Origin of the sequence: Humibacter sp., from assembly GCF_051954055.1 — a bacterium.
In the GTDB taxonomy this organism is placed as follows: Bacteria; Actinomycetota; Actinomycetes; order Actinomycetales; family Microbacteriaceae; genus Humibacter.
On record NZ_JBQCIE010000034.1, the window covers coordinates 1 to 49,042 of the forward strand.

Consider the following 49,042-nt stretch of genomic DNA (forward strand, 5'->3'; position numbering starts at 1 on the left):
AAAGCGTGAGTATGCGACAGAAACTGCGACCTGAGCGGAGGGCTCCGGCACACTAACGGGTCAGAGCGGCGCCACCCAGACCGCGCGGGCAGCGACGTCGCCCACCGTGATCGGCTCGCCGTCATCGACCGAGACCACCACATCGCCGGCGAACGGGCGGGTCTCTAGCAGGGTGGTGCGGGCATCCAGCCGGATGCTTCGCTCGGCCAGGTAGCGGAGCACCGCTGGATCGGAGTCGGAGATGCGCACCACCCGCAGCGGGGCATTCGGTCGCGCCTGAAGCAGCGGAAGGGCGTGCGGCGTGCGCGGGTCGCCGTCGACCGTGGGGATCGGGTCGCCGTGGGGATCGCGCACCGGATGCCCGAGCGCGGCGTCGATGCGCTCGACGAGCGTGTCCGAGACGGCGTGCTCGAGCACCTCGGCCTCGTCGTGCACCTCGTCCCACGGGTAGCCGAGCGTCTCCACCAGGAACGTCTCGATCAGCCGGTGCCTTCGCACCATCGCGAGTGCGTGCATCCGCCCCGCCTCGGTCAGAGCCACCGCGCCGTACGGCTCGTGCACGACGAGCCCCTGCTCGGTCAGTCGCCGGATGCCGTCGCTCACCGTCGCCGCCCGCACCCCGATGCGCGCCGCCAGCGCCGTGACGGTGACCGGGGTCTGCTCCCACTCGTTCGCCGCCCAGATCACCTTGAGGTAGTCCTGCGCCGTGTTCGTGAGAGCCGAGACGGACATGGCGATCAGTCTAGGGATGCGCGGGTGTCGGGTAGGCTGGTTCGCGTGTTCCTGAACTGTTGTCGTCGCTGAGACGCGTCGCCCCGCCGTGCCATCGCACGGGGCGTGCGCGAGGCATCCGCCATCGACCACCCCGTCCAGCACGAAGAACAACGACAGGATCACCATGAAGTTCGCAGCCTCCGTCACCGACCTCATCGGCAACACTCCGCTCGTCCGCCTGAACCGGGTCACCGAAGGCATCGCCGCCACGGTGCTGGTGAAGGTCGAGTACCTCAACCCAGGCGGATCCAGCAAGGACCGCATCGCCGAGCGGATCATCGACGCCGCCGAGCGTGACGGGCTCCTGAAGCCGGGTGGCACCATCGTCGAGCCGACCAGCGGCAACACGGGCGTCGGCCTCGCCCTGGTGGCGCAGCAGCGCGGATACCGCTGCGTGTTCGTGCTGCCCGACAAGGTCGGCGAAGACAAGCGCAACGTGCTCACCGCGTACGGCGCAGAGATCGTGGTCACGCCGACGGCGGTGGCGCCGGACGATCCGGACTCGTACTACAGCGTCTCCGACCGGCTGATGCGGGAGATCCCGGGTGCGTACAAGCCGAACCAGTACGCCAACCCGAACGGGCCGCTCAGCCACTACGAGACCACCGGGCCGGAGATCTGGCGTGACACCGAGGGCAGGGTCACGCACTTCGTCGCGGGCGTGGGCACCGGAGGGACTATCACCGGGACCGGCCGGTACCTCAAGGAGATCTCCGAGGGCCGCGTGCGGATCGTCGGCGCCGACCCCGAGGGCTCGGTGTACTCCGGTGGCACCGGCCGGCCGTACCTCGTGGAGGGCGTCGGCGAGGACTTCTGGCCGGACGCCTACGACCCGTCGGTTCCCGACGAGATCATCGCCGTCTCCGACGCCGACTCGTTCGCGATGACCCGCAGGCTCGCGCGGGAGGAGGGGTTGCTCGTCGGCGGCTCCAGCGGGATGGCCGTGGTCGCCGCCCTGCGCGCCGCGCGCCACCTCGGACCTGACGACGTCGTCGTGGTGCTGCTCCCCGACGGCGGCCGCGGCTACCTCGGAAAGATCTTCAACGACGGCTGGATGCGCTCATACGGCTTCAGCGACGACTCCGGCGAGGCGACGGTGCGCGAGGTGATCGCCTCGAAGTCGGGAGCGCTGCCCGATCTTGTGCACGCGCATCCGTCCGACACCGTGCACGATGCGATCGGCATCATGACGGAGTACGGCGTGAGCCAGCTGCCCATCCTGAGCGCCGAGCCGCCTGTCGTGATCGGCGAGGTGGTCGGATCGCTCGACGAGCGCACGCTGCTCGACCGGGTGTTCGCGGGTGAGGCCAGCATGGCCGACAGCGTCGGGTCGCTCGTGGCGCCGCCGCTGCCGCTGATCGGCGTCAACGAGACGGTGGCCGCCGCGCGTGCCGCTCTCGGCGAGGCGAACGCGGTGCTGGTGACGGATGAGGGCAAGCCGCTCTCCGTGATCACCCGTGCCGACCTGCTCAAGTTCCTGAGCCGCTGACCGTGCTCCGGATGTCCGGCTCACCGCCCTTCCCGGTTCGTAACTCCTGCAACTTGCTCGCATGACCCGACCCACAGCGCAGAACCACGCGGAGGCGTCGCGCCAGGCCGACCAGATTGCAGGAGTTACGAACCGGGGGGGGGCGGGCGTGACGCGCATCCATGCAAACCAAGAACGAAGGAGATGACTGTGACCGAGACGCACGCCGAAACCGGATTCGCCACCCGCGCCATCCACGCGGGGCAGGAGTTCGACCCGACGACCGGGGCGGTCGTTCCGCCCATCTACCAGTCGTCCACCTTCGTGCAGGATGGCGTTGGGGGGCTCCGCGGAGGCTACGAGTACGGACGCTCGGGCAACCCGACGCGCACCTCGCTCGAGATCGTGCTGGCCGCGCTCGAGGGCGGCGACAAGGCGCTGGTGTTCGCCTCCGGACTCGCCGCGGAGGACGCCCTGCTGCGCTCCGCCCTTCGCCCCGGCGACCACGTGGTGCTCGGCAACGACGTGTACGGCGGAACACACCGACTGATCGATCGCATCTACGGCGAGTGGGGAATCCGTCACACCGCGGTCGACCTCACCGACCTCGACGCCGTGCGCAACGCGCTCGCCGCCGACCGCACGCCCCTGCTCTGGATCGAGACCCCGAGCAACCCGCTGATGAAGATCAGCGACATCGCCGCGCTCGCCGAGCTGGGCCACGCGGTCGGCGCGCAGGTCGTCGTCGACAACACGTTCGCCTCGCCGGCGCTGCAGCAGCCGCTGGCGCTCGGCGCCGACATCGTCGTGCACTCGACCACGAAGTACCTCGGCGGCCACTCCGATGTGATCGGCGGCGCCGTCATCCTGCGCGACGGCGAGCTCACGGAGAGGCTCGCATTCCAGCAGTTCGCCGCAGGCGCGATCGCCGCGCCGATGGAGGCGTGGCTGACCGTTCGCGGCATCAAGACGCTCGACGTGCGCATGCAGCGGCACTCCGAGAACGCGCAGGCGATCGCGGAGCGGATGTCGGAGCATCCCTCGATCGAGCACGTCTACTACCCGGGTCTGCCGTCGCACCCTGGCCACGAGCTCGCCGCGCGTCAGATGACGCGGTTCGGCGGGATGCTCTCGGTCGCGGTGCGCGGGGGAGCGGACGCTGCGCGCCGCCTCGCGGAGTCCACCCGCGTGTTCCAGCTGGCCGAGTCGCTCGGCGGGGTCGAGTCCCTGATCGGATACCCGAGCGAGATGACGCACGCCTCCGTGCGCGGAACGGCACTTGAGGTGCCGGAGAACATCGTGCGGCTTTCGGTGGGCATCGAGTCGGTCGACGACCTGGTCGCCGACGTGGAGCAGGCGCTCGACCGCCTGGGATGAGCGTGGCGGGGCGCCACTTTCTCGCGAGACTACGTGTATGCGCTGAGGCTATGCGCGATGCACGTAGTCTCGGCGCATACTCGTAGCCTCGGTGCGCGGGGAGTGGTGGCGGCTGGCCTGCCCGGTGGCCGTGACGGTGAAGCCGGACTCAGGGAGCGCATAGCGCACTCTGCCGATTCTTGCGGCGATCACATGAATTCGTGACACAGCAGCGAAAGGTCGCGCCGAGCGGGGCACGGCAGCATCGCCTGCATGTCCGAAGCCAGCCGCACCGCGAATGACCGCACGCTCGACCTCGACATCGTCGTGCCGGTGTACGACGAGGAGGGGTCGCTCGAGGCGAGCATCCGGCGGCTGCACGCGTACCTCGACCGGCACCTCGCCGAGACGTGGCGCATCACGATCGCCGACAACGCGAGCACGGATGCCACGCCCGCCATCGCCGACCGGCTCGCCGCGGAACTACCCGGAGTGGTGGTCACGCACCTGGCCGAGAAGGGGCGCGGCCGTGCCCTCAAGCACGTGTGGCTGGACTCTCCCGCGACGGTCGTCGCCTACCTCGACGTCGACCTCTCCACCGATCTCGCGGCGGTGCGGCCGCTCGTCGCCCCGCTGCTCTCCGGACACTCCGACGTCGCGATCGGCACCCGGCTCGATAGGGCATCTCGCGTCACGCGAGGCGGCAAGCGCGAGTTCATCTCCCGCGGATACAACGCGATGCTGCGCCTGACCGGCGCACGGTTCAGCGACGCGCAGTGCGGCTTCAAGGCCATGCGGTCGGACGTGGCAGCGCGGCTGCTCCCGCTGGTCGAGGACAACGGCTGGTTCTTCGACACCGAGCTGCTGCTCCTGGCGGAGCGCGCGGGACTGCGCATCCACGAGGTCCCGGTGGACTGGATCGACGATCCGGACAGCACGGTCGACATCGTCTCCACCGCGATCGCCGACGTGCGCGGTCTGGGCCGCGTGTGGTGGAACCTCGCGCGTGGGCGCATTCCGGTGGCGGCGATCTATGCGGAGTTCGGCAGGCATCCGTTCGCCTCTCCGTCGCCGCCCGGCTTCTTCGGGCAGGTTCTCCGCTTCGGCCTGGTAGGCGTCGCCTCGACGCTCGCGTACGCCCTGCTCTACCTTGCGCTGCAGCACGTCGTCACCGCGCAGGTCGCGAACTTTCTCGCGCTGCTGATCACCGCTGTCGCCAACACTTGGGCCAACCGCCGGTTCACGTTCGGCGTGCGCGGCCCCGGCCGAGCCGTGACGCACCAGGCCCAGGGACTCGTCGTGTTCGGCATCGCCTGGGCGATCACGTCGGGCTCACTCGTCGTTCTTCACACGGTGAAGCCCAACGCCTCCTCCGCACTCGAACTGGTCGTGCTCACCGTGGCCAACCTCGTCGCCACGGCGCTGCGCTTCGTGCTGCTACGCGCATGGGTCTTCGGACGCGAGCGGCGTTCGGCTCGTGGCAGACAGGCATCCGAAGCGTCTTCATCTATGTCGTCAGTGGTGACCGAACCGGCCACCGCCGCACAGAAAGCGAGCACCTCATGACCACCACCTCGCCCGTCATCGTTCCGGTCGAACCGATCCCGGGCGCCCGGAGGCCGTCGCACGGAGATTCCGCGCCACCTCCGCACGACTCCGCGCCGCCGTCGCGTTGGCGCTCGGTGGGCCGTCGGCTGCTGCTCGGCCGTGCAGATGCCGCCCGCTGGGAACGTCCCGCATTGCTCGGTCTGCTGCTTGTCACGGCTGTGCTCTACGTGTGGGACCTGTCGGCCAGCGGATGGGCCAACTCGTTCTACTCGGCGGCCGTTCAGGCCGGCACGAAGAACTGGGAGGCGTTCTTCTACGGCTCATCGGATGCCGGCAACTCCATCACCGTGGACAAGCCGCCGGCGAGCCTGTGGATCATGGAGCTTTCGGCCAGGGTCTTCGGACTCAGCTCGTGGAGCATCCTGCTGCCCGAGGCGATCATGGGCGTCGTCACCGTTGCGCTCGTCTACGCGATCGTGCGCCGGCACTTCTCGGCCGGCGCTGCGCTGCTCTCCGGCGGCGTACTGGCGATCACACCGGTGGCGGCGCTGATGTTCCGGTTCAACAACCCGGATGCCCTGCTCGTGCTGCTCACGGTGCTCGCCACCTACCTCACGCTGCGCGGCATCGAGTCGGGGCGCATTCGCTGGGTGATCTGGGCCGGCGTCGCCGTCGGATTCGCATTCCTCACCAAGCAGCTGCAGGGATTCCTCGTCGCGCCGGTGCTCGGCATCGCCTACCTCGTCGCGGCGAAGACCACGCTGGGCAAGCGGCTACTGCACCTCCTCGCCGCACTCGGCGCGATCGTCGTCGCCGCCGGATGGTGGGTCGCCATCGTCGAGCTCGTGCCGGCATCCGCTCGTCCCTACATCGGCGGCTCGCAGACGAACAGCTTCCTGGGTCTCACCTTCGGCTACAACGGGTTCGGGCGCATCACCGGCGCCGAAACAGGCAGCGTGACCGGCGGAGGCGGCGGCACCGCGACCGGTGGCATGTGGGGAGCGACGGGCATCCTGCGCCTTTTCGAGAACGAGATCGGCGGCCAGATCGCGTGGTTGCTGCCTGCAGCACTCGTGCTGCTAGTGCTGGCGTTCGTGCTGATCGGGCGTGCTCCGCGCACGGACGGCCGCCGCGCCACGCTGATGCTCTTCGGCGGCACGCTCCTGGTCACGGGGCTCGTCTTCAGCTTCATGGGCGGCATCTTCCACGCGTACTACACCGTGGCGCTCGCGCCGTCGCTCGCAGCGGTCGTCGGCACGGGATCCGGGCTGCTCTGGCAGCGGCGCGCCCAGTTGTGGGCTCGGCTCGTCTCGGCGGCGCTCGTGCTCGGGACCGCGGCCTGGGCGTTCGTGCTCCTGCAGGAGGCGGCCGACTGGCTGCCGTGGCTGAAGTGGGTCGTGCTGGTGCTCGCGGTCGCGGCGGCGGCGCTGGTGAGCATCCGCTGGTCGTCAGCGCGGATGTCTGTGCTCGCGGCATCCGTCGCCCTGGCGGCCGTGTTGCTGGCACCGTTCGCGTACACCCTCGAGACCGTCACGACCGGGCACTCCGGCTCGATCGTCACGGCGGGGCCGGCAGTGGCGTCGGGGATCGACGGCCCGGGCGGTGGTGGCCGGGCCGGCGGCGGGTTCCCCGGCAGGAACGGTACCGGTGCGCAGGGCGGAACGGGGACGCAGGGCGGGCCGGGCGCGGGCTTCGCACCGCCCGGCCAGGGCACGACCGGCGGCACCGGGACTGCGCCGGGTGGAAGCACCGGGGGCCGGACTGGAACGCAGGGCGGCACGGGCGCGCAGGGCGGCACCGGCAACGGCGGAGCGCCGACCGTCGGTGGAACACGCGGCGGCATGGGCGGCCTGCTTGGCTCGTCGCAGGTCGGCTCGACGCTGAAGGCGATGCTGGAGAAGGACGCCGACCGGTACACGTGGGTCGCCGCCGCAATCGGCTCGAACAGTGCGGCCGGCTACCAGCTGGCCACGGGCGACGCGGTGATGCCGATCGGTGGTTTCAACGGGTCCGACCCATCACCCACCCTTGCCGAGTTCAAGAAGTTCGTCGCGGAGGGCAAGATCCACTACTTCATCGGCGGATCGGTCGGGGCGGCGAATGGCGGGAGCAACGCATCCAGCCAGATCGCGTCGTGGGTCGCGAAGACCTTCACGGCGAAGACGGTGAACGGAGTGACGGTCTACGACCTGACCTCATGACCTCTCCCGTCCGGGGCGGCCGATAGGCTGGCCGCCCTGGACAGGAGGCCCACATGACCGAATACCGCGCCCATTTCGACGCGACCGTCGAGTTCGTCAACGGGGGCTCGCTCACCGCGGAGGGCTTCCGGCTCGACCTTCCGAGCGCGGACGTCGACGCGGATGCGATCGGGCGGCTCTTCGTGCAACACCTCGGCCTCGCACTCGTCGGCGGCGTCGAGCTCCGCGGTCTCGAGGTCGTGGAGGAGCAGCACCGAGGCAGCCGGGGCATCCAGGAAGCGGTCCCGGAACCGCCGGCGGCCCGTCGGCGAGTGATCGACCTGAGTCATCGCATCCGCCACGGTCTGGTCACCTACCCGGGCCTGCCTGCACCGGTGATCACACCGCACCTCACGCGCGAGGCGTCCCGTGCGGTGTACGCGCCGGGCACGGAGTTCGCGATGGACATCATCACGATGATCGGCAACACCGGTACCTACCTCGACAGCCCGTACCACCGCTACGCCGACGGCGGCGACCTCGCCTCGCTGGACCTCGCCACTCTCGTCGACCTGCGCGCAGAGGTCGTGCATGTGGCGGATGCCACGGAGCGCGGCGTGCCGGCGTCCGTGTTCTACGACCGCGATGTGCGGGGTGCCGCCGTGCTCTTGCACACCGGCTGGGATCGCCATTTCGGCACACCGGGCTACCTGAAGGGCGCGCCGTTCCTGACTCCGGATGCCGTGAACTACCTCGTGGATCAGGGCGCAGCGCTCGTCGGCATCGACTCGCTCAACATCGACGACACCGAGTCCGGCGGCGAGCGGCCGGCGCATTCGGGACTGCTCGCGGCCGGCATCCACGTGGTGGAGCACCTCACGAATCTCGGCAGCCTTCCCGCTCGCGGCGCACGATTCACGGCGGCGCCGCCGGCCAACGAAGGGTTCGGCACGTTCCCCGTGCGCGCGTTCGCGGTCGTCGACGCCGACGCCGCTGGGCAGCGCGCGTAACGTGGCCGACGGATGCCCGGGCATCCGTTTCGAGAGCGAGGGAGCCGAATGGACACCAGGGACCTACTGTCGGATGCCGTGCAGCGCGTCGGGCAGGGCGTGCACCGCCTGCTCGACGGAGCCGACGAGCACCTGCTCACGTTCCGCCCCGACCCTGACGCGAACACGATCGCGTGGCTGGTCTGGCATCTGACGCGCGGCCAGGACGCGCAGATGGCCGACGCGTACGGACTCGAGCAGGTGTGGACCTCCGAGGGCTGGGCCGACCGATTCGGCCTCCCGTTCTCGCGCGGCGCGACGGGATACGGCCACTCGAGCGACGAGGTGGCGGCCGTGCGCGTGCCGCCCGAGCTGCTCGGCCGGTATTACGACGCCACCCAGCGCGTGACGCTCGCGCAAATCGCGGCGACGAGCGACGCCGATCTCGACCGCGTCGTCGACACCCGCTGGAACCCGCCGGTGACGCTCGGTGTTCGGCTGATCAGCATCATCGACGATGACGTGAAGCATCTCGGCCAGGCCGAGTACGTGAGGGGCATGGCCCAGCGCGCCAAGTGAGCCTCATCGGTCGCGTGCCCGCCGCCCCACGAAGAACTCCATCGCCGCGTCCAGCATCTCGGCCGTGAACTCGTGGCCGACGTCGAAGAAGCGGCCCTCATATCCCGGATACGACCCGAGCGCGTCGTGTGCGGCGCGCATGCCGTCCGGTGGGAACAGGGGGTCGCGCTCGCCGTACAGCACGAGCAACTCGCGGGCGGCGCCGATCCTCGCGACATCCGGCCAGTCGCACAGCTGCGGCAGCCCAGGGCTGTGCAGCAGCCAGGAGTGCGTCTCGATGTAGTCCGGCACGAGCGAAGCGAACGTCGCCATCATGCAGGCGACCACGACCGCGCCGATCCGGTCGTCCAGGGCCCCGAGCAGGTGCGCCCGTCCACCTCCACCGGAGAACCCGATCGCGCCGAGACGGCGGGTATCCACTCCTGGCAGCCCGGCAAGCACGTCGGCCGCGACGAGGTCGTCCGCCACGACCATGCCGGCGAACGTCTGCCCGAGCAGCCCCGCGGTCTTCGCGACGAGGTCTTCGTGAGCGGAAGAGACCGCGTCGAAGACCTCGTTTTCGCTCGGCACGTGACCCTCGGAATCCCATAGGGCGAGCAGCGCTTCGCGGGTCCGGGCGAGCTTCGGCGGCGGCGACGACAGGTCGAACCGCCTGCTCGCCCATGAGAACGTGTCGTGCGCGAGCACCACGAAGCCCGCGCGCGCGATCCGGTTTGCGAGCGCATCCGGATTCTCTCCGCCGAAGTCGATGAGCTGTGCGGCACCGGTCGAACGCCGGCCGCCGTGCGGATGCAGCGCGAGGATGCCCGGCAGCAGCCCCGAGACTGCGCCCGCGCCACGCGCACCTGCCTCGCTCGCTTGCGCGGCCGACTCGGCCGGCCGAAGCTCCCACGCGTGCGTCTCCGGGCCATAAGGCATCCGCCATCGCAGGGGAGTGATCGCGAGACCGTCGCGCACGCTCGTCTCTCCGCGGCGAATGGGCGGTGGCGCGGGCTTGCTTCGCAGGCCAAGAACATCCGCGAGCGCCTGCGCCGAGGCATCCGTCGCCGCGAACGCCGGCGTGGAGGATGCGTGTGCAAGCCAGTCTTCGTAGCCGGGTATCGCCGATGCGGTCACGTCCAGCACCCTCCAAGAGACACGACGCAGACAGATCGGTGCCCGCCCCGGCCGTGCGGCCAGAACGGGCACCGACGATGGTGGAGCCGGATCACGAAGCGGAGTCGATCAGTCCCTGAATCTCGGTCTTGAACGCCGACGCCGCTGCCGCCGGGGTGGCACGGCCGAAGATGACGTCCTGCGAGTGACGCTGGGCGACCGTTGCCACGGTGCTCGTGCCCTTCGGCGGCACCGGCGGCACCCACTTGATCTCGCTCTTGATGTCTTCGAGGTACTTCACCGCGAGCTGGTCGGTCGGCGACAGCAGCGGCTTGACCACGGCGAGCACCTTCGCGTTCGCGGGCACGCCCCGCTCGGCGAGCTGCAGCTTGGCGGCATCCGTGCTGTTCAGGAAGTAGTTGATGATGCCGCCCGCCTGCGCCGCGGCCTTGGTCTGCGAACCGATCGACCAGAACATCGACGGCTTGTAATACAGGCCGTTCTTGCTGGCCGAACCCGCGATGCTCGGCGGACGCAGCAGCACGAGGTCGCCACCGTTCGACTGCTGGTATGCGGTGACCTGGTTGCTCCAGGTCCAGCCGAGGGCGGCCTTGTTCGTGCCGAACAGCGTCTGCTGCAGCGAAGCGTTGACGTCGTTCGTGAATTGGTCGGGGGTGGGACCGTCGCCGGCGTCGAAGAACTTCTTGATCATCGTGAACCAGCTCGCCACGTTCGATGTCGAGAAGCCGAGCTTGCCTTTGTCGGTGTAGAGCTGCTCGCCGTGCTGGTGCAGCCAGATCTGCAGGTCCTGGTCGCTGCTCTGCCACGTGCTTCCGGTGAACGCGCCGTTCGACCCGCTCTTGAGCTTGGCGCAGATGTCGAGGTAGTCATCCCACGTCCAGGTCTTGTCGTCGGGCACCTTGACGCCGACCTTGTCGAACAGGGTCTTGTTCGCGGCGATGCCATAGGCGTTGTTGCCGGTCGGGATGCCGTAGAGCTTTCCGTTCAACGTGCCGGCGGCCAGCGACGACTTCAGCGGCGTGAAGTCGATGCTCGCCACCTTCGACATGTCCAGCAGAGCGCCGCGGCCGCCGTACTCGGCGATGTAGGCCTGGTCCATCTGGATGACGTCGGGCTCGGTCTGCCCGGCAACCTGGGTCGAGAGCTTGGTCCAATACGTCGCCCACTGCCCGGGCGCAGCATTGATGGTGACCTTCGGGTGCGCGGTCGTGTACTGCTGGAGGATCTTGTTCGTGTACTCGGTGCGCACCGGGTTGGTCCACCACTCGAAGTTGAGCGTGGCCTTCTTGAACGCGTCGCCGGCCGCCGCGGTCGACGTTGCACCGCCGCCTGCGGGGGTAGCGGATGTTCCGCATCCGGCGAGCAGGAGCGTGGTTCCGATCCCGGTCAGCGCGAGGGCCCCGAACTGGCGCCGGGAGATCTGCTGCTGTGACATGTGGCCTCCTTGCCATGCTGTGGTCACGACGGGCAAACGCTTTCCCGCGTCGTCTGCCACATTATGGTGACCCGATTTGAATCGTGTCAAGCGATCACGGGCACTCTTCAGAAATCGCTTTCTGATCCTCAGTGTATCGGCGCCCGTGGCGCGTTCGCCGTGTACCGGATAACGATTCCGACAAGAGGGCGCAAAGGCGGCGCTGCAGCGGCGACCACGGCCTCGGTCCGGTTCAGCGCGGCCTCACCCCGTCACATCGAGCGTGAGCGGCTGACTGGAGGTGAAGCCGAACCGATTGGTCAGCACAGCGACCACTTGGTGAATGCCGGGCGCTAGGCCCGTGAGCTCCGTCGTGACCTTCTGCGCCGCAGGCGTCGCCGCGGCGAGCTGCTGCTGATCGGCGACCGCGCCGTCGACGTAGAGCGTGTAGCTCGTCGCGTTGGTTCCCCACCACATGTTCGTCGTCACGGTGGTGTCGGATGCCCCGTCGTAGGCGTTGTCGCTCAGCACCGGCGTGCCCGGGTCGGCATCGGTCACCGTGACGGTCACAGAACTGGTCGAGGTGTCGCCGGCGCTGTTGCTCAGCACGCCGGTGTACTCGTAGTTGCCGTTCGGCAGGCCGCCGATGGTCACCGTGGATGCCTGCGGGTCGTCTCCGTTCGCGAGCAGCGGCTCCGTGTAGATCAGCGTGCCGTTCTGGTAGAGCGCGTAGCTGGTCGCGTTGCTGCCCCACCAGTTGTTCAGGTGCACGTCGAAGTAGCCGTCGTGCAGTCCGGTCGCCCAGCCCTGGGTCGTGGAGAGTGCGGCCTTCGCCGGTGCGGATGCCTGTTGGACCTGGAGCCCGTACCCGACGCGTACGTTGTCGATGGTCTGAGTTCCGTAGTTCGAGCTGGTCGCCTGGTACACAATGCGTTGGATGCCGGGCATCGACCCGCGGAACGGCGCGTCCGCGACGACCTCCTTGCCGTTCACGTAGAAGTCGTAACGCTGGTTGACCGTGTCGACGACGAGCGCGAGGTGGTACCAGGTGCCTGGCGTGTACGGAACCAGGTTCTTCAGCGAAGTGCCCTCGTAGGCCGCGATCTCTCCCTTCGTCGTGGCGACGGCGACTCCCGGTGTCGAACCAGAGCCGTAGATGTACGGGGCGCTGAAGTAGTCGGCCTTGTACGCGTCACGCGAGTCGGTGCGCTGCACGTCGGCCTCGACCGTGATCAAACCGGCGAGTGGCGTGGCGAAGTCCAGCTCTGCGCCGGTGATCCCGCTGTTGCTGGAGCGGGTCTCCTGCAGCGAGCGGTTCGCGCCGGGTGCGTCGGCGATGACGTCGACGCTGCCACCCGATGCGGATGTGTTCCAGTCATCCGTTCCGGTCGTGAGGGGGCCGGTGGGCAGCGTGTTGAAGTCGTGCGACTGGATGACGGTGCCGTCCGTCGTCGGCATCAGGAGCGTCGCCGCCGTGGTCGTCGTGGCGATCACGACCGTCACCTGCGTGTCGGTCGCGCTTCGGTAGCCGCTCTTCGTCGCGGTGAGCGTGTACCCGTTCGCGGCGGTCACGTCCTTGAACGAGTACCCGCCCTTGGCATCCGTCTTCGTGGTCGCGGCCGTCGTGCCGCTCCTGCTCAGCGCGACAGTCGCGCCGCTCAGCGGCTGACCGTGGTCGTCGTCGACGATTCCCTGCAGCGTCCCGGTCGTGATGGTCGGGGTCAGCACCAGGTCGAGGCGCGTGCTGTCGCCGTCGGCGACGGTCACGGTCTTCGACACGGTCTTGTAGTAGTTCGTGGATGCCGTGACGGTGACGTCGGCGCCGAACGGCACATCCGGAACGACGTAGAACCCGGTGGCGTCGCTGGTGGCGGTGAAGGTCTGCCCCGCAGCGGAGACCGAGACGGCGACACCGCTGAGCGGGCCGCCGACGCTGGAGGTGATGAGCCCGTCGATCGCCTCGCCGGGCGCACCGGTCGGGGTCGAGTACTCGAAGGCACCGACATCGGGCGCCTTGTTGTAGAGCGTGTGACCCGCGAAGTCGACTCCACCGTTGCCGGAGACGGCGCTGCCCTCGTCGATCAGTGCGGAGCCGGCCAGCGGCGCGTATGCGGCGGCGGTCGCGAGCGCCGGACCGCTCGAGGCAGTTCCGTACGGTCCGGTCACGCCGGGATCGGTGAACCGGTCGTCGCCTGTCACGGGATGCGATTCGGCAGCCGGGATGGTGGGCGCGGCTCCGCCGTAATAGTTGTTCTGGTACGTGATGGCGGCACCGGTGGGCATGGCGGGCGATGCGGCGGTCGAGTAGAACGCGTTGTTCGTGAACGCGTAGTTGCTCGCCGTCATGAGCCAAGCCATCGAGGAGGCCACGTTGTAGAAGGTGTTGTTGTAGATCTGGGCCGTGGCGCTCGAGGCCGACCCCAGTTGCATCGGATACTCCGAGTTGTTGGCCACCACGTTGTAGCGCCAGATGCTGTTGCCGAAGTGGATCTGGTAGTCGAGGAACCCGACGTTGTTGTCGTGCAGGTAGTTGTCCTGCACGATCATGTTCGTCGTGCCCATGTCGGTGTCGATGCCGTTCGAGTCGCCTCCGCCGGCCTTGACCGACGTTCCCATGACCTCGTTGTGCTGGGTGGTGACGTCATCCGAGTAGTCGTATTCGATGCCGCAGGTTCCGACGCGATCGACGACGTTGTTCTGAACCAGAGCGCCGCGAACGCTGTTCAGGAGCATCCCGTTCGCACCGTACGGCGTCCCGTTCTGCGTGATGTAGTCGTTCTCCACGGTCAGGTTCGTGAACGGCGCGTAGTTCGTGTCGGTCGCCGAGCTGCGGGTGCCCCAACCGGTCGCCACGGCTCCCGGGTTCGTTCCCGCGTACTGCTTGGTGATGATGCCGCCGAAGGATGTGTTCTCGATGCGCGAGTGTGAGACGGTCATGTCGTTCAAGATCGTGGGGTTGCCCGGGTTCGACGTGTCGGCCACGGTCGTCTCGAAGACGATTCCGCCCGTGTTCTTCATGCCGTCCCAGCCGGTGCCGAACGTGATGCCCGGTTTGTTGTTCGCGGTGCTGCCGCCCATCCAGTGCACCTCGCCGGTGACGTCGTGCACGTACACCGAGTCAACGGTGAGGCCCGAAAGCGTCTGTCCGTCGTCGCCACCGATGTAGATACCGCGGAAGTCGCCGAGATTCGCCCCCGGCGTGCCCGTTGACGGCGCCTGGTTCGTGACTTCGATGTTCTCGATGGTCCAGTGCTGCTGATTGAAGAGCTCGACCGCATTCGGCACCTGTCCCGCACCGTCGATGCGCGGCAGTACGCCCGATCCGTAGTCGCTCACGGTGATGTCCGATGCGGAGTCGCCGGAACCCTTCGGCCAGAGCGTCGCCCCGCTCCATTCCGAGCCGTCCGCCAGCAGGATGTGGTCGCCAGCCTGGAACGTGGTCGCGTCCACCTTCGTCAGCGACTGCCACGGCGACGTGGCGCTCGTTCCCGAGTTGGCATCGCTTCCCGTCGCGGAGTCGACGTAGTACGTCGTGCCCGTCGTATCGGCGTGGGCGAGCGGAGCATCCGCCGCGGAGAGCGTTGCGCCGACCAAAGCTGCGATGCTTGCGGCGGCGACAAGGGTGATCGATCTGACGAGTCGAAGCATGGGGCAGAGATTAGTGATCGTTCACTTTCGATGTCAACGATTTTCTCCGGACGGCCGCCTCAACTGGGTGCCGGCCCGCTGGATGCCCGTGCGATGAGCCTGCCCATCACCTGCGGTTCGAAGCGGGGCGGCTCGCGATCCTCGACCCGGGCTATCAGCTCCTGCATGGCCTGGCGCCCGATCAGTTCCAGGTTGAGCTCCACGGTCGTGAGCGTGGGGGAGAGGAACCTCCCGATCTCCTCGTTGTCCCACCCCACGACACTGATCTCGTCGGGAACCCTGATGCCGCGGTCCTGCAGCCCGCGGATCACGCCGAACGCGACGAAGTCGTTCGCGGCGACGACGGCAGTCACGCCCGAGTTGGCGGGCAGGTTGCGAGCGGCCTCGTAGCCGGACTGCACCGACCAGTCGCCGCCGACCACGCCGTACGACTCGAGCCCGAGCCGCTCGACGGTTTCGACATAGACGGCTCGACGGTTGCGGGCGGACGCCCAGTCCTGGTTTCCGGCCACGTGCAGAAAGCGACGATGACCAAGATCGGCGAGGTGCTGTACTACCTCCCTGGCGAACGCGCCGTCGGCGAAAGCGCCCGTTGAGCGCATCTTCTCGTCGTATTCGCCCATGATCAGTAGGGGAACGGACGGCTCGGCGGTCCCCGCGAGCGCTCCGCCGAGCGGCGTGAACGACAGAATGCCTTCCGCTCGCTCGCTCTCCATCAGGGTGAGCACACGCTCCCGGCGGCGAGCCTCGTCTCCTTCCAGGCTGACCACGTCGACCTGATAGCCGGCCGCGTGGGCGGCAGCCGCGGCACCGCGGAACGGCGTGGGGACGAAGTAGGTCAGCTCGGGCAGAACGATCGCGATGCGATTAGTGCGTCGCGTGCGCATCGACCTGGCGATCAGGTCGGGTCGATAGTCGAGGTCGCGGATCGCCTTCTCGACGCGCTCGACCGTAGCGGCTTTGAGGCCGCCGTTGAACCTGAGGTAACGCGAGACCGTCTGATGCGATACGCCCGCGTGCTCGGCGACCTGCATGATCGTCACGCGCTTGCGCCTGGCCGTGCCGAGCGTCGCATCCTTACCGTCCATGCGGCAAGTTTTGCACACGCGTAGTGAACGATCACTATTTGTGCTAGCGTGACCGCACATCGGGAAAGCGGTTGCCCGCTCCACCGCAGCATGGCAAGCACAACTCTGGCAAGGAGGCCACACATGTCACAGCAGCTCTCCCGGCGTCAATTCGGCGCCCTCGCGTTGACCGGGATCGGGACGACGCTTCTGCTGGCCGGATGCGGAACATCCGCAACGCCGCAGGCCGGCTCCACGTCCACCGCGGCAGCAGGCGACGCATTCAAGAAGGCGACGCTCAACTTCGGGTGGTGGAGCAACCCGGTGCGCACCGCGAACACGAACAAGATGGTGCAGAGCTACACCAAGGCGCATCCGGCGATCACCGTGAACCAGCAGCCGGGCCAGTGGCCGACCTACTGGACCAAGCTGTCGACGCAGGTCGCGGGGCAGACCGAGCCCGACGTCATCCAGATGGACCAGGCATACATCGCCGAGTACGGCGGCCGCGGCGCGCTGCTCGATCTGTCGACGGTCGGCTCCATCGACACGAAGCCCGTCAAGTCGTCGCTCGCCGACGGCACCCTGAACGGCAAGCTCTACGGCATCCCGATCGGCGAGACCGCGTACAGCATCTGCGCGAACAAGACGCTGTTCCAGAAGGCGGGCGTCGACGTTCCCGACGACAAGACATGGACGTGGGATGACTACCTCAGCATCTGCAAGAAGCTCGCCGATGGCAGCAACGGTGCCTTCACCGGCACGAACTGGTACGGCGGCGATCAGGATCTGCAGATCTGGCTGCACCAGCACGGCCAGCAGCTGTACACGAACAAGGGCAAGCTCGGCTTCACCGTCGACACGGTGACGAGCTGGCTCACCATGGTGAAGAAGCTCTTCGCCTCCGGCGGCTCGCTCACCCCCGACCAGTACACGAACGACATCGTCGCGTCCACGCAGCAGACTCTCTTCGGAACGAACAAGGCTGCTCTCGGCTGGCTCTGGAACACGCAGATCACGTCGTACCAGGCCGCCAACGGCGGCGAATGCGTGCTGCTGCGTCCACCGAGCTCCGCCGGCTCCGCGAAGAAGAACGGCCTCTACTTCAAGCCTTCGATGTACTGGTCGATCGGGTCGCAGACGAAGTACCCGGCGCAGGCGGGCGGACTGATCAACTACTTCCTCAACGACATCTCGGCCAACAAGATCCAGCTCACGGAGCGGGGCGTTCCGGTGGGCGCCGCCGTCGTGAAGGCGATCAAGCCGCTGCTGTCGCAGTACGACCAGAACGCGGTCGACTACCTGGAGAACATCAAGAGCGAGATCAAGTGGGTGCCCCCGGTGCCGCCGAAGGGCACGAGCACCGTGGCATCCGTATCGCAGCGCCACACCGAAGACGTGATCTTCGGGCGCGCGACGCCCGCTGCCGCAGCGGCGGCGTTCCGCACCGAGGTGCAGAGCCTGCTGGCCAGCAACTCGTGACGCGGCAAGCAATGAGCGAATACGTCATCAACGACAACGGTGCCTGGTGCTGGTTTCAGGATGAGCGCGCGATCGTCGATCCCGAGACGCAGACGCTCGTCGTCGGCTCGATCGCGGTCGCCGAGGGCCCAGGGGGTGAAGGTCGAGCGGGCAACGTCGAGTTGACCGTCGTGGACCTGCGTTCGCGAACGGCGCAGGTGGTCGTACTGCACGAGGCGTTCGAGGCGGACGACCACGACGTTCCCGCGTTGTGGCGGCGGGCGGATGGCCGCTGGCTCGCGGTCTACACGAAGCACAAGACGGACGACCTGCTGCGCTGGCGGATCAGCGAGCCCGGCGATCCGACTCGTTGGGGTCCCGAACAGGTGTTCGACTGGGCGCCGTATACGGGTGGGCGCGGTGTCACGTACGCCAACCTGCACGCACTCGAGGGTCGGCTGTACTGCTTCAGCCGCGCGGTGAACGACGACCCGTGCGCGCTGGTCTCGGACGACAACGGCGACACGTGGGCGTACGCGGGCAAGATCTTCACCCGGCCGAAGATCGGGTACGTCAACGGCTATACGCGGTACGCGGGTAGCGGCGAACGCATCGACCTGATCACGACCGATCACCACCCGCGCGACTACGACAACTCGATCTATCACGGCTTCTTCGCAGGCGGCGCTCTGCACCGGTCCGATGGGTCCCTCGTGCACGAGCACCTGTTCGATCCGGCCACGGATGCTCCGTCGCAGGTCGAGCTCACCACCGTGCTGGCCGCGGGGGAGGAGCTCGACGGGGTGACGCTGACGCACGCCTGGACATCCGACATCCGTCGCTCGGCGAACGGCACGATCGCCGCGACGCTGACAGCGCGGGGGGATGACGACCCGGCCGGACCGGACGAGGAGTTCGCCCGCCTGCGCCCGGTTCTCGACCACCGGTTCGTCTACGCGCGCAAGGAGCCAGACGGCGGCTGGTCGCGGCATCCGCTCGGCAAGGCGGGAGCAGGCCTTCTGCCGCACGAGCAGGACTACACCGGGCTCGCGACGATCGACCCCTACGACCTCGACAGCGTCTACGTCTCGACGCCGTTCGACCCTCGCTCGGGTAAGGAGACGGCGTACCACGAGATCTACGCCGGCCGAACGACGGATGGCGGAGCCACCTGGGCGTGGACGCCAGTCACCGAGAACTCGGACGTCGACAACCTGCGGCCCATCATTGCGCCCGGCGATCCCGATCGGGTCGTGCTGCTCTGGTTCCGTGGCGAGATGACCGCATCGCAGCACTACCGCTGCGAGATCGTGCTCCGCGACACACCGCGGAACTCCGAAGGGAACATCGAGCGATGAGCGACCGAACCGAACTCGTGCTCCGACGCGAGCTGGACCGATCCGTCGATGTCACGGCGTCCGCCGGCGGCGTCGCGTTGATGCGGTACGTCTATCGTCCCGACGAGGTGCAGTACGAGTCGCCCCGTCCCTACGTGCATCCGGTGCGCACGTTGTCGGGTCGGCTCGTGACGGTCTTCCGTCCGTGGGACCACGTGTGGCACAAGGGCATCACCCTGGCGCTGCCCGTGGTGGGACGCGACAACTTCTGGGGCGGACCGACCTACACACGTGAGGCCGGCGGGTACGTCACGCTGCCCAACAACGGCTCGCAGGACCACGACCGGGTGACCGTGTTCGCGCAGCACGACGACGCGGCGGCATTCGGGCATGACCTGACCTGGCATCGGCAGCCGGCCGGTGCGCAAAGCGGCGCTTCCGTCGGAGACGTCGTGTTCTCCGAGAGTCGCCTGCTGACCGTGTCGATAGCCGAGGGTGAGGATGCCTGGGTGCTCGGCTGGCGCACGAGTCTCACCAACGCCTCGGGAGCGCCCATCGAGATGGGCTCGCCGACCACCGAGGGCCGGGAGAACGCCGGTTACGGCGGTCTGTTCTGGCGCGGACCCCGTTCGTTCACCGGCGGGGCGATCATCGCCTCGAACGGAGTCGGCGGGGAGGATGTGCGCGGCACCCGTGCCGAGTGGGCCGGCTTCACCGGCCGTCACGACGGCGAGGACGGCGCATCCACCGTCGTGTTCGCCGACCTGTCGCCACAGCAGAACCTGGACACGAAGTGGTTCGCCCGCTCCGAGCCGTTCGCCTGCCTCAACCCCGCGCCGTTCTTCGACCGCGTCCGCATCGTCGAACCGGGCGAGACCTTTGAGCTGCGCTACGCCGTCGCGATCGCCGATCGCGAAGCGGACGGCGATCGGATGTCCGCGCTCGCCGATGCCGCGCGTTCCGCGGCCGAGCGTGCGGAGGCCATCGCTTCACCCATTGTCGAGGAGGTCAACTGACATGACGGACAGCGAGATCACGACGATCCGACGCGGCGAGGCGTTCGCACCGGGCGCGTCATCCCGTGTCTTCACCGCGGAGAAGCCGTTGCGAGTCGGCGTCGTGGGCACGGGCGGCATCGCGGCCGCACACGCCCGAGCCGTCGCGAGCCTGGGTGGTCGTGCTCGGGTGGTGGGTGCGTGCGACATCGACGTGGATCGGGTGCGGGACTTCCAGCACACCTGGGATGTTCCGATCGGGACGACGTCGCTGGAGGAGCTGCTGGAGGCGGTGGACCTGGACATCGTTCATCTGTGTTCCCCGCCCGGTTCCCACAAGCAGCAGGCGGTGACCGCGCTGCGCCGCGGCATCCACGTGCTGAGTGAGAAGCCCCCGGCTCTGTCGTTGGCGGAGTTGGATGAGATCGCCGCGGCGGAAGCGGCGGGTGGCGCCTGGTTTGCGACGGTGTCGCAGCACCGGTTCGGATCCCGCGCGCTGTGGTTGCGGGACGGGGTCGCCGACGGGGCACTGGGCCGACCGTTGAGCGGGGTGTGCAACACGCTGTGGTACCGGCCGGACTCGTACTTCGCGGTGCCGTGGCGGGGGAAGTGGGATGTCGAGGGTGGTGGTCCCACGATGGGTCACGGCATCCACCAGCTGGACACCATGCTCTCCATCCTCGGCCCCTGGTCGCAGGTGGTCGCCGTCGCCGCACGACAAGCCCGCCCCGTGGCCACCGAGGACCTCTCACACGCGATCGTCACGCTGGGTAATGGGGCGGTGGTGAGTGTGGTGAACAGCCTGCTCTCCCCGCGGGAGACCAGCTATCTGCGGTTCGATTTCGAATACGCCACCGTGGAGTTGGAGCACCTGTACGGGTACACCGACGACTCCTGGAGAATCACCCCGGCACCCGGGCATGAGGAACAGGTCGCGGCCGTGTGGGCGCAGGGCCCGTCCGGGACCGGGAGCGGTCATGCCGCACAGTTCGCCGCGATCCTGACCGCGATCGAACACGGTGAACCGTTGCCGGTCACATTGCCGGATGCCCGCACCACCCTGGAGCTGATCGCCGGGATCTACGCCTCCGCGTTCACCGGAACCCGCATCCACCCCGGCGACATCGACAACGCATCACCCTTCTACCGCACCATGGCCGGAAACGGCGCGCCATGGGACGCACAGCCGGAGCACGACCCGCGATGAGTGGCATCGCCGCGGTCCCGGGGCTCCCCGGCGGCGTCGGCGTCTCACGCCTGAGGGTGTACGACTGGCCGACCGCCGACGGACTGAGCGGTGGTTCACCGCACCTGCACGCCGCGTCATCCGAGGCGTACATCGTGCTCGCCGGCCGCGGCCGGGTCCAGACGCTCAGCGCGCACGGCCTCGCGACGACCGAGCTCGAGCCGGGAACCGTTGCGTGGTTCACGCCAGGGACCGTTCACAGGCTCATCAACGACGACGGCGGCCTCGATATCCTCACGGTGATGTCGAACGCCGGGCTGCCGGAGGCAGGCGACGCGGTGCTGACGTTCCCGCCCGAGATCCTCGCAGACCCGCAGAGTTACCGACGCCATGCGGCGCTGCCGGCATCCGGCACCGAGGAGGAGCTGGCGGATGCCGCGCGCCGACGTCGAGATCTCGCACTCGACGGCTTCGCCCGGCTCTGCGCCCGTGCAGAGACCGATCTCGACGGTGCGCTCCGCGGCCTCTACGAGGCCGCGACCACGCTCGTGGCCGGGCGCATCCCGGACTGGCGCGCCATCGTCGAGGCCGGTCCCTCCGCGCAGGTCTCCGCCACACTGCGACAACTCGAGCTGCTCGAGAGCGGGAGCGCCGGCAACATGCGCGAGTCGCGCATCAGTACCGCCGCTGACTCCGCCGAGCGGTTCGGCATGTGCGGACGGCTCACGGTATGGAGCGGCGAATCATGATGCTACTCTTGCTCAGAAATCGCTTTCTGGTTCGGCTTGACGGATCGCGCAGGTCGCAGGTAACGTTGCTCCAACAGTTCCGGGGAAGCGCTTTCCAAGACTGTCCAACCCGATCTCGAGCATGGTTTGCTCGAGAGGATCGCACGGCGATCCGCACCACGTACTCAGCGTCGACTACTAGGGGGCTCGCGTGAGCGTCTTCGAAGAACTGCGATCTGTCAGGTCGTCCAAGACGACGGGCAAACGCGACAACAAGGCGGCGTTCTTCTTCCTGCTGCCGTGGCTCTTGGGGCTGCTCTTCATCACGGCCGGGCCGATGATCGCCTCGCTGTGGATCTCGTTGACCAACTACAACCTGATCCAATCGCCGTCGTTCATCGGCGTGCAGAACTACGTGCGGATGTTCCACGATCCGCGGCTTCTGAACTCGCTGCGCGTCACGTTCGAGTACGTGTTCGTGTCGGTGCCGATCCAGCTGATCCTGGCCCTGGCACTCGCGTTGCTGCTTGACCGCGGAATGAGGGCTCTGCCGTTCTATCGGTCGGTCTTCTACCTGCCGTCGCTGCTGGGCAGCTCGGTGGCCGTGGCCATCCTGTGGCGGCAGATCTTCGGCCAGGGCGGCCTCGTGAACCAGGTGCTCGGGCTGATCGGGCTGCACAACATGCCGGGCTGGATCTCGGACCCGCAGTGGGCGCTGGGCACGATCATCCTGCTGAACGTGTGGACGTTCGGTGCGCCGATGATCATCTTCCTGGCCGGGCTGCGGCAGATCCCTGACATGTATTACGAAGCGGCGTCGATCGACGGTGCCGGCAGGTGGCGCCGGTTCATGAGCATCACGCTGCCGATGCTGTCGCCAATCATCTTCTTCAACATCATTCTTCAGCTGATCGGCGCGTTCCAGTCGTTCACGCAGGCGTTCGTGGTCTCAGGTGGAACCGGCGGACCGTCGGACTCGACGATGTTCTATTCGCTCTACCTGTACCAGCAGGGCTTCAACCAGTTCGACATGGGGTATGCCTCCGCGATGGCGTGGCTGCTGTTCATCATCATCGCCATCATCACGGCCGTGACGTTCGTCACCTCGAAGTATTGGGTGTTCTATGACAACTGAGACCGCAACCAGGGCTCTGCTCGTCCCGTCGGGTCGCAAGGGCCGAGAGCGATCGCGTGGCATGCGCGCCAGCGTGCGCGGCGTGATCAAGCACGTGATCATGATCGCCGCGGCGATCCTGATGATCTACCCGCTGCTATGGATGGTCGTCAGCTCGCTTCGTCCGAACAACGAGATCTTCACGAACCCGAGCATCATCCCGAACCACTTCGACTGGCAGAACTACACCGCCGGTTGGAACGCGTTGTCCTCGCCGTTCGGGCTCTACCTCGGCAACTCGCTGATCATCGTGCTCGGCGCCGTGATCGGCAACCTGTTCGCCTGCTCGCTGGCGGCGTATGCGTTCGCGAGGCTGGAGTTCCGGTTCAAGCGGGTCGCGTTCACGATCATGCTGCTGACGATCATGCTGCCGTTCCAGGTGACGTTGGTGCCGCAGTACATCATGTTCTCGTTCGTGCACATGCTGAACACGTTCTGGCCGCTGATCCTGCCGAAGGTGCTGGGCACCGACTCGTTCTTCATCTTCCTGATGGTGCAGTTCATCCGCGGTATCCCGCGGGAGCTGGACGAGGCGGCGCGCATCGACGGATGCGGGCATCCCCGGATCTTCTTCCGTGTCATCCTGCCGCTCATGACCCCGGCTCTGGCGACGACGACGATCTTCACGTTCATCTGGATGTGGAACGAGTTCTTCGGCCCGATCGTCTACCTGACCCAGCCGCACACCTGGACCGTGCAGGTCGCCCTCGGCCAGTTCATCGACAACCAGACCGGCGGCAACTGGGGGCAACTGTTCGCCATGTCCGTCGTCTCACTCGTACCGGTGTTCATCGCGTTCCTGATCGGTCAGCGCTTCCTCATCAGAGGCATCGCCACCACCGGCATCAAGTAACGCCGCGCGCTGGAGCTGGGAGCGAAGGCCATTTCTGGCCTTCGCCGCGACGCCAGCGCCGACCGCCGTCTCGGCAGTCGGTTGTGACGAGGGGAGGTGCGGCACAATCGAGGGACACACCAAGGGGAGCAGGAGTGGCAGCAGACATCCGCAGCGCATCGCATGAGCCGGGCGGGAACGGCTCCGTCCCCACGCTCGCCGACGTGGCCAAGCACGCGGGCGTGTCCTTGGCGACGGCGTCGCGTGCACTGAACGGCAGCACGCGCACGGTCAATCCGCAGCTGAAGGCCAAGGTGGAGGCATCCGCTCGGCAGCTGCACTACACGGCCAATGTGCAGGCGCAGGCCGTCGCCCGTGGCACGAGCCGCACCGTCGCGCTCGTGCTCGGCGACATCGCCGACCCGTACTTCTCCGCGATCGCGGCAGGGGTGGCGGATGCCGCGGCACGGCACCGGCTCATCGTGACGATGTCCACGGCGGGCACGGAGCCCGAGCACGTGGTCGAGACGATCGCCGCGTTGCGGGGGCAGCGCCCGAGCGCCGTGATCGTGGTGGGCAGCCGTTATGTCGACGACGAGACGGAGGCCGCGATCGCCGCCGAGCTGCGGGCCGTCGAGGCGCAGGGCGGACGCGTCGCCATGATCGGCGCCCAGGCGAACGGGTTCCGGGCCGTCCCTGTGCTCAACGCGGACGGCGCCGCGGCGCTCGCGGATGCCCTTGTCGGGCTCGGGTACCGCGACTTCGCCGTTCTTGCCGGGCCGACGAGTCTGACGACGTCGGCCGACCGCACGCGCGGCTTCCTCGCCGGGTTGGCGGAGCACGACATTCGGCCGGACGAAGCATCCGTCCTCACCGGGGGGTTCTCGCGGCAGGGTGGATACCGCGACATGCTCCGGATGCTGGGTGCCGGCATCCGCCCCGAATGCGTCTTCGCCGTCACCGACGTGATGGCGGTTGGCGCGATGACCGCGATGCGCGAGCGTGGGCTGACGCCCGGCGTCGACATCGCCGTCGCGGGGTTCGACGACATCGAGATGCTGCAGGACGTCGTGCCGTCGCTCACCACGGTGTCGCTGCCGCTGCGGGAGCTGGGGGAGCGTTCACTCGAGCTGGCGCTAGCAGAGGCGCCGGTCGAGCAGCAGGCGATCCGCGGCGAGGTCACGCTGCGCGACAGCACCCCGCCCCGCGCCTGACGCCCTCCCCGCGGGTTGAGTAGCCGCGAAGCGGCGTATCGAAACCCTCCTAACGCGGTCATCGGGTTTCGATGCGGCGGCTGCGCCGCCTACTCAACCTGCGGGAGGGGCCGGTGGCTGTGTCAGGGGAGGGCAACCGCGGTGCGTGTGCCGTCGGGCCAAGTGACCTCGAACTCGGTCATCGTGCCTGCGGTGAACGTGCGCGCGGTCGGCGTGGCACCGGCGGGGCCTCGCCCGAGGTAGGACGCCGCGATCACCGTCTCGCCGGGCTGTGCCGCCTCGAAGACCAGCCACGGAACCGCGACGCGGGCACCGATCGGGGACGCGCCGTCCTCGACGTGCACACTCGGCGTCGCGCCGGGCGTCAGCGGGACGAGCTCGGCCATGAGCCCGTGCGACTCTGCTCGGGCTGCGCTGCCATCGGCGCCGTGCTCGCTCGACTCGCGGGGCTCGTCGCCGCTGAGTGGCCAGCCGCTGATGCGCAGCGGGACCGGCGAGGATGCCCGACCGTCGGCATCCGAGACCCGTACGGCGCGCACTTCCCAGGCTCCGCGGACCACGGAAGCGGTCTGAAGGGTCGGGCCGTCGGTGACGACGCCGCTGCGGCCGGATCCGTGGTCGGGTCCGGTGTCTCCGCTGGAGTCGACCCAGTGCGAGTGGGTGACGGAGGAGGCGTACGCCGCGACGCCGTCGTCGCCGATCAGTCCCCGGTCGAACCCGGTGCGATGCGTGGACCGGCCCTGCTCGTCGAGCGCACCGGCGGAGTTGTCCACCGGATCGTCGATCGTGGCGCCGATGAGCGGCGGAACTGTCGCGTTCGAGTAGCCGTAGCGCGCATAGATCGGCGAGTCGCCGGCGGCGTCGTCCTTCGCGGCGTGGTCCGCTCCGTGATTGAACAGGCGCACGACGCCGTCGGATGCCGTTCCGCTGACGATCCAGCCCGCCGGGCGGATCAGGCGCCGTGTGTCAGAGGCCTCCACCGGCAGCGGCTCCTCGACCGACTGCCAGACCGGATGCTCCACCGGCAGCAGGAGCCCGAGCATCCCCTTCGATGCCCAGTACGGAGACCCAGGTCCCGAGTAGTTCTGCGCCATCGCCGGCCACTCGCCGAAGTAGCCCATCGTGAGCAGCCCCTCGGCGGAGATGGCGCCGCGTTCCACGAACGCCTTGAGCACCCCGGACGCCGCCCGCCGGATCGCGCCGGGCGACAGGTTCGTTGCGCCGGTCATGGCACCCATCCAGAGCGGTGCGGCGGTGGCGAATCGGTAGATGAGGCTGCGACCCTGGAAGACCGGAAGCCCGTCGGCGCCGATGAGGTGCACATAGTCGTCGAGGAACTCGGTGAGCCGTCCGCGGAAGACCGGCTCGAGAGCGTCGGCGCCGAGCTCAGCGGACCCCTCGGATGCCGCCCACAGCAGCGGATACACGTGCATGGCCCAGCCGCAGTAGTAGTCGAAGGCGCGCAGTCGGCCGTCGGCGTACCATCCGTCGGCGCGATAGTAGGACTCGATCGTGGCCAGGTCGGCGGTGATGCGTTCCACGTCATACGGGCCGCCCACCGACGCCAGGAACGTCTCGACCGTGAGGCGGAACCACAGCCAGTTGTTGTCGGGGTACCAGCCCTCTGGCGACTGCGCCAGCCAGTCCACGAGCTGCTGCTTCTCGCCGGCGGAGAACGTGTCCCAGAGCCACGGCCTGGTCAGCTGCAGCGCGAGCGCGACGGATGCCGCCTCCACCTTCGCCTGATCCTTCTCGCGCGGAGTGGGCCAGCGCTCTGGATTCGCGGGGTCGGTTCCGGCAAGGAGCCCCCGCCGGTACCACGAGGTGAAGCCGAGCGGATCGGCGCCGTTCTCGCCCGCGATGCGGAACGCGTAGAGCAGAAGCGACCGTGCGAACCCTTCGAAGCCGTCGCTGCCCTCCCCGCTCGCGCTCGCCTTGCCCGGCAGCACGACCCGGCTCCCGGTCGCCGTGAAGTACGGCCGCAGCGACAGCAGAAGGTGGTCGGCGATGGCCGCCCAGTGTTCCCGAGTCCAGCCTGTGAAGGGCGAGAGTTCCCGGTTCTCTGCCGGCAGCTCGAGGGCCCGCGGATCAAGGTCCACGGGGTCGAGGGTTGGCCGGTCGAGTGTCATACGGTTGCCTCCTCAGGCATGGGGGTGGATTCCGTGGCGAGCCGCTGCGACGAGTCGCGCACGTGCAGCTCGGCGCTCAGCTTCACGCGGTGGGCGGGCCGGCTGGCGCCGCCCTCGAGGCGCGCGATCAGCAGGTTCACCGCCTCACGGCCGACGAACTGCTTCGGCGGCCGCACCGCCGTGATGGCCGGGTCGCCGTACCTGGCGACGTCGTCGTCGTAGGCGACGAGCGCGAGATCCTGCGGCACGCGGATCCCGCGGTCCAGGCAGTGCTGCTCGAGCGCCAGCGCCTGCGGGTCGGGCAGCACGATGAGGGCCGTGGTTCCGGACTTCTTGCAACGGTCGAGCACGTCGTCCATCTCGCGTTCGCGGCCGGGAGCGTCGAAGCGCATGCCGTTCAGCTGCACGCCATCCGTCGGCAGGCCCAGCGACCTGATCGCGGATCGCCACCCACGCCGCACGTAGCGCCCCGTGGGGTACTCGGACTGCGTGAGCAGGCCGATGCGCTCGTGCCCCGACGCGTGCAGGTGTCGCACCGCTTCGGCCGCGCCGGTCGCGTGATCGGTCACCACGGACTCGAGCCGGTGCACGCCCGCGGCGGAACGGATGCGCCGCTCCGCCAGCACCACGGGCACCGGCAGCGAGTCGAGCCAGCGCAACATCTCCAGGCCCTCATCGCCGGACTGGTCAGCGGCCACGATGAGCCCGTGCATGCCCGGCGTGTTGAGCAGCGCCTCGACCTGCTTGCGGTTGTCGCGCACATCGTAGGTGGATGCCCGCAGCATCAACCGCGCACGCAGCTGCAACGCCTGCGCCCTCGCGCCGTTCACGATGGGCGGCCAGTAGTAGTCGAGCGAGGGGACGACCATACCGATCGTGTACTTCGTGACCGTCGGATCGTGGCCGGCGAGTCCCGGCGCCAGGCCGGGTTCGATGGAGCTGCGCAGTGTGGCGCCGCCGTGCACCCTGGTGACGAGCCCCTGCTGGGCGAGCGCGTTGATGTCGCGCCGGATCGTCAGCTCGCTCACCCCGAGCCGAGTGGCGACGTCGCTCACGCTCACCGACCCGTGCTCACGGATCTCGTCCATGATGCGTTCGCGCCTCTGCAGCGCGAACAGCTGGTCTCCGCCGCTCACGGCCGCACCTCCTCCACGATGGTGGTCAGGGACCCGGCCGATGCCTCGAGCCTGTACGTCAGACGAGTCAGCTTCGCCCCCCACGCGTCGATCAGCTCGGGGTCGTCGAGCTCCCACACCTCGGCGGTCGGCTCGACGCCCTCTGCCGTGGTGACGCGGATGCTGCGTCCGTCGGCGGTGACGACGACCTCGGCGCCGCGCACCTCGACGGAGCCCGCCGCGATGAGGTGCACGTCACTGGCCGCCGTTCCGTCCAGCCGCCAGGTGTCCACGATCTCCGCGCGCTGCGCCGACACGAGACGGAACGCGCGCGTCCACGCCTCGCCGTTCGCCACCGGGTACGCCCTCGAGAGGTCGAGCTCGAGGCCGTCCTCGGGGACACCCAGCACCGTGGCCGCGAACGCCGGGCCCTCGCCCTGCTCGAGCCCGCGCGGGGCGGGCGCGTTGTGCCATCCGCTCTGCATGGCGCGGATGCCGTACCGCTGTGCGCTGAACGTCTGCGCGGTGTACGTCGGCTTGCCGATGTCGACCAGCAGCGGTCGCCCGCCGGAGGCGAGGATGAACGAGCCGACGTCCTTGTGGTTGTGGTTCTCGTCGTTCGTGCCGCCCTTCGCGGCGAGCGTCAGGCCGGCCGTACTACCTTCTTCGGTCCGGCACAGGAGCACCTGTACGGAGGGCAGCCAAACCCTGGTCGGCAGCGGCGGAGCGCTGGGAGCGGTGTCACGCCACGCCGTATCGCTCAGCGCTCGCATCAGCCGCGGCAGCCCGCGGTCGGCGTGCGCGACGGGCTCGCCTGGGCGTCGTCCGCCACTCGCCCACGAAACGACCTGCTCGTCGCCCAGCAGGGATCCCCAGCGGAACGGAACGTGCCAGGGCTCGCGAGCGCCGATGCGTGCCCGTCCGTCGGCCACATTCACGTACCAGTCGCCGCCGAGCTGCATGCGCATCGGGAACCGCAGCGATTCGGCGATCACCGGGATGCCCGCGGCATCCAGCGCGCCATCGGTGATCCGCACCACGACGTCGAGGAACTCGAGCATGCGCGCCGCGCCCTGCCACCAGTAGCTGACGCCCTCGTCGATCGCCCCGTCGGCGGGCAGGGTCGCGACGTACCGGTCCAGCGCTTCCAGCGCCCGGTCCAGGATGCGGGCGAGGCGCTCCGTGTCGTCGACCAGCAGCACCGCGGCGAGCACGATGTTGCCCAGGATCCACGGGTTCCAGTTGTTCACCTCGCGCCAGTAGCCGAGCCACCAGAGGTCGTCGCGCGTCTCGAACGGCGTGAAGACGCGCTGCTCAGCCTCATGACGAATGCGTTCTCGGATGCCCGGCCACGTGGCATCCCATCGCTCGCCGAGCACATGGTCGGCGACGGCGAGCTGGGCGAGCACCTCGCCGGCCCAGAGGTCGACGTAGGGGGAGGAGGCATCCGAGATCACGAACCCGCGGCGCGCGTGCGCGTCGTCGTGCGCAGGAAGCGACCAGGTGCTCAGCTCGCACATCAGCACGGCGCCGTCGGCGGCCTCGTCGAGCCAGGCCGGATCATCCGTCGCCGCGGCAGTCACCACCGCCCGGGTCAGGCGGTACATGCGATCGTCGAGCGCCTTCTCGTACTGGCGACGGTCGCCGTCACGCACGTAACGGGCGAAGACGGATGCCAGTGCCTGCGGCCAGGGCTGCCCGCGTTCCGCCCGCGCCTGCTCGGCGACCGCGTCGAGCGTGACGCTGTCCATGGCTGTCCAGGCTGCGCGGTCCGCCGCGGTCGGGATGCCCAGGCGCCTGCGCAGCTCGGCGACGCCGACGCCGCGGAAGGCATCGGCGAGCGCCGGCCCGCGCATCCCCTCGCCCCACTGCGCGAACAGCGGGCCGCGGAACTCGTGGTGCTCCACCTCGACACCCGTCGGAGGTGTGGCGTGATCGCTGACCCGTGATCGTTCCAGCATCCTTGCTGTCCCTGCTACCTTCTTGGCTTGTTCGTTCGTATTTGTATGTTGCTGTTCGAGTCTGATCGTCGTGTTTGTTGTCGATCGGGATTGAGTATCTACTGTTGATCGCGACGATGCAATGCGAATCCGTCGCACGCCTCACATCCCGATGAATTCGCTGGAGCCCGCCGAGAATGACCCCAACCCGCAAGCCGGAAGCCCTCGTGGTGATGGCGCGTGACGTGTTCGAGAGCCAGTTCGATCTCGAGCGTCTTGACAGGCTCCGCCTTCTCGCCGAGGTCCCCGACCCGGTCTTCACCGACGACCTCGACGACCCGGCGCTGAGCGAGCGGCTCGCGCACGTCGAGGTCCTGCTCACCGGCTGGGGCGCTCCGCGGCTGACCGGCGAGCGGCTCGACCGCATGCCGAACCTCAAGGCGATGCTGCACTGCGCGGGAACCATCCGGCCGCAGGTCAGCGACGAGTTCTGGCTCCGGGGCATCCGCGCGTCAACGGTCGCCGAGGCGAACTCGGTGCCGGTCGCGGAGTACACGCTCGCCGCAGTGATCTTCGCGGGCAAGAAGGCGCCGTTCATCGCCGCGGATGCCGAGGCGAGACGCGGCAACGGCCTGCGCATCGAGCGCTACGGCGAGCTCAGCAACCTCGGCCGCACGATCGGCATCGTCGGTTTCAGCCGCGTCGGTCGGCGTGTCGTCGACCTGCTGCAGCAGCTCGAAGACGTCACCTGCCTCGTCTCAGACCCCTACGCGGATCCGCTTGAGGTGCAGGCCGCAGGCGCCGAACTCGTCACGCTCGAGGAGCTGCTGCCGCGGGTCGACGTGCTCTCGCTGCACGCACCAGCTCTGCCCTCCACCCAGAACATGATCGGCGCCGAGCAGCTGGCCGCCCTGCGCGACCACGCGACGCTGATCAACACGGCTCGCGGCAGTCTGATCGACACGGCCGCCCTCGAGGCCGCCTGCGCTACCGGCCGCATCAACGCCATCATCGACGTCACCGAACCGGAGCCGCTGCCGGCGGACTCCGTTCTTTTCACCCTGCCCAACGTGATGATCACCCCGCACATCGCGGGCTCACTGGGCAGCGAGCTGCACCGGATGACGGATGCCGCGCTCGACGAGCTCGAGCGCTACGCGGCGGGCGATCCGCTCGTCGACGAGATCACCAGCGAAGACCTACAGCTGAGCGCGTGACGCCCTAGACGTTTCCCTTCACCACAACACCCAGCAAGTCCCCGATAACAAAGGAGTTCATCTCATGAAACGCTCTCTGATCGCGGCGGGCGCGATCACCGCCGCGCTTGCGCTCGGACTCACCGGATGCGCGGGCACATCCTCGTCATCCCCGACGTCCGGTTCGACCGACGGCGCGAAGACCACACTGCGCATCTCGGTCTGGAACTACGCGCAGACGCCCGAGTTCAAGGCGCTGTTCGACGCCTTCGAGAAGGCGAACCCGAACATCACGATCCAGCCGGTCGACATCCTCGCCGCCAACTACGAGGACAAGGTGACCACGATGCTCGCCGGTGGCGACACCACCGACATCATCACGGTGAAGAACCTGACCGACTACTCGGGCTACGCGCAGAAGAAGCAGTTCATCGACGTCAGCGACATCGCGAAGTCACTGCCCGCCGACAAGATCCCGGCGCTGTCGAACTACAAGTACGACGGCAAGACGTACGCGATCCCGTATCGCCAGGACTTCAACGTCCTCTACTACAACAAGGCGATGTTCAAGAAGGCCGGGCTCTCCGACCCGACGAATCTCACCTGGGACGAGTTCGCCTCAGACGCCAAGAAGCTCACAACGGGTGACGGCGCGTCGAAGGTGTACGGCGCCTACATCCACACCTGGAACTCGATGGTGCAGGGCATCGCGGCCGCTCAGACCGGCCACAACCTGAACACGCCGAGCTACAGCTGGATGAAGGACCAGTACAACCTGACGCTGGGCATGCAGAGCGCGGGCACGACCATGAATTGGGCGACGGCGAACAGCCAGCAGGTGCAGTACAAGGACGTCTTCGAGAAGCAGCAGGCCGCCATGGTCCCGATGGGCACCTGGCTGATCGCTCCGCTTCTGGCCGACAAGAAGGCCGGAACGACGAACGTGGACTGGGGCATCGCACCGCTTCCGCAGCTCAAGGCGAACGGCAAGATCACCACCGACGGCGGACCGACCGGCTTCGGCATCAACAAGAACTCGAAGAACGTCGCCGCGGCGAAGAAGTTCCTGCAGTTCGCGGTGAGCCCGGCCGGCGCCAAGGCTGTGGTCTCGGTGGGCATCGTGCCCGCCTACCACAGCCCCGACATCACGAAGGCCTACTTCGGCCTCGACGGGATGCCGCAGGATGCGACGTCGAAGAAGGCGTTCAACCCCGACGTCATCAAGCTCGACGCGCCGGTGGCGCCGAACACGGCGGCGATCGGCACCATCCTCAACCAGGAGCACCAGCTCATCATGACCGGCAGCAAGTCCGTCGAAGACGGCATCGCCGAGATGGAGAGCCGGGTCAAGTCGGAAGTGCTCGGCCAGTAGCCGAGCAACGGTCGGCGCCGGGCATCACGTCCGGCGTCGGCCGCATCGCATGAGGACGTGACACCATGACGACCATCACCGAACGCCGAGAGCCGGCCGTGCCCTCGGCCCCTGCACCCGCCAAGCCGCGAAAAGCGAGCCGCAGGATGCGTCGCCGCGCCATCCTCGTCGGCTGGAGCTTCATCCTGCCGAACTTCGTCGGCTTCGCGCTCTTCACGCTCGTCCCCGTGATCGCCGCCTTCGTGCTGGCCTTCATGAACTGGGATGCCTACAACCCGCCGACCTTCGCCGGCTTCAAGAACTTCGTGCGGCTGTTCGCCGACGACAGCTTCCATGTCGCACTTGGGAACACGCTGCTGTACGCGCTGGGTCACGTGCCGTTGACGCTCGCGTTCTCACTCGGGCTGGCCATCCTGCTGAACCAGAAGCTGCGCGGCATCGCGTTCTTCCGGGTCGCGATCTTCTTCCCGTACATCACCTCGCTCGTGGCCATCGCGATCGTGTGGAACATGCTGTTCGACCCGACGAACGGACCGATCAACCAGTTCCTTCACGCGATCGGCATCGCCAACGCCCCGGGTTGGACCTCGAGCACCGCCTGGGCGCTTCCCGCCGTGATCATCACCAGCGTGTGGCGCGACATGGGCTACTACATGGTGCTGTTCCTCGCCGGGCTCCAGGCCATTCCGAACGAGTACTACGAGGCGGCCGAAATGGACGGCGCCGGCCGCTGGCGCAAGTTCTGGAGCATCACTCTTCCGTCCCTGCGCCCGACGACGTTCCTCGTGCTGGTGCTGCTGAGCGTGTCGAGCTTCAAGGTGTTCGATCTCATCTTCGTGATGACGCAGGGCGGTCCCGGCCGGGCGACGCTCGTGCTCTCCCAGCTCATTTATCAGGACGGCATCATCAACGGCCAGTTCGGCTACTCATCCGCCATCTCGCTGGTGCTGTTCCTGATCGTGCTGATCGTGACCGTGTTCCAGTTCCGTATCCAGCAGATCAGGGAGCGATGATGTCCACTCTGACCTCAGACCTCGCGCAGGAGCTCGAGACCGAGCGCACGCATCCGTCGGCGGGGCGCCGCGGACGAGGAGGGCGACGCATCCGTTCCCGCATCGGGCGCATCGCGATGTACGTCGTGCTCGTGGTGCTCCTCGTGGTCGTTCTGCTGCCGTTCATCTGGATGCTCTCCTCGTCGTTCAAGCACGACAACGAGGTGCTCAGCGTTCCGATCCAGTGGATCCCGTCCACGTTCGTGTGGAGCAATTACCAGCAGATCTGGACGCAGATCCCGATGGCCGGCTACCTCATGAACTCGGCGATCCTGGCCGTCGTGATCACCTGCCTGCAGGTGCTGACCGGCAGCTTCGCCGCGTACGGGTTCTCGAAGGTGCGCTTCCCCGGAAGGGATGCCCTGTTCCTCGCCTACATCGCCACGATCGCGGTGCCGTGGCAGGCCTACATGATCCCGCAGTACATGATGATGCAGAAGGTGGGCCTGACGAACACCTTCACCGCGCTCATCCTGCTGCAGGCCTTCGGCGCGTTCGGCGTGTTCCTGATGCGGCAGTACTACATGACGATCCCGGACGAACTAAACGAGGCCGCGCGCATCGACGGGCTCAACGACTACGGGATCTGGGCGCGCATCATCCTGCCGCTGTCGAAGCCCGCGCTCGCATCGCTTGCGCTGCTCACGTTCGTGAACACGTGGAACGACTACATGGGTCCGTTCATCTACCTCTCCAGCAACGAGCTGTGGACGGTGCAGATCGGACTGAGATCGTTCATCGGCCAGTACTCCGCGCAGTACGCCATGATCATGACCGGGTCGGTGATCTCGATCATCCCGATCCTCGTCATCTTCCTGGCCGGGCAGCGGTACTTCATCAGCGGCATCGCGACGAGCGGAATGAAGGGATGACCGCCACGGCACCCGGCACTCGTCGCCGTGGGTTCTTCCAGTTCCGCCAGGAGACGATGGAGACGATCTTCGGCTACGCGTACGCGCTGCTCATGGTCGATGTGCTCCTCGTGGTGTTCAACCTCCCGCTGGCGTTCATGCTCTTCGTCACGGTGGACTCGCTGCAGTCCTGGCCGTTCTTCCTGCTTCTCTCGCTCACGCTCGCGCCGTCGTTGGTCGGCGCGTTCGAGGTGTTCCGGGCGATGCGGGAGGACGGACGTCCTCGGCCGTTCGCCGCGTTCCTGCGTGGCTATCGCCGGCGCGGCTGGGCGGCCTTCTTCGTCGGGCTCGGGACAGCGTTCATGGTCGCGATCGCCCTGTTCGACGGGACCGCACTCGCTGGAACGGTGTGGGCGCCGCTGCTCGGACCGCTCCTGGCCGTGCTCGGAATCGGCTCGGTCGCTGTCGCCTTGTTCACGCTGTCCGGGCTCGTCGTGTTCGAGTCCGCGTCGCTCCGGGCTCTGGCGAAGGCGGCGCTGTACCTCACGGTGCGGCGCTGGTACTTCAGCGTCGTCGCACTCGTGATGGTCGCGCTGATCGGCGCAGCCGTTCTGCTGCAACCGGTGCTGGGCGCCGCACTCGTGCCGGGCATCCTCCTCTACGCGGTGTTCGCGAACGCCCAGTACTCCTTCCACCGTGCAGTGGAGGCCGAGCGCGGCTGAGTTGGTGCTGCGTCAGTGCGAGCCTGCTCGATCGAGCGATGCGTGGTGTCAGGGGGTCGCCGTACACTCGGTGCATGGCACCCGACATCGCTGAGGTACTCACGAGCGCGAAGTCGCTGGCGCGTGAGCAAATCGCGGATCTGGCATACGAACTGCTTCGAGTCTTGGATGAAGACCAGGCTCCGGTCGATCAAGCGACGGTCGATGCCGCATGGAGTGCCGAATTGCGTCGACGTGTGGACGACGTGGAAAGCGGTGCGGTCGAGGTTGTGAGCCATCAGGAGACAGTGGCTGAAGCTAGGGCGTTCATCGCGTCGCGACGCAAGTGTCTTCCCGTACCGAATCGTGTACTACGTCAGTGGTGATCAGGTGCGCGTTCTCGCTTACGCCCACACGCGCCGCGAGCCCGAGTACTGGAAGCGACGGCTCGACCGCTGATCGGACTTCGTGAGGATCAGGTCGCATTCGGCGGAGCGAGGAGCGACCACAGGGCGTCGATCGCTGCGGCGGCGGTGGCCGCCCGGGCGGCCACCGGGGTGTCTGCGGTGAGGGCCCAGCGGTCGATCGTGGTGAGGGATGCCACGGTCCACTCGGAGAGCAGGGCGGGCGGCAGGTCGGAGCGGATGACGCCGAGCTCGCGTCCCCTTTGCAGCGCCTCGGCGATCCACGTCATGACGCCGGATCGCACGCGGGCGATGGCGCGCTCGGGCGGCGCATCCGCTGAGTTGTGGAACATGAGACCCAGGCTCATCAGCTCCGGCCGGGCGGCTGCCAGCCGCTGGAAGCGGTCGAGCAGCGCGGTGAGTTCCGGCCGGAAGGATGCCGCCGAGAGAGTCTCGAGGTCGGGAACCCGGATCTCGGTGACGATCGCATCCGCCATCGTGCGTGCGACCCAGTCGTGCAGCGCCGTCTTGTCGGCGAAGCGGTGGTAGAACGAGCTCTTCCCCATGCCGGCGCGGCTCAGGATGTCGTTCAGCGACGCGGCCTCGAAGCCGTCGGCGGCGAACGTCTCACCCGCGACCACCAGCAGACGCTGCGATCGGGCCGGGTCGAGGGGGCGGGGTGGACGAGGCATCCGTTTCATCCTAGGGTATTTGTGTACCGTCTGGTACAAGAATGATGAAGGGCGCGAAGACAGCGTCGGGAGTGGGTGATGCATGGGCGAGACCGTGGTAGTGGCCGGGGCGACCGGATACGTCGGCAGGTACGTGGTCGAAGCACTCGCGGCGCGTGGGCACCGGGTGCGGGCGCTCGTGCGATCCAGGGAGCGAGCGGAGCAACCGGGAGGCTTCGGAGCGCCTTCCCTCGCCGGACGGGTGGACGAGTGGCGCATCGTCGACTACGGGCATCCGTCGAGCCTCGCGGACGTGACGGAGGGTGCCGACCGCGTCGTGTCGGCGCTCGGCGTCACGCGGCAGAAGGCGAGCCCGTGGCAGATCGACTACCTCGGCAACCTGCGGCTCCTCGAAGACGCCGAGCGGCACGGACTGAAGTCGTTCGCCTACGTCAACGTGCTGCACAGCGACTCCGGCACGTCGCTCACGATGCGCTCGAAGTACGCGTTCTCGCAGGCGCTGGCGCGAAGCGCGGTGGCGCCGCAGATCGTCAACCCGTCGGGATACTTCTCCGACGTGTCCGATTTTCTCCGGATGGCCCAGCGCGGCATCGGCTTCACGCTCGGCGCCGGCACCTCGAAGATCAACCCGATCCACGGCGCAGACCTCGCGGTGTTCATCGTCGACAGGCTGGGCGACGAGGCGGGTACCTGGGATGTCGGCGGGCCCGATATGCTCAGCTACCGCGAGCTCGAGGAACTCGTCTTCCGCATCGTCGGACGGCGCCCGCGCATCCTCCGGGTCGGGGAAGGCGTCGCGCGCGGCATGGAGTGGGCTGCCGATCGCGGTTCACCTCGATTGGGCAACCTGACGCGGTTCTTCCTCGAGTCACTCGCCGTCGACGCGGTGGGGGAGCCGTTCGGCGAGCACCGACTCGAGCCCTACCTGCGATCGCTTGCCGCCGCCGGTTGAGGCTCGCCGAGCAGCCAGTCGGCGGCGTTGCGCAGGATTGCGCGGTGCTCGGGCGAGTCGTACGACGCGGCGTCGTGCCCGAGCGCGTCGTAGACGATGTGCGCATCCCCGTGACGGTGCGCCCACAGCACCGGATGCCTGCCGCCCTCGAACTCATGCCAGGCGAGCTGCTCCGAACGCGGCGAGACCCGCAGCTTCGAATAACGCTCGTCGTTCAGCTCGAAATCGTGGATGCCCGCGGTGATCGGGTGGGCATCCGTCGCCACGTCGATGCGGGCGAGCGAGTACGGCGGGTGCATGCTCGTGCCGCGCACCCAGATGCCGCCGAGGATGGATTCCCACTCCGGCATATATCCGAACGTGGTGCTGGAGACGTGCAGCGCGAGCACCGGGCGGCCTCGTCCGACGTGGGTGAGCAGGCCGTCGCGGGTGGCGGCATCCGCGTCCGAGAGCGGCTGCGGCTCACGCTCGTCGGACGCCTGCACGACAGCGCGCTCCTCCGGGGTGCGTCCGGCGCCCACGTTGAGCACGAGCAGGTCGACATTGTCAGCGGGGTCGGCGAGAGAGGCGAGGCGGGCATCCACGTCGTCGGTGACGGTCACGGCGTGCCCGGCCTCGCGCAGCACGTCTGCCGCGCGGGCGGACGTCTCGGCGAGCGGATGCCACGGGTCGGCATAGCGACCGCCTCCGGTGACGACGAGGATGTTCGAGCCCATGGGGTCCCCTTCCGAGCCGACTCGCTGCCGCGACCCGCTGCTCGCACTCGCTGCTCGGAGTCGAAATGCGTGAGCGACTTGCGCGGCTCGCGAGTCAGCCTATGCTAGATCGGCAACCGCTTTCCTGTGCCCTGAACGAGGGTCAGCAATAGTGGTCAGTGGCATTCGGCGAAGGGGATCGAGCATGACAACGGCGTCCGCACCGACCAGGCGACTCACTTCAGACCAGCGCAGCGCGTTCGCCGCTTCGCTGCTCGGCTGGATGATGGATGCCTTCGACTACTTCATCGTCGTGCTCGTCTATGCCGACATCGCCGCCGAGTTCCACGTGACGCTGGAGCAGATCGCGTTCCTCACCACCATCACCCTCGTCATGCGTCCTGTCGGTGCGTACCTGTTCGGGCTCTGGGCCGACCGCGTCGGACGTCGCATCCCGCTGATCGTCGACGTGTGCTTCTACTCGCTCGTCGGATTCCTCTGCGCGTTCGCGCCGAACTTCACCGTGCTGTTCATCCTGCGGCTGCTCTACGGCATCGGCATGGGCGGGGAGTGGGGCCTCGGCGCGGCGCTCACGATGGAGAAGGTGCCGCGAGAGCGTCGTGGATTCTTCTCGGGCATCCTTCAGGCCGGCTACTCCGCCGGATACCTGCTGGCGGCACTCGCGTTCCTGCTGGTGCACTCGGCCCTCGGGCTGAACTGGCGCTGGCTGTTCGTGCTCAGCATCGTTCCCGCGCTGATCAGCCTCATCATCCGTACCAGGGTGAAGGAGTCGGAGGTGTGGGAGACCACACGCGACCGCATGCAGAAGAAGAACACTTCGATCAAGGCCGTGTTCTTCAACGCCAAGGTGCTCCGCCGCTTCGTCTACCTCGTGCTGCTGATGGCGGCCTTCAACTGGATGTCCCACGGCACGCAGGACATCTACCCCACGTTCCTGAAGTCCACCGGAAACGGCGGCGCGGGGCTGGATGCCGCCACCGCCGGTTGGATTGCGGTCGTCTACAACATCGGCGCCATCGTCGGATGCATCGTGCTCGGCTCGCTCTCGGACCGCTGGGGACGTAAGGCGACGATCATCCTCGGGGCGGCGCTCACACTGCCGATCATCCCGATCTTCGCCTTCTCGCACACCGCCGGGCTGCTGTGTCTGGGATCCGCGCTCATCCAGTTCACGACCCAGGGCGCGTGGGGTGCCATCCCCGCGCACCTTAACGAGATGTCGCCGAACGCCATCCGCGGGTTCTACCCGGGCGTCACGTACCAGCTCGGCAACGTGATCGCCGCGTTCAACCTGCCGATCCAGCAGTCACTGGCCGCCCACATCGGCTATCCCTGGGCCATGACGATCACGGTCGCGGGCGCCGCTGTTGCGGTCATCCTGCTGACGGCCTTCGGAACTCACGCGAAGGGGATCGACTTCAGGTCGGAGGAGCCGGATGCCGTTGCCGCGGGCGGCGGGGTGCCGCGGCCCGCGGAGGCGTGAACCCGCGGTAGCGCCGCTGAGCACGAACGGAGAAGCGTCCGACGCTGCCCGCGCATAGCCTGGGCATCATGAACGCGACCTCGTCCACGATCTCGGTGCAGGCATCCGACTCGGTGCAGGCATCCGAAGCGACCCAAGCGACCGACTCGGCGCAGACATCCGAGACGTCCGCGACCGCCGACACCCACGACACCATTCGCGTGCACGGCGCACGCGAGAACAACCTGAAGGACGTCGACGTCGAGCTGCCCAAGCGCAAGCTCACGGTGTTCACCGGCGTCTCAGGGTCGGGCAAGAGCTCGCTCGTGTTCAGCACGATCGCCGCGGAATCGCAGCGGCTCATCAACGAGACGTACAGCGCGTTCGTGCAGGGCTTCATGCCGTCGTTGTCGCGGCCCGATGTCGATGTGCTCGAGGGCCTCACCACGGCGATCACGGTCGACCAGGAGCGCATCGGATCGGACCCGCGCTCCACGGTCGGCACGGCCACGGACGCGAACGCCATGCTGCGCATCCTGTTCAGCCGTCTCGGCGAACCGCACATCGGGTCGCCGCAGGCGTACTCGTTCAACGTGGCCTCCGTGAGCGGCAGCGGGGCGATCACGTTCGACCGCGCCCAGGGCGGATCGACGAAGGAGCGCCGCAGCTTCAGCGTGACCGGCGGCATGTGTCCGCGGTGCGAGGGCCGCGGAACGGTGCAGGACTTCGACCTCACCCAGCTGTACGACGCGAGCAAGTCGCTGAACGACGGCGCGCTGCTCGTGCCGAACCACACGCGCGACAGCTGGTACGTGCGCATCTACCGCGAATCCGGATACCTCGACCCCGACAAGCCCATCGCGAAGTACGGCAAGCGCGAGCTGAACGACCTGCTCTACCGCGAGCCGACCCGCATCAAGGTGAACGGCATCAACGTCTGGTACATGGGGCTGATCCTGCGCATCCAGCAGTCGTTCCTCTCCAAGGACCTCGACTCGATGCAGCCGCACATCCGCGCGTTCGTCGAGCGTGCCATCACGTTCGGCACCTGCCCGGAGTGCGGTGGCACGAGGCTGAACGAGGGTGCGAGGTCGTCCAAGATCGAGGGGGTCAGCATCGCGGATGCCTGTGGCATGCAGATCACGGACCTCACCGAGTGGGTGCGCGGCCTCGTCGCCCATGCTAACGGTTCCGACGCCCGATTCCGCCCGCTGGCGCCACTGCTCAAGTCCCTGTTGCACCTGCTCGAGTCGTTCGTCGAGATCGGACTCGGATACCTCTCCCTCGACCGCTCCTCCGGCACACTGTCCGGCGGAGAGGCGCAGCGCACCAAGATGATCCGTCACCTTGGCTCTGCGCTCACCGATGTGACGTACGTGTTCGACGAGCCGAGCATCGGCCTGCATCCGCACGACGTGCAGCGCATGAACCGGCTGCTGCTACGGCTGCGCGACAAGGGCAACACCGTGCTCGTCGTCGAACACAAGCCCGAGCTGATCGAGATCGCTGACCACGCGGTCGACCTCGGGCCGGGAGCTGGCGCAGCGGGCGGTTCCATCTGCTTCGAAGGCACCGTCGACGGGCTAAGGGCCAGCGACACGGTCACCGGCCGCCACCTCGGCGACCGAGCGCGACTCAAGGAGTCCGTGAGGCAGGCATCCGGTGCCCTCGAGGTGCGTGGCGCGAACACGCACAATCTGCGGGACGTGGATGTCGACATCCCGCTCGGCGTGCTCGTCGTCGTCACCGGCGTGGCCGGCTCTGGGAAGAGTTCGCTGATCACCGGGTCGGTGTCGCCGCGCGATGGCGTCGTCACGGTGGATCAGACACCGATCAAGGGATCGCGGCGCAGCAATCCGGCGACGTACACAGGGTTGCTCGATCCGATCCGCAAGGCGTTCGCGAAGGCCAACGGCGTGAAGCCTGCCCTGTTCAGCTCGAACTCGGAGGGCGCCTGCCCGGTGTGCAACGGGGCAGGCGTGATCTACACCGACCTGGGCATCATGGCGACCGTCGCCACGGTGTGCGAGGAGTGCGGCGGCAAACGGTTCAGCGCTGAGGTGCTGGAGTACAAGCTCGGCGGCACGGGCGGGTCTGGCTCTGCCGGCTCCGGTTCCGACGAGGGCAACGGCGGCAAGAACATCAGCGAGGTGCTCGGCATGTCGGTGCTCGACGCGCGCGAGTTCTTCTCCGAAGGGCCGGCGCGCACGCCGGCCGCAGCGGCCATCCTCGATCGGCTTGCGGATGTCGGCCTCGGCTACCTGACGATCGGCCAGCCGCTCACGACGCTCTCCGGCGGCGAGCGGCAGCGCCTCAAGCTCGCGACGCACATGGGGGAGAAGGGCGGCGTGCTCATCCTCGACGAGCCCACGACCGGACTTCACCTCGCGGATGTCGAACAGCTGCTCGCGCTGCTCGACCGGCTGGTGGACAGCGGCAAGTCGGTCATCGTCGTCGAGCACCATCAGGCGGTGATGGCCCACGCCGACTGGATCATCGACCTCGGCCCGGGCGCCGGCCACGACGGCGGCCGCGTCGTCTTCGAGGGCACGCCCGCCGACCTCGTCGCGTCCCGCTCGACGCTCACCGGGGAGTACCTCGCGGAATATGTGAGGGTCTGAGCGCGTCGGAAGGCACCGAGCAGCGGCGTGCCGAGAAGCGTTCGGCAGCACAGCTCACTCAAGACGCGCTACACAAATCGGCATGCACTGCACAAATCGGCACCCAGCGCGCTACAGAAATCAGCATCGGCTACAGAAATCGGCATCCGCTACAGAAACATCCTGTGGCGGATGCCGATTTGTGTAGCGCGACGTTCCGTGGGGTGACCCCTGTCTGTGGGCGTTGTCGCGCCGGGCGTTGTCGCGCGGGGAGTTGTCGCGCGGGGCGTTGTCGTCGCAGCCGGTTCCTGGTATCGTCTCGGTAAGCGCTTTCCAAGGCGAAATCCGTAGACGGTACGACGAAAGAGAACCACCGTGTCAGAGTCGACAATCGGCATCATCATGAATGGCGTCTCCGGACGCATGGGCTACCGGCAGCACCTCGTGCGCTCGATCCTCGCAATCCGCGAGCAGGGCGGCGTCGAGCTCTCCGACGGACGCCGCGTGCAGGTCGAGCCGCTGCTCGTCGGCCGCAACGAGGCCAAGCTCGCCGAGCTCGCGCAGCGGCACGGACTCGAGCACTACACGACCGACCTCGACGCAGCGCTGGCGGATGACCGGTGGCAGGTGTACGCGGACTTCCTGGTGACGAAGGCACGGGCATCCGCTCTGCGCAAGGCGATCGCGGCGGGCAAGGCCATCTACACCGAGAAGCCGACGGCCGAGACGTTCGAGGAGGCGCTCGAGCTCGCACGCCTCGCCGACGAGGCCGGCGTGAAGAACGGCGTCGTGCACGACAAGCTATACCTGCCCGGCCTGCGCAAGCTGCGCCGGCTGATCGACTCCGGATTCTTCGGGCGCATCCTCTCGGTGCGCGGCGAGTTCGGCTACTGGGTTTTCGAGGGCGACTGGATGCCCGCACAGCGGCCGAGCTGGAACTATCGCACCGAAGACGGCGGCGGCATCATCGTCGACATGTTCCCGCACTGGAACTACGTGCTGGAATACCTGTTCGGCCGCGTGGAGTCGGTGTACGCGCGGGCCGTCACCGAGATCCCGGAGCGGGTCGACGAGCAGGGCCGCCGCTACAAGGCGACGGCGGATGACGCGGCCTACGCCGTGTTCGACCTCGCGGGCGGCATCACGGCGCAGCTCAACTCGAGCTGGACGACGCGCGTGAACCGTGACGAGCTGGTCGAGTTCCAGGTCGACGGCACCCTCGGCAGCGCTGTCGTCGGCCTGTTCGGCTGCAAGATCCAGCCGCGCAACGCGACGCCGCGTCCGACCTGGAACCCCGACATCCCTGACACACACGACTACGCGAACGACTGGCACGAGGTGCCGACCACGGAGGCGTTCGAGAACGGTTTCAAGGTGCAGTGGGAGGAGTTCATCCGCCACATCGCCGAGGACGCGCCGTTCCCGTACGACCTGCTCTCCGGCGCGCGCGGGGTTCTCATGGCCGAGAAGGGGCTGGAGAGCTCCCGCACCGGCGCGCGCGTCGACATCCCCGCCGTGACGCCGGAGAGCGTGCGCGAACTCGCCGGAGCCGTACGATGACCGACCTGCTGCTGGTCGCGCCCGACGGGGCGCTGCGGACCGAGCCCATCGTCGAGCACGAGGCGACGTTGACGCCTGCCACGCCGCTGAAGTCGCGCGTGGCGTATGCGGCGGCCCACGTCATCCCGAAGCCGTACGCCGACAACGTGCCGGGTGCTCCCGCCGACCTGGACTGGGACGCCACTCTCGCGTTCCGGCACCACGTGTGGTCTCAGGGTCTCGGCGTCGCCGACGCCATGGACACCGCGCAGCGCAACATGGGGCTGGATGCCGCGGCCACCCGCGAACTGATCGCGCGCAGTGCGAAGGAGGCGGCATCCGTCGGCGGTGCGCTCGTGGTCGGTGTGAACACCGACCACGTCGACGACGAGGTGATCCCGCTCGACGCCGTGATCGACGCGTACCTTCAGCAGCTGCTGTCCACGGAGGATGCCGGCGCCGGCGTCGTACTCATGGCTTCGCGCCACCTCGCACGGGCCGCGCAGTCGCCCGAGGACTACGAGCGGGTCTACAACGCCGTGCTGCAACGCGCCAGCGGACCCGTCGTTCTGCACTGGTTGGGTGAGGCGTTCGACCCGGTGCTGAAGGGGTACTTCGGCGACTCCTTCGAGGTGGCGGCCGACACGCTCATCCACATCATCGAGGCGAACGCCGACAAGGTGTCCGGCGTGAAGATGAGCCTGCTGGATGCCGACGCCGAGATCTCGGTGCGGTCGCGCCTCCCCGAGACCGCCACGATGTTCACCGGCGACGACTTCAACTACGTCGACCTGATCGCAGGTGACGGCAGTGAGGGTCCCGGGCACTACTCGAACGCGCTGCTCGGCGCCTTCGCAGCGATCGCGCCGGTCGCCTCGAGGGCGATCCGCGCGCTCGACGACGGCGACGCGGATGCCTACCGGCGCATCCTCGGCCCGACCGAGGCGCTCAGCCGGCAGGTGTTCGCTGCGCCGACGTTCTACTACAAGACCGGCGTCGCCTTCCTCAGCTGGCTGAACGGGCACCAGGAGTCGTTCACGATGGTGGGCGGACTGCACTCGGCGCGCAGCCTTCCGCATCTCTCCGAGATCGTGCGGCTGGCGAACGGGTCTGGCGCGCTCGAGCGCCCGGAGCTTGCGGCGGCGCGGTGGAACGGGCTGCTCGCGCTGAACGGGATCGTCGCCAGCGCATCGCCGGTTGAGACCGTCGAAGCCGGTGCTGTCGACAGCGAGGTACCGGCGTGAGCGCGCATCCGCGGTATTCGCTGAACCAGGCAACTGTGAAGTACGCGTCGCTCGCCGAGGCGATCGAGGCGACGAAGAGTGCTGGCATCCAGAGCATCGGCGTGTGGCGTGAGCCGGTCGCCGACATCGGGTTGGATGCCGCCACCCGGCTGATCGCGGACTCCGGCCTGCGGGTATCGAGCCTCTGCCGCGCCGGATTCTTCACCACCCCGGACGGCCCGGACCGCGTTGCCGCCCTCGACGACAACCGCCGCGCGATCGAGGAGACGGCCGCGCTCGCTTCAGCAGGTGCCGAGGGATCCGCCGCCGTGCTCGTGCTCGTCGCGGGCGGCCTCCCGACCGGATCGCGAGACCTCGTCGGCGCACGTGAGCGGGTGCGCGACGCGCTCGGCTCGCTTGAGCCGTTCGCGGCATCCGCCGGCGTCACGCTCGCGGTCGAGGCGCTGCATCCGATGTTCGCCGCCGACCGTGCAGTGGTCTCCACGCTCGGGCAGGCGATCGACCTCGCGGTCGAGGCCGGTCCGTCTGTGGGCGTGGTCGTCGACACGTACCACCTGTGGTGGGACCCGGACGTGCTGCCGCAGATCGCGCGTGCGGGGCAGCTCGGCCGCATCGCTTCGTACCAGGTGTGCGACTGGCTCACCCCGCTGCCGGCCGACGTGCTGCTCGGGCGCGGTGTGCCGGGCGACGGTCACATCGACTTCACCTCGCTGACTTCAGCGGTGGCCGAGACCGGATACGACGGCGACATCGAGTGCGAGATCTTCAACGCGGATGTCTGGGCTCGCCCTTACGACGACGTCGCGGCGGAGACGTCCGACGCGTTCACCCGCGTCGTCGCCCCGTACCTCTGAGGGCGTCCCGGCGCTGACGTGGCCAGCATCCTGTTGTTCATAACTCCTGCAATTCCGCCCGGCAGTTGCCGCCTTCGCCTTCAAACCGCCGCGATCCTGGACGTGTCGACCGTGCGGGTGACCGAATTGCAGGAGTTGTGAACCGCGAACGCCAGAGACGGCAGAGTGAATCCATGCGCATCGTGATCGCCCCCGACTCGTTCAAGGGCTCGGCCTCGGCCGTGCAGGTGGCCGAGGCGATCGCGACCGGCTGGCTGGAAGCACGACCCGACGACGAGGTGATCGAGTTGCCGATGGCCGACGGGGGAGAGGGAACGCTCGATGCCTTCGAGCTGGCGGTGCCAGGGGCGAAGCGGATGCCCCTCGAGGTGACCGGTCCCGATGGGCGGGCGGTGCAGGCATCCTGGATGCTCCTTCCCGCCACCGACGAGCTGCCAGGCGGCACCGGGGTGGTCGAGCTCGCCGAGACGAGCGGCCTCCCCCTCCTGGATCGGCTCGACCCGCTCGGTGCTCACACGCTGGGTTTTGGACAGGCGATCGCGGATGCGCTCGATCACGGCGTCTCCCGGCTTCTGCTCGGCATCGGGGGCAGCGCCTCGACCGACGGCGGAACCGGAGCGCTCATCGCGCTCGGCGCTCGCCTGCAGAACGCGCAGGGTGAGCCCGTGGCGTTCGGCGGCGGAGCGCTCACCGACATCGCCTCCGTGGATCTCGCCGACCTGAGACCGCTGCCGCCCGCTGGTGCCCTCGTGCTCAGCGATGTGACGAATCCACTTCTCGGGCCCTCCGGAGCCGCGCACATCTTCGGCGAGCAGAAGGGAGCGGATGCCCGCCAGCGCGACGAGCTCGACGCCGCGCTCGCCGCCTGGGCGCGACTCGTTCAGCAGGTTGCTGACGCGGATCCCGCTACACCGGGAGCCGGGGCCGCGGGCGGTACGGGCTTCGGGCTCCTCGCGTGGGGTGCGCAACTGGTCTCGGGCGCGACGACGATCGCGGATGCCGTCGCGCTGGATGCCGCGCTCTCGCACGCCGACCTCGTGATCACCGGGGAGGGGCGTTACGACGCGCAAACCGATTCGGGCAAGGCGCCGGCCGTCGTCGCGGCACGGGCCGACGCGGTGGGCGTCCCGCTCGCCCTCGTGGCCGGTGCGATCACCGCTCCCGCGGCGGGCGCCAGCGCAGCGATTTCGTTGACCGACCTGGCCGGCACCTCAGCGGCGGCGATCGCGGATCCGATCACTTGGCTTGCCGTGGCCGGGCGGCAGCTGGCTGCCCAGATCGCGTCTCACTGACAGAAAACGCGAATTCACTCGGCTCGAACCACATTTTCTGTCACTGAAACGCCATCTCGCGTTCCGGGCGGCGGCTGGCGTCTGGGAGGGCGAGCTAAAGCGAGGCCAGCCGTGCGTAGCGGTCGTACTGCTCACGGATAACCGGACGGAAGTCCGGCTCCGGCTCCGCCACCACCTCGAGCGGCCACTCCGGGCGAGTGCCGGTCAGCACCCATGCCGCCTGCACCGCGGCCCCGTTCGCCACATACTCGCCGGGCGCGGGAACGACGACCGGAGCATCGAACACCTGTGCCGCGACCGCTTGGACGGCGGGGTTCAGCGCGGCACCACCCACCAAAAGGAGCCGCTGCTCGCGCACTCCGACCGCGCGCACGGCATCCAGTCCTGCGGCGAGACCGCTGAGCATGCCCTCGACGGCGGCCCTGGCGAGATTCTCCCGCCTGCTCGACGCGATCGAGAGGCCGTGCACGCTCGCCTTCGCCTCCGGAAGGTTCGGCGTGCGCTCGCCCTCGAAATACGGAACCAGCACCACACCCTCGGCCCCGGCCGGCGCGCGAAGGGCGAGGTCGGCGAACTCCTCGAAGTCCACGTCGAGCAGATCGGCCACCGTGCCCAGCACGCGGGCGGCGTTCAGGGTGGCGACGAGCGGGAGGAAGCGGCCGGAGGCATCCGCGAAGCCGGCGACCGATCCGCTCGGATCCGGCACAGAGACATCGGTCACCGCGAAAACGGTGCCGCTCGTGCCGATCGAGACGATCACGTCTCCGGATGCCGCGCCCAGTCCGAGCGCTGCCCCCGCGTTGTCGCCGGCACCCGGGCCCACCACGAGGCCCGCGCGCACGGAGACGAGGCCCTTCTGCTCCGCGGTCATGCCCGCAGAGTCGGCGGGGCCGAGCACTCGGGGCAGCACGACCCCTGTGGCCTCGGGCGAATCGGTGGCCGTGGTCCCCGATGGCGTGTCGGGCGTTCCCGCGAATCCGTCGGAGGCGACACCGGCCGCGACCCGTGCCGCCCGGCCGAGCGCGAGCTCGAAGAGGCCGAGGTCGTAGTCGTCGTCGGAGGGCGACCAGTAGGCCGTGCCGGAGGCATCCGACCGGTCGGTGACGAGAGCGTCGAACTGAGGGCCGAGCGGCGACTCGTCCTCCGGGCCGTACCCGAGAAGCCGCCAGGTGAGCCAGTCGTGGGGCAGAGCGACGGCGGCGACCCGTGCCGCGTTCTCCGGCTCGGCATCCCGAAGCCAGCGCAGCTTCGTCGCGGTGAAGGATGCGACCGGCACAGACCCTGCGCGCCGCGCGTACTCCGTCGCGCCCACTTCGTCGGTCAGCGCGGCCGCCGCGGCGGCGCTGCGCGTGTCGTTCCAGAGCAGAGCATCCCGGATGACGCGACCCGACGCATCCAGCACCACCATGCCGTGCTGCTGACCACCGATCGAGATCGCGGCGACGTCGTCCAGCCCGCCGGCATCCGCGATGGCCGCGCCCAGCGCCGACCACCATGCGGCCGGGTCGACCTCGGTGCCGTCCGGATGCGATGCCCGGCCGGAGCGCACGAGCGCACCGGTCTCAAGGTCGCGGATCACGACCTTGCAGCTCTGCGTCGACGAGTCGACGCCCGCGATCTGTGTCATGGGTTGGTCCTTACGGCTGAGGGTCGGGTGTTGTCGCCGACGTGAAGCGAGACTAGGTGTTCAGGACGAGCCCTGGCGCTGTGCACCTAGTCTCGTCGCGAACACCTAGTCTCACGGTCTGGCCCGTGGTGGGGGGGGGGGGGGCCCGGGGGGGGGGGGAGGAACCCAACAGGAAGAAAAGGGGGAAAAGCAGGACGGACCAGAACGGAGGGGTAAAAAAAAGAAAAAGAACAACACA

General features: G+C 68.1%; 38 protein-coding genes. 27 read left to right on the top strand and 11 right to left on the bottom strand.

The genetic code is table 11. The features are described 5' to 3' along the window. Window positions 1-60: 60 nt before the first annotated feature. Window positions 61-732 (bottom strand): metal-dependent transcriptional regulator, encoded by a 672-nt coding sequence (locus tag ACTHNC_RS04490; protein ID WP_440293399.1) that lies wholly within the window; start codon window positions 730-732, stop codon window positions 61-63. Window positions 733-898: 166 nt separating this feature from the next. On the opposite strand from ACTHNC_RS04490, the gene ACTHNC_RS04495 reads away from it, so the two are divergent. The 6 genes from ACTHNC_RS04495 to ACTHNC_RS04520 all read left to right on the top strand — a co-directional run bounded on the left by ACTHNC_RS04495 (window position 899) and on the right by ACTHNC_RS04520 (window position 8,894). Further along, window positions 899-2,263: a cystathionine beta-synthase gene (locus ACTHNC_RS04495; RefSeq protein WP_440293400.1), complete on the top strand. Its 1,365-nt coding sequence runs from the start codon at window positions 899-901 to the stop codon at window positions 2,261-2,263. A 183-nt stretch (window positions 2,264-2,446) separates the two neighbouring features. Then, window positions 2,447-3,619 (top strand): cystathionine gamma-synthase, encoded by a 1,173-nt coding sequence (locus ACTHNC_RS04500; protein ID WP_440293401.1) that lies wholly within the window; start codon window positions 2,447-2,449, stop codon window positions 3,617-3,619. A 252-nt stretch (window positions 3,620-3,871) separates the two neighbouring features. Continuing rightward, complete coding sequence (locus ACTHNC_RS04505) at window positions 3,872-5,164, top strand: glycosyltransferase (protein WP_440293402.1); 1,293 nt, start codon at window positions 3,872-3,874, stop codon at window positions 5,162-5,164. After that, entirely contained in the window at window positions 5,161-7,347 is a 2,187-nt protein-coding gene (locus ACTHNC_RS04510; RefSeq protein WP_440293403.1) for a glycosyltransferase family 39 protein, read from the top strand. Before ACTHNC_RS04505 ends, ACTHNC_RS04510 begins: the two co-directional genes overlap by 4 nt. 53 nt (window positions 7,348-7,400) lie before the next feature. Further along, window positions 7,401-8,336, top strand: a complete 936-nt coding sequence (locus ACTHNC_RS04515; RefSeq protein WP_440293404.1) for a cyclase family protein — start codon at window positions 7,401-7,403, stop codon at window positions 8,334-8,336. A 48-nt stretch (window positions 8,337-8,384) separates the two neighbouring features. Then, window positions 8,385-8,894: a mycothiol transferase gene (locus tag ACTHNC_RS04520; RefSeq protein ID WP_440293405.1), complete on the top strand. Its 510-nt coding sequence runs from the start codon at window positions 8,385-8,387 to the stop codon at window positions 8,892-8,894. A gap of 3 nt (window positions 8,895-8,897) precedes the next feature. Here the strand turns inward: ACTHNC_RS04520 and ACTHNC_RS04525 are convergent, their stop codons facing one another. The 4 genes from ACTHNC_RS04525 to ACTHNC_RS04540 all read right to left on the bottom strand — a co-directional run bounded on the left by ACTHNC_RS04525 (window position 8,898) and on the right by ACTHNC_RS04540 (window position 16,160). Further along, on the bottom strand, window positions 8,898-10,010 hold the full coding sequence (locus ACTHNC_RS04525; RefSeq protein ID WP_440293406.1) for a hypothetical protein: 1,113 nt from the start codon (window positions 10,008-10,010) through the stop codon (window positions 8,898-8,900). A 91-nt stretch (window positions 10,011-10,101) separates the two neighbouring features. Beyond that, window positions 10,102-11,445, bottom strand: coding sequence for an ABC transporter substrate-binding protein (locus ACTHNC_RS04530; protein ID WP_440293407.1), 1,344 nt, complete (start codon window positions 11,443-11,445; stop codon window positions 10,102-10,104). Window positions 11,446-11,688: 243 nt separating this feature from the next. After that, window positions 11,689-15,072 (bottom strand): carboxypeptidase regulatory-like domain-containing protein, encoded by a 3,384-nt coding sequence (locus ACTHNC_RS04535; protein ID WP_440293408.1) that lies wholly within the window; start codon window positions 15,070-15,072, stop codon window positions 11,689-11,691. 59 nt (window positions 15,073-15,131) lie between these two features. Further along, a complete protein-coding gene (locus ACTHNC_RS04540) occupies window positions 15,132-16,160 on the bottom strand; it encodes a LacI family DNA-binding transcriptional regulator (protein ID WP_440293409.1) in 1,029 nt (342 codons plus the stop codon). 123 nt (window positions 16,161-16,283) lie between these two features. Between ACTHNC_RS04540 and ACTHNC_RS04545 the strand changes: the two genes are divergently transcribed. The 8 genes from ACTHNC_RS04545 (at window position 16,284) to ACTHNC_RS04580 (ending at window position 25,066) form a co-directional block, all read left to right on the top strand. After that, on the top strand, window positions 16,284-17,621 hold the full coding sequence (locus ACTHNC_RS04545; RefSeq protein WP_440293410.1) for an ABC transporter substrate-binding protein: 1,338 nt from the start codon (window positions 16,284-16,286) through the stop codon (window positions 17,619-17,621). Window positions 17,622-17,632: 11 nt separating this feature from the next. Then, window positions 17,633-18,958 carry a BNR-4 repeat-containing protein gene (locus ACTHNC_RS04550; RefSeq protein ID WP_440293411.1) on the top strand — a complete coding sequence of 442 codons (1,326 nt, stop codon included), beginning with the start codon at window positions 17,633-17,635 and terminating at the stop codon, window positions 18,956-18,958. Beyond that, complete coding sequence (locus ACTHNC_RS04555; RefSeq protein ID WP_440293412.1) at window positions 18,955-19,953, top strand: PmoA family protein; 999 nt, start codon at window positions 18,955-18,957, stop codon at window positions 19,951-19,953. The genes ACTHNC_RS04550 and ACTHNC_RS04555 overlap by 4 nt, the downstream gene beginning before the upstream one ends. A gap of 1 nt (window position 19,954) precedes the next feature. Then, window positions 19,955-21,139, top strand: a complete 1,185-nt coding sequence (locus ACTHNC_RS04560) for a Gfo/Idh/MocA family protein (protein ID WP_440293413.1) — start codon at window positions 19,955-19,957, stop codon at window positions 21,137-21,139. Next, window positions 21,136-21,867, top strand: a complete 732-nt coding sequence (locus ACTHNC_RS04565) for a cupin domain-containing protein (protein WP_440293414.1) — start codon at window positions 21,136-21,138, stop codon at window positions 21,865-21,867. The genes ACTHNC_RS04560 and ACTHNC_RS04565 overlap by 4 nt, the downstream gene beginning before the upstream one ends. 190 nt (window positions 21,868-22,057) lie before the next feature. Then, complete coding sequence (locus tag ACTHNC_RS04570) at window positions 22,058-22,981, top strand: carbohydrate ABC transporter permease (protein WP_440293415.1); 924 nt, start codon at window positions 22,058-22,060, stop codon at window positions 22,979-22,981. Next, on the top strand, window positions 22,971-23,873 hold the full coding sequence (locus ACTHNC_RS04575; RefSeq protein WP_440293416.1) for a carbohydrate ABC transporter permease: 903 nt from the start codon (window positions 22,971-22,973) through the stop codon (window positions 23,871-23,873). Before ACTHNC_RS04570 ends, ACTHNC_RS04575 begins: the two co-directional genes overlap by 11 nt. Before the next feature lie 134 nt (window positions 23,874-24,007). Beyond that, a complete protein-coding gene (locus tag ACTHNC_RS04580; RefSeq protein WP_440293417.1) occupies window positions 24,008-25,066 on the top strand; it encodes a LacI family DNA-binding transcriptional regulator in 1,059 nt (352 codons plus the stop codon). 122 nt (window positions 25,067-25,188) lie between these two features. Here the strand turns inward: ACTHNC_RS04580 and ACTHNC_RS04585 are convergent, their stop codons facing one another. The 3 genes from ACTHNC_RS04585 to ACTHNC_RS04595 are packed head-to-tail and all read right to left on the bottom strand — an operon-like array spanning window position 25,189 to window position 30,271. After that, on the bottom strand, window positions 25,189-27,195 hold the full coding sequence (locus ACTHNC_RS04585; protein WP_440293418.1) for a DUF2264 domain-containing protein: 2,007 nt from the start codon (window positions 27,193-27,195) through the stop codon (window positions 25,189-25,191). Then, the gene (locus tag ACTHNC_RS04590) at window positions 27,192-28,331 is read right to left on the bottom strand and encodes a substrate-binding domain-containing protein (RefSeq protein ID WP_440293419.1); all 1,140 of its coding nucleotides are present in this window, start codon (window positions 28,329-28,331) and stop codon (window positions 27,192-27,194) included. The genes ACTHNC_RS04585 and ACTHNC_RS04590 overlap by 4 nt, the downstream gene beginning before the upstream one ends. Beyond that, window positions 28,328-30,271: a heparinase II/III domain-containing protein gene (locus ACTHNC_RS04595; protein ID WP_440293420.1), complete on the bottom strand. Its 1,944-nt coding sequence runs from the start codon at window positions 30,269-30,271 to the stop codon at window positions 28,328-28,330. The genes ACTHNC_RS04590 and ACTHNC_RS04595 overlap by 4 nt, the downstream gene beginning before the upstream one ends. 176 nt (window positions 30,272-30,447) lie before the next feature. Here ACTHNC_RS04595 and ACTHNC_RS04600 point away from each other — a divergent pair, with 176 nt between their 5' ends. The 6 genes from ACTHNC_RS04600 to ACTHNC_RS04625 all read left to right on the top strand — a co-directional run bounded on the left by ACTHNC_RS04600 (window position 30,448) and on the right by ACTHNC_RS04625 (window position 35,808). Continuing rightward, window positions 30,448-31,467, top strand: a complete 1,020-nt coding sequence (locus ACTHNC_RS04600; RefSeq protein WP_440293421.1) for a hydroxyacid dehydrogenase — start codon at window positions 30,448-30,450, stop codon at window positions 31,465-31,467. A 64-nt stretch (window positions 31,468-31,531) separates the two neighbouring features. Further along, complete coding sequence (locus ACTHNC_RS04605; protein ID WP_440293422.1) at window positions 31,532-32,818, top strand: ABC transporter substrate-binding protein; 1,287 nt, start codon at window positions 31,532-31,534, stop codon at window positions 32,816-32,818. 65 nt (window positions 32,819-32,883) lie between these two features. Further along, window positions 32,884-33,831, top strand: coding sequence for a carbohydrate ABC transporter permease (locus ACTHNC_RS04610; protein ID WP_440293423.1), 948 nt, complete (start codon window positions 32,884-32,886; stop codon window positions 33,829-33,831). Then, window positions 33,831-34,742 (top strand): carbohydrate ABC transporter permease, encoded by a 912-nt coding sequence (locus ACTHNC_RS04615; protein WP_440293424.1) that lies wholly within the window; start codon window positions 33,831-33,833, stop codon window positions 34,740-34,742. Before ACTHNC_RS04610 ends, ACTHNC_RS04615 begins: the two co-directional genes overlap by 1 nt. Further along, complete coding sequence (locus tag ACTHNC_RS04620) at window positions 34,739-35,443, top strand: DUF624 domain-containing protein (RefSeq protein WP_440293425.1); 705 nt, start codon at window positions 34,739-34,741, stop codon at window positions 35,441-35,443. The genes ACTHNC_RS04615 and ACTHNC_RS04620 overlap by 4 nt, the downstream gene beginning before the upstream one ends. Before the next feature lie 74 nt (window positions 35,444-35,517). Further along, window positions 35,518-35,808 (top strand): addiction module protein, encoded by a 291-nt coding sequence (locus ACTHNC_RS04625; protein ID WP_440293426.1) that lies wholly within the window; start codon window positions 35,518-35,520, stop codon window positions 35,806-35,808. An 89-nt stretch (window positions 35,809-35,897) separates the two neighbouring features. Here the strand turns inward: ACTHNC_RS04625 and ACTHNC_RS04630 are convergent, their stop codons facing one another. Beyond that, complete coding sequence (locus ACTHNC_RS04630; RefSeq protein ID WP_440293427.1) at window positions 35,898-36,518, bottom strand: TetR/AcrR family transcriptional regulator; 621 nt, start codon at window positions 36,516-36,518, stop codon at window positions 35,898-35,900. Window positions 36,519-36,600: 82 nt separating this feature from the next. On the opposite strand from ACTHNC_RS04630, the gene ACTHNC_RS04635 reads away from it, so the two are divergent. Then, complete coding sequence (locus ACTHNC_RS04635) at window positions 36,601-37,470, top strand: SDR family oxidoreductase (RefSeq protein ID WP_440293428.1); 870 nt, start codon at window positions 36,601-36,603, stop codon at window positions 37,468-37,470. Here the strand turns inward: ACTHNC_RS04635 and ACTHNC_RS04640 are convergent. Next, window positions 37,440-38,186 carry a ThuA domain-containing protein gene (locus tag ACTHNC_RS04640; RefSeq protein ID WP_440293429.1) on the bottom strand — a complete coding sequence of 249 codons (747 nt, stop codon included), beginning with the start codon at window positions 38,184-38,186 and terminating at the stop codon, window positions 37,440-37,442. The two genes, ACTHNC_RS04635 and ACTHNC_RS04640, sit on opposite strands and share 31 nt — an antisense overlap. A 184-nt stretch (window positions 38,187-38,370) precedes the next feature. On the opposite strand from ACTHNC_RS04640, the gene ACTHNC_RS04645 reads away from it, so the two are divergent. The 6 genes from ACTHNC_RS04645 (at window position 38,371) to ACTHNC_RS04670 (ending at window position 47,177) form a co-directional block, all read left to right on the top strand. After that, window positions 38,371-39,669: an MFS transporter gene (locus tag ACTHNC_RS04645; protein WP_440293430.1), complete on the top strand. Its 1,299-nt coding sequence runs from the start codon at window positions 38,371-38,373 to the stop codon at window positions 39,667-39,669. Between the two features lie 68 nt (window positions 39,670-39,737). Beyond that, the gene (locus ACTHNC_RS04650; RefSeq protein ID WP_440293431.1) at window positions 39,738-42,269 is read left to right on the top strand and encodes an ATP-binding cassette domain-containing protein; all 2,532 of its coding nucleotides are present in this window, start codon (window positions 39,738-39,740) and stop codon (window positions 42,267-42,269) included. Between the two features lie 381 nt (window positions 42,270-42,650). Beyond that, window positions 42,651-43,808, top strand: a complete 1,158-nt coding sequence (locus ACTHNC_RS04655) for a Gfo/Idh/MocA family protein (RefSeq protein WP_440293436.1) — start codon at window positions 42,651-42,653, stop codon at window positions 43,806-43,808. Then, window positions 43,805-45,031 (top strand): dihydrodipicolinate synthase family protein, encoded by a 1,227-nt coding sequence (locus ACTHNC_RS04660; protein WP_440293432.1) that lies wholly within the window; start codon window positions 43,805-43,807, stop codon window positions 45,029-45,031. The genes ACTHNC_RS04655 and ACTHNC_RS04660 overlap by 4 nt, the downstream gene beginning before the upstream one ends. Then, window positions 45,028-45,885: a sugar phosphate isomerase/epimerase family protein gene (locus ACTHNC_RS04665; RefSeq protein WP_440293433.1), complete on the top strand. Its 858-nt coding sequence runs from the start codon at window positions 45,028-45,030 to the stop codon at window positions 45,883-45,885. Before ACTHNC_RS04660 ends, ACTHNC_RS04665 begins: the two co-directional genes overlap by 4 nt. 173 nt (window positions 45,886-46,058) lie before the next feature. Then, window positions 46,059-47,177: a glycerate kinase gene (locus ACTHNC_RS04670; RefSeq protein ID WP_440293434.1), complete on the top strand. Its 1,119-nt coding sequence runs from the start codon at window positions 46,059-46,061 to the stop codon at window positions 47,175-47,177. Between the two features lie 94 nt (window positions 47,178-47,271). Here the strand turns inward: ACTHNC_RS04670 and ACTHNC_RS04675 are convergent, their stop codons facing one another. After that, window positions 47,272-48,804 (bottom strand): xylulokinase, encoded by a 1,533-nt coding sequence (locus tag ACTHNC_RS04675; protein ID WP_440293435.1) that lies wholly within the window; start codon window positions 48,802-48,804, stop codon window positions 47,272-47,274. Between the last annotated feature and the right edge of the window lie 238 nt (window positions 48,805-49,042).

Excerpts from the sequence above, each read along its gene's own strand:
- ACTHNC_RS04615 (WP_440293424.1), top strand. The coding sequence starts at position 33,831 with ATGTCCACTCTGACCTCAGACCTCGCGCAGGAGCTCGAGACCGAGCGC.
- ACTHNC_RS04530 (WP_440293407.1), bottom strand. The coding sequence starts at position 11,445 with ATGTCACAGCAGCAGATCTCCCGGCGCCAGTTCGGGGCCCTCGCGCTG.
- ACTHNC_RS04670 (WP_440293434.1), top strand. The coding sequence starts at position 46,059 with ATGCGCATCGTGATCGCCCCCGACTCGTTCAAGGGCTCGGCCTCGGCC.
- ACTHNC_RS04640 (WP_440293429.1), bottom strand. The coding sequence starts at position 38,186 with ATGGGCTCGAACATCCTCGTCGTCACCGGAGGCGGTCGCTATGCCGAC.
- ACTHNC_RS04635 (WP_440293428.1), top strand. The coding sequence starts at position 36,601 with ATGGGCGAGACCGTGGTAGTGGCCGGGGCGACCGGATACGTCGGCAGG.
- ACTHNC_RS04500 (WP_440293401.1), top strand. The coding sequence starts at position 2,447 with ATGACTGTGACCGAGACGCACGCCGAAACCGGATTCGCCACCCGCGCC.
- ACTHNC_RS04675 (WP_440293435.1), bottom strand. The coding sequence starts at position 48,804 with ATGACACAGATCGCGGGCGTCGACTCGTCGACGCAGAGCTGCAAGGTC.
- ACTHNC_RS04630 (WP_440293427.1), bottom strand. The coding sequence starts at position 36,518 with ATGCCTCGTCCACCCCGCCCCCTCGACCCGGCCCGATCGCAGCGTCTG.
- ACTHNC_RS04585 (WP_440293418.1), bottom strand. The coding sequence starts at position 27,195 with ATGACACTCGACCGGCCAACCCTCGACCCCGTGGACCTTGATCCGCGG.
- ACTHNC_RS04510 (WP_440293403.1), top strand. The coding sequence starts at position 5,161 with ATGACCACCACCTCGCCCGTCATCGTTCCGGTCGAACCGATCCCGGGC.
- ACTHNC_RS04505 (WP_440293402.1), top strand. The coding sequence starts at position 3,872 with ATGTCCGAAGCCAGCCGCACCGCGAATGACCGCACGCTCGACCTCGAC.
- ACTHNC_RS04595 (WP_440293420.1), bottom strand. The coding sequence starts at position 30,271 with ATGCTGGAACGATCACGGGTCAGCGATCACGCCACACCTCCGACGGGT.
- ACTHNC_RS04560 (WP_440293413.1), top strand. The coding sequence starts at position 19,955 with ATGACGGACAGCGAGATCACGACGATCCGACGCGGCGAGGCGTTCGCA.
- ACTHNC_RS04660 (WP_440293432.1), top strand. The coding sequence starts at position 43,805 with ATGACCGACCTGCTGCTGGTCGCGCCCGACGGGGCGCTGCGGACCGAG.
- ACTHNC_RS04545 (WP_440293410.1), top strand. The coding sequence starts at position 16,284 with ATGTCACAGCAGCTCTCCCGGCGTCAATTCGGCGCCCTCGCGTTGACC.
- ACTHNC_RS04565 (WP_440293414.1), top strand. The coding sequence starts at position 21,136 with ATGAGTGGCATCGCCGCGGTCCCGGGGCTCCCCGGCGGCGTCGGCGTC.
- ACTHNC_RS04520 (WP_440293405.1), top strand. The coding sequence starts at position 8,385 with ATGGACACCAGGGACCTACTGTCGGATGCCGTGCAGCGCGTCGGGCAG.
- ACTHNC_RS04605 (WP_440293422.1), top strand. The coding sequence starts at position 31,532 with ATGAAACGCTCTCTGATCGCGGCGGGCGCGATCACCGCCGCGCTTGCG.
- ACTHNC_RS04490 (WP_440293399.1), bottom strand. The coding sequence starts at position 732 with ATGTCCGTCTCGGCTCTCACGAACACGGCGCAGGACTACCTCAAGGTG.
- ACTHNC_RS04625 (WP_440293426.1), top strand. The coding sequence starts at position 35,518 with ATGGCACCCGACATCGCTGAGGTACTCACGAGCGCGAAGTCGCTGGCG.
- ACTHNC_RS04555 (WP_440293412.1), top strand. The coding sequence starts at position 18,955 with ATGAGCGACCGAACCGAACTCGTGCTCCGACGCGAGCTGGACCGATCC.
- ACTHNC_RS04540 (WP_440293409.1), bottom strand. The coding sequence starts at position 16,160 with ATGGACGGTAAGGATGCGACGCTCGGCACGGCCAGGCGCAAGCGCGTG.
- ACTHNC_RS04575 (WP_440293416.1), top strand. The coding sequence starts at position 22,971 with ATGACAACTGAGACCGCAACCAGGGCTCTGCTCGTCCCGTCGGGTCGC.
- ACTHNC_RS04535 (WP_440293408.1), bottom strand. The coding sequence starts at position 15,072 with ATGCTTCGACTCGTCAGATCGATCACCCTTGTCGCCGCCGCAAGCATC.
- ACTHNC_RS04655 (WP_440293436.1), top strand. The coding sequence starts at position 42,651 with ATGAATGGCGTCTCCGGACGCATGGGCTACCGGCAGCACCTCGTGCGC.
- ACTHNC_RS04550 (WP_440293411.1), top strand. The coding sequence starts at position 17,633 with ATGAGCGAATACGTCATCAACGACAACGGTGCCTGGTGCTGGTTTCAG.
- ACTHNC_RS04650 (WP_440293431.1), top strand. The coding sequence starts at position 39,738 with ATGAACGCGACCTCGTCCACGATCTCGGTGCAGGCATCCGACTCGGTG.
- ACTHNC_RS04610 (WP_440293423.1), top strand. The coding sequence starts at position 32,884 with ATGACGACCATCACCGAACGCCGAGAGCCGGCCGTGCCCTCGGCCCCT.
- ACTHNC_RS04515 (WP_440293404.1), top strand. The coding sequence starts at position 7,401 with ATGACCGAATACCGCGCCCATTTCGACGCGACCGTCGAGTTCGTCAAC.
- ACTHNC_RS04620 (WP_440293425.1), top strand. The coding sequence starts at position 34,739 with ATGACCGCCACGGCACCCGGCACTCGTCGCCGTGGGTTCTTCCAGTTC.
- ACTHNC_RS04645 (WP_440293430.1), top strand. The coding sequence starts at position 38,371 with ATGACAACGGCGTCCGCACCGACCAGGCGACTCACTTCAGACCAGCGC.
- ACTHNC_RS04600 (WP_440293421.1), top strand. The coding sequence starts at position 30,448 with ATGACCCCAACCCGCAAGCCGGAAGCCCTCGTGGTGATGGCGCGTGAC.
- ACTHNC_RS04495 (WP_440293400.1), top strand. The coding sequence starts at position 899 with ATGAAGTTCGCAGCCTCCGTCACCGACCTCATCGGCAACACTCCGCTC.